The sequence below is a fragment of the Rhizobium pantanalense genome, from assembly GCF_030182525.1.
In the GTDB taxonomy this organism is placed as follows: domain Bacteria; phylum Pseudomonadota; class Alphaproteobacteria; order Rhizobiales; family Rhizobiaceae; genus Rhizobium.
Window position 1 is genome coordinate 1 of sequence record NZ_JAQJCH010000002.1, and the last position, 57,671, is coordinate 57,671.

General features: G+C 59.8%; 48 protein-coding genes and 1 pseudogene (1 of these 49 running past the window's edge). 36 read left to right on the forward strand and 13 right to left on the reverse strand.

Annotation, left to right across the window (positions count from 1 at the left end):
• Positions 1 to 338 precede the first annotated feature (338 nt).
• Together PH558_RS06145 and PH558_RS06150 are read right to left on the reverse strand one after the other, a co-directional pair.
• The gene (locus tag PH558_RS06145; RefSeq protein ID WP_285202754.1) at positions 339 to 2,225 is read right to left on the reverse strand and encodes an MFS transporter; all 1,887 of its coding nucleotides are present in this window, start codon (positions 2,223 to 2,225) and stop codon (positions 339 to 341) included.
• 370 nt (positions 2,226 to 2,595) lie between these two features.
• Entirely contained in the window at positions 2,596 to 3,795 is a 1,200-nt protein-coding gene (locus PH558_RS06150) for an MFS transporter (protein WP_113407788.1), read from the reverse strand.
• A gap of 371 nt (positions 3,796 to 4,166) precedes the next feature.
• Here PH558_RS06150 and PH558_RS06155 point away from each other — a divergent pair, with 371 nt between their 5' ends.
• The 6 genes from PH558_RS06155 to PH558_RS06180 all read left to right on the forward strand — a co-directional run bounded on the left by PH558_RS06155 (position 4,167) and on the right by PH558_RS06180 (position 10,113).
• Positions 4,167 to 5,726, forward strand: a complete 1,560-nt coding sequence (locus PH558_RS06155; RefSeq protein ID WP_285202755.1) for a B12-binding domain-containing radical SAM protein — start codon at positions 4,167 to 4,169, stop codon at positions 5,724 to 5,726.
• Between the two features lie 456 nt (positions 5,727 to 6,182).
• Positions 6,183 to 6,425: a DUF1127 domain-containing protein gene (locus PH558_RS06160; protein ID WP_113407406.1), complete on the forward strand. Its 243-nt coding sequence runs from the start codon at positions 6,183 to 6,185 to the stop codon at positions 6,423 to 6,425.
• 354 nt (positions 6,426 to 6,779) lie between these two features.
• Positions 6,780 to 7,451, forward strand: coding sequence for a response regulator transcription factor (locus PH558_RS06165; RefSeq protein WP_285202756.1), 672 nt, complete (start codon positions 6,780 to 6,782; stop codon positions 7,449 to 7,451).
• Positions 7,448 to 8,806 (forward strand): sensor histidine kinase, encoded by a 1,359-nt coding sequence (locus PH558_RS06170; protein ID WP_350223799.1) that lies wholly within the window; start codon positions 7,448 to 7,450, stop codon positions 8,804 to 8,806. Before PH558_RS06165 ends, PH558_RS06170 begins: the two co-directional genes overlap by 4 nt.
• 99 nt (positions 8,807 to 8,905) lie before the next feature.
• The gene (locus PH558_RS06175; RefSeq protein ID WP_285202757.1) at positions 8,906 to 9,496 is read left to right on the forward strand and encodes a class I SAM-dependent methyltransferase; all 591 of its coding nucleotides are present in this window, start codon (positions 8,906 to 8,908) and stop codon (positions 9,494 to 9,496) included.
• A complete protein-coding gene (locus tag PH558_RS06180; protein ID WP_285202758.1) occupies positions 9,493 to 10,113 on the forward strand; it encodes a DedA family protein in 621 nt (206 codons plus the stop codon). Before PH558_RS06175 ends, PH558_RS06180 begins: the two co-directional genes overlap by 4 nt.
• 26 nt (positions 10,114 to 10,139) lie before the next feature.
• On the opposite strand, the gene PH558_RS06185 is transcribed toward PH558_RS06180, so the two are convergent.
• A complete protein-coding gene (locus PH558_RS06185; RefSeq protein ID WP_285202759.1) occupies positions 10,140 to 11,171 on the reverse strand; it encodes a class I SAM-dependent methyltransferase in 1,032 nt (343 codons plus the stop codon).
• Positions 11,172 to 11,343: 172 nt separating this feature from the next.
• Here PH558_RS06185 and PH558_RS06190 point away from each other — a divergent pair, with 172 nt between their 5' ends.
• Positions 11,344 to 13,368 (forward strand): putative bifunctional diguanylate cyclase/phosphodiesterase, encoded by a 2,025-nt coding sequence (locus PH558_RS06190; RefSeq protein WP_483314131.1) that lies wholly within the window; start codon positions 11,344 to 11,346, stop codon positions 13,366 to 13,368.
• A 34-nt stretch (positions 13,369 to 13,402) separates the two neighbouring features.
• Positions 13,403 to 13,789 (forward strand): ester cyclase, encoded by a 387-nt coding sequence (locus tag PH558_RS06195; protein ID WP_285202762.1) that lies wholly within the window; start codon positions 13,403 to 13,405, stop codon positions 13,787 to 13,789.
• On the opposite strand, the gene PH558_RS06200 is transcribed toward PH558_RS06195, so the two are convergent.
• The 5 genes from PH558_RS06200 to PH558_RS06220 form a co-directional block, all read right to left on the reverse strand.
• Positions 13,786 to 14,988: an MFS transporter gene (locus tag PH558_RS06200; protein ID WP_285202764.1), complete on the reverse strand. Its 1,203-nt coding sequence runs from the start codon at positions 14,986 to 14,988 to the stop codon at positions 13,786 to 13,788. The genes PH558_RS06195 and PH558_RS06200 overlap by 4 nt on opposite strands.
• A gap of 120 nt (positions 14,989 to 15,108) precedes the next feature.
• The gene (locus PH558_RS06205; protein ID WP_285202765.1) at positions 15,109 to 17,439 is read right to left on the reverse strand and encodes a cation:proton antiporter domain-containing protein; all 2,331 of its coding nucleotides are present in this window, start codon (positions 17,437 to 17,439) and stop codon (positions 15,109 to 15,111) included.
• Positions 17,440 to 17,595: 156 nt separating this feature from the next.
• A complete protein-coding gene (pcaF, locus tag PH558_RS06210; protein ID WP_285202766.1) occupies positions 17,596 to 18,801 on the reverse strand; it encodes a 3-oxoadipyl-CoA thiolase in 1,206 nt (401 codons plus the stop codon).
• Between the two features lie 113 nt (positions 18,802 to 18,914).
• Positions 18,915 to 19,604: a CoA transferase subunit B gene (locus PH558_RS06215; protein ID WP_095437128.1), complete on the reverse strand. Its 690-nt coding sequence runs from the start codon at positions 19,602 to 19,604 to the stop codon at positions 18,915 to 18,917.
• A complete protein-coding gene (locus PH558_RS06220) occupies positions 19,601 to 20,308 on the reverse strand; it encodes a 3-oxoacid CoA-transferase subunit A (RefSeq protein WP_285202767.1) in 708 nt (235 codons plus the stop codon). Before PH558_RS06220 ends, PH558_RS06215 begins: the two co-directional genes overlap by 4 nt.
• Positions 20,309 to 20,457: 149 nt before the next feature.
• On the opposite strand from PH558_RS06220, the gene PH558_RS06225 reads away from it, so the two are divergent.
• A complete protein-coding gene (locus PH558_RS06225) occupies positions 20,458 to 21,213 on the forward strand; it encodes an IclR family transcriptional regulator (RefSeq protein ID WP_285202769.1) in 756 nt (251 codons plus the stop codon).
• Positions 21,214 to 21,419: 206 nt separating this feature from the next.
• Here PH558_RS06225 and PH558_RS06230 read toward each other — a convergent pair whose 3' ends face one another.
• Positions 21,420 to 22,307: a helix-turn-helix domain-containing protein gene (locus PH558_RS06230; protein ID WP_285202770.1), complete on the reverse strand. Its 888-nt coding sequence runs from the start codon at positions 22,305 to 22,307 to the stop codon at positions 21,420 to 21,422.
• Positions 22,308 to 22,420: 113 nt separating this feature from the next.
• Between PH558_RS06230 and pobA the strand changes: the two genes are divergently transcribed.
• Positions 22,421 to 23,593: a 4-hydroxybenzoate 3-monooxygenase gene (gene pobA / locus PH558_RS06235; protein ID WP_285202772.1), complete on the forward strand. Its 1,173-nt coding sequence runs from the start codon at positions 22,421 to 22,423 to the stop codon at positions 23,591 to 23,593.
• Between the two features lie 8 nt (positions 23,594 to 23,601).
• On the opposite strand, the gene pcaQ is transcribed toward pobA, so the two are convergent.
• Entirely contained in the window at positions 23,602 to 24,528 is a 927-nt protein-coding gene (gene pcaQ, locus PH558_RS06240) for a pca operon transcription factor PcaQ (protein WP_285202773.1), read from the reverse strand.
• Between the two features lie 94 nt (positions 24,529 to 24,622).
• On the opposite strand from pcaQ, the gene pcaD reads away from it, so the two are divergent.
• From pcaD to PH558_RS06310, 14 genes are all read left to right on the forward strand, one after another.
• On the forward strand, positions 24,623 to 25,429 hold the full coding sequence (pcaD, locus tag PH558_RS06245; RefSeq protein ID WP_095437122.1) for a 3-oxoadipate enol-lactonase: 807 nt from the start codon (positions 24,623 to 24,625) through the stop codon (positions 25,427 to 25,429).
• On the forward strand, positions 25,429 to 25,833 hold the full coding sequence (gene pcaC / locus PH558_RS06250; RefSeq protein ID WP_285202774.1) for a 4-carboxymuconolactone decarboxylase: 405 nt from the start codon (positions 25,429 to 25,431) through the stop codon (positions 25,831 to 25,833). Before pcaD ends, pcaC begins: the two co-directional genes overlap by 1 nt.
• A gap of 12 nt (positions 25,834 to 25,845) precedes the next feature.
• On the forward strand, positions 25,846 to 26,595 hold the full coding sequence (gene pcaH, locus PH558_RS06255) for a protocatechuate 3,4-dioxygenase subunit beta (RefSeq protein ID WP_285202775.1): 750 nt from the start codon (positions 25,846 to 25,848) through the stop codon (positions 26,593 to 26,595).
• Entirely contained in the window at positions 26,595 to 27,209 is a 615-nt protein-coding gene (gene pcaG, locus PH558_RS06260) for a protocatechuate 3,4-dioxygenase subunit alpha (protein ID WP_285202777.1), read from the forward strand. The genes pcaH and pcaG overlap by 1 nt, the downstream gene beginning before the upstream one ends.
• Before the next feature lie 3 nt (positions 27,210 to 27,212).
• A complete protein-coding gene (locus tag PH558_RS06265) occupies positions 27,213 to 28,286 on the forward strand; it encodes a 3-carboxy-cis,cis-muconate cycloisomerase (protein ID WP_285202778.1) in 1,074 nt (357 codons plus the stop codon).
• Positions 28,287 to 28,411: 125 nt separating this feature from the next.
• Positions 28,412 to 29,584, forward strand: a complete 1,173-nt coding sequence (locus tag PH558_RS06270; RefSeq protein ID WP_095437117.1) for an ABC transporter substrate-binding protein — start codon at positions 28,412 to 28,414, stop codon at positions 29,582 to 29,584.
• 92 nt (positions 29,585 to 29,676) lie between these two features.
• Complete coding sequence (locus PH558_RS06275) at positions 29,677 to 30,540, forward strand: branched-chain amino acid ABC transporter permease (RefSeq protein WP_113350640.1); 864 nt, start codon at positions 29,677 to 29,679, stop codon at positions 30,538 to 30,540.
• Between the two features lie 34 nt (positions 30,541 to 30,574).
• On the forward strand, positions 30,575 to 31,546 hold the full coding sequence (locus tag PH558_RS06280; protein WP_446740112.1) for a branched-chain amino acid ABC transporter permease: 972 nt from the start codon (positions 30,575 to 30,577) through the stop codon (positions 31,544 to 31,546).
• Entirely contained in the window at positions 31,543 to 32,307 is a 765-nt protein-coding gene (locus PH558_RS06285) for an ABC transporter ATP-binding protein (protein WP_285202782.1), read from the forward strand. The genes PH558_RS06280 and PH558_RS06285 overlap by 4 nt, the downstream gene beginning before the upstream one ends.
• Positions 32,288 to 33,004, forward strand: a complete 717-nt coding sequence (locus tag PH558_RS06290; RefSeq protein ID WP_095437113.1) for an ABC transporter ATP-binding protein — start codon at positions 32,288 to 32,290, stop codon at positions 33,002 to 33,004. Before PH558_RS06285 ends, PH558_RS06290 begins: the two co-directional genes overlap by 20 nt.
• A gap of 220 nt (positions 33,005 to 33,224) precedes the next feature.
• Positions 33,225 to 36,869: a hydantoinase B/oxoprolinase family protein gene (locus PH558_RS06295; RefSeq protein ID WP_285203780.1), complete on the forward strand. Its 3,645-nt coding sequence runs from the start codon at positions 33,225 to 33,227 to the stop codon at positions 36,867 to 36,869.
• A gap of 83 nt (positions 36,870 to 36,952) precedes the next feature.
• Positions 36,953 to 37,480, forward strand: coding sequence for a winged helix DNA-binding protein (locus tag PH558_RS06300; protein WP_285202786.1), 528 nt, complete (start codon positions 36,953 to 36,955; stop codon positions 37,478 to 37,480).
• A gap of 303 nt (positions 37,481 to 37,783) precedes the next feature.
• Positions 37,784 to 38,614, forward strand: coding sequence for an MBL fold metallo-hydrolase (locus tag PH558_RS06305; protein WP_095437112.1), 831 nt, complete (start codon positions 37,784 to 37,786; stop codon positions 38,612 to 38,614).
• Positions 38,615 to 38,693: 79 nt separating this feature from the next.
• Positions 38,694 to 39,131 carry a VOC family protein gene (locus PH558_RS06310; protein ID WP_285202787.1) on the forward strand — a complete coding sequence of 146 codons (438 nt, stop codon included), beginning with the start codon at positions 38,694 to 38,696 and terminating at the stop codon, positions 39,129 to 39,131.
• 14 nt (positions 39,132 to 39,145) lie between these two features.
• Here PH558_RS06310 and PH558_RS06315 read toward each other — a convergent pair whose 3' ends face one another.
• Both PH558_RS06315 and PH558_RS06320 read right to left on the reverse strand, forming a co-directional pair.
• Entirely contained in the window at positions 39,146 to 39,892 is a 747-nt protein-coding gene (locus PH558_RS06315) for a polysaccharide deacetylase family protein (protein ID WP_285202791.1), read from the reverse strand.
• On the reverse strand, positions 39,882 to 40,979 hold the full coding sequence (locus PH558_RS06320; RefSeq protein ID WP_285202793.1) for a glycosyltransferase family 4 protein: 1,098 nt from the start codon (positions 40,977 to 40,979) through the stop codon (positions 39,882 to 39,884). The genes PH558_RS06315 and PH558_RS06320 overlap by 11 nt, the downstream gene beginning before the upstream one ends.
• 304 nt (positions 40,980 to 41,283) lie before the next feature.
• On the opposite strand from PH558_RS06320, the gene PH558_RS06325 reads away from it, so the two are divergent.
• Positions 41,284 to 43,008: an adenylate/guanylate cyclase domain-containing protein gene (locus PH558_RS06325; RefSeq protein ID WP_285203782.1), complete on the forward strand. Its 1,725-nt coding sequence runs from the start codon at positions 41,284 to 41,286 to the stop codon at positions 43,006 to 43,008.
• A 69-nt stretch (positions 43,009 to 43,077) separates the two neighbouring features.
• On the forward strand, positions 43,078 to 43,956 hold the full coding sequence (locus PH558_RS06330; RefSeq protein WP_285202794.1) for an FkbM family methyltransferase: 879 nt from the start codon (positions 43,078 to 43,080) through the stop codon (positions 43,954 to 43,956).
• A gap of 2 nt (positions 43,957 to 43,958) precedes the next feature.
• Here the strand turns inward: PH558_RS06330 and PH558_RS06335 are convergent, their stop codons facing one another.
• Entirely contained in the window at positions 43,959 to 44,438 is a 480-nt protein-coding gene (locus PH558_RS06335; RefSeq protein WP_285202797.1) for a class I SAM-dependent methyltransferase, read from the reverse strand.
• A 143-nt stretch (positions 44,439 to 44,581) separates the two neighbouring features.
• Here PH558_RS06335 and PH558_RS06340 point away from each other — a divergent pair, with 143 nt between their 5' ends.
• From PH558_RS06340 to PH558_RS06385, 10 genes and pseudogenes are all read left to right on the forward strand, one after another.
• Positions 44,582 to 45,757: a DUF3095 domain-containing protein gene (locus tag PH558_RS06340; RefSeq protein ID WP_285202798.1), complete on the forward strand. Its 1,176-nt coding sequence runs from the start codon at positions 44,582 to 44,584 to the stop codon at positions 45,755 to 45,757.
• A gap of 362 nt (positions 45,758 to 46,119) precedes the next feature.
• A complete protein-coding gene (locus tag PH558_RS06345; RefSeq protein WP_095437105.1) occupies positions 46,120 to 47,457 on the forward strand; it encodes an adenylate/guanylate cyclase domain-containing protein in 1,338 nt (445 codons plus the stop codon).
• 160 nt (positions 47,458 to 47,617) lie between these two features.
• A complete protein-coding gene (locus PH558_RS06350; RefSeq protein WP_285202802.1) occupies positions 47,618 to 49,525 on the forward strand; it encodes an ABC transporter ATP-binding protein in 1,908 nt (635 codons plus the stop codon).
• A complete protein-coding gene (locus PH558_RS06355; protein ID WP_113407422.1) occupies positions 49,522 to 51,438 on the forward strand; it encodes an ABC transporter substrate-binding protein in 1,917 nt (638 codons plus the stop codon). Before PH558_RS06350 ends, PH558_RS06355 begins: the two co-directional genes overlap by 4 nt.
• The gene (locus tag PH558_RS06360) at positions 51,431 to 52,429 is read left to right on the forward strand and encodes an ABC transporter permease (protein WP_095437102.1); all 999 of its coding nucleotides are present in this window, start codon (positions 51,431 to 51,433) and stop codon (positions 52,427 to 52,429) included. The genes PH558_RS06355 and PH558_RS06360 overlap by 8 nt, the downstream gene beginning before the upstream one ends.
• Positions 52,426 to 53,601, forward strand: coding sequence for an ABC transporter permease (locus PH558_RS06365; protein ID WP_113407423.1), 1,176 nt, complete (start codon positions 52,426 to 52,428; stop codon positions 53,599 to 53,601). The genes PH558_RS06360 and PH558_RS06365 overlap by 4 nt, the downstream gene beginning before the upstream one ends.
• A 101-nt stretch (positions 53,602 to 53,702) precedes the next feature.
• On the forward strand, positions 53,703 to 54,917 hold the full coding sequence (locus tag PH558_RS06370; RefSeq protein ID WP_285202807.1) for a glycosyltransferase family protein: 1,215 nt from the start codon (positions 53,703 to 53,705) through the stop codon (positions 54,915 to 54,917).
• Positions 54,918 to 54,934: 17 nt separating this feature from the next.
• Positions 54,935 to 56,194: a glycosyltransferase family 4 protein gene (locus PH558_RS06375; protein WP_095437099.1), complete on the forward strand. Its 1,260-nt coding sequence runs from the start codon at positions 54,935 to 54,937 to the stop codon at positions 56,192 to 56,194.
• Positions 56,191 to 57,336 (forward strand): glycosyltransferase family protein, encoded by a 1,146-nt coding sequence (locus PH558_RS06380; protein ID WP_285202811.1) that lies wholly within the window; start codon positions 56,191 to 56,193, stop codon positions 57,334 to 57,336. Before PH558_RS06375 ends, PH558_RS06380 begins: the two co-directional genes overlap by 4 nt.
• A 237-nt stretch (positions 57,337 to 57,573) precedes the next feature.
• Positions 57,574 to 57,671 (forward strand): annotated as a pseudogene (locus tag PH558_RS06385) (ABC transporter transmembrane domain-containing protein) (it continues 2,616 nt past the right edge of the window).

Consider the following 57,671-nt stretch of genomic DNA (forward strand, 5'->3'; position numbering starts at 1 on the left):
TTCTTTAATCTACTAATTTTATAGACAATATAAAAACGTCAAATATCAGCAATGTCCGCGATGGCGAGGTATTCTTCTTGCGCCTGCGGAAACACGCGCCAGGGGTTTTCATGGATACAGTGCTCTATCTCGCTTCTCTCGCGCCGCGGCCAAGCCTTGCGGCAACCAAACGCGTCTGGTCGATTCTGCAGCATTTTCTGGCAGGCCTAATGGTCCTCTTTTCGCTTCTGGTGCTGCTGCACGCTGTTTGCGGAAGCTGAGATCCGCGCTTCCATCAGGAACTGAAGGGAAAACGAATGGGCCCGGCGTGCCGCATCTGAACGCCGGGCCTTATGCGGTTACTTGATGCTGTTCAGATCGACGCCCTTGGTTTCCCGAACGAAGATAAGGCCAATGATCAGAGTCATCGCAGCGATCGCGATCGGGTACCAGAGGCCATAGTAGATATCGCCCTTGGCGGCGCTCATGGCGAAGACCGTTGCCGGCAGCAGGCCGCCAAACCAGCCGTTGCCGATGTGATAGGGCAGCGACATGCCGGTATAGCGGATGCGGGTCGGGAACATCTCCACCAGGATTGCGGCGATCGGGCCGTAGACCATCGTCACGTAGATGACGAGGATGGTCAGGATGAGGATGGTCAGCGGCCAGTTGATGGCTGCGGGATCGGCAACCATCTTGAAGGCACCACCGTTGGGAATGGTGTAGACCGGCATATCGGTCGCGCCGCCCGCTTGATCCGCCGTCAGAAGCTTCGCCTTGACGAGATCCGCGACCGGAGTGACCGTCTTGTCGCCCGCCCGCACGGTTGCCGCATTGAGCCCGAGTTCCGGGTTTGCGGCGATGAAGGCATCCAGCTTGACATCCGGCACCTTGGCAGGATCGCGCGCCAGCGGGAAACCGGCCTTTTGCAGGGCAAGGTTCATGTCATGGGTGAATGCCGCGCTCTTGGCCGCTGCACCGGCACCTGCCGCTGCCGCATCGTAGGAGGTTATGGTCGCGTCGCCGATCTTGACGGTTGCCGGCTGTCCGGCTGGGCCTTCGGCGATCATGTAGGGCACGGACGACTTCGACAGGAAGGACGTGGCGATATCACATGAATTGTTGAACTGGTTGGTGAGGCCAACCGGATTGAACTGAAAAGTGCAATCGCCAGGAGCAGCCGTCACCGTCGCCCGAATGGTTTGCTCCGCTTGGGCAAGCGCCGGATTTGCGGCATTGGTCAATGCTTTGAAGAGCGGGAAATAGGTGAGGATCGCCAGCGCAAGGCCCGCCATGATGATCGGCTTGCGGCCGATCTTGTCGGACAACCAGCCGAAGAACACGAAGAAGCCGCTGCCGATCAGAAGCGCGATCGCGATCATGATGTTGACCGATTGGCCGTCGACCTTCAGCACGTTCTGCAGGAAGAACAGCGAGTAGAACTGGCCGGCATACCAGACGACCGCCTGGCCGGCGGTGAGGCCGAGCAGCGCGATCAAGGCGATCTTGGCATTCTTCCACTGGCCGAAGGCTTCGGAGAGCGGTGCCTTGGAGCCCTTGCCCTCTTCCTTCATCTTCTTGAAGGCCGGCGATTCACTGAGCGATAGCCGGATCCAGACGGAGATGGCGAGCAGAAGGCAGGAGAGAAGGAAGGGAATACGCCAGCCCCAGGCTGCGAAAGCCTCCTTGCCGAGCGCATTCTGCACGATCAGGATGACGATCAGCGACAGGAACAGGCCGAGTGTTGCCGTTGTCTGGATCCATGACGTGTAGTAGCCGCGTTTGTTGTCGGGCGCATGCTCGGCGACGTAGGTGGCGGCGCCGCCATATTCGCCGCCAAGCGCAAGGCCCTGCAGCAGGCGAAGGATGATCAGGATGACAGGCGCGGCGATGCCCCAGCTCGCCGATCCGGGAAGGACGCCGACCAGGAAGGTCGAAAGACCCATGATCAGGATCGTGACGAGGAAGGTGTACTTACGTCCGACAAGATCGCCGATGCGCCCGAAGACGAGGGCGCCGAACGGCCGGACGAGGAAGCCTGCGGCAAAGGCGAGCAGGGCGAAGATATTGCGGGTTGCTTCCGGATAGTCGCTGAAGAAGGCCGTGCCGATGAAGGCGGCCAGAGAACCGTAAAGATAGAAATCGTACCATTCGAACACGGTTCCGAGGGAGGAGGCGAAGATGACCTTCTTCTCCTCCCTGGTCATGCCTCGACTCGTCGTCTCGGCCACGGACGTGGATGCCATGAATCAATCCTCCCAATTGCACCAGGGACATGGTCAAAAGACCCGTGTCATGTCCCCCATAATGACATTACGCAGGACTTTCCTGCCGATGGGCGCGGAAAGTCGCGCCAGTGGATGCTCTCCTGATTTCCTCCCCCAGGAGATCACGCACCTGATGCATATGTGAGTGTTGGCCAAAAATTGAAAATTGCAATGGCTGCAACCGCTGTTGCTCATGGAAATCTGTGTGTAAGTATCAAGAAATATGAATATGTCATTGCCCGGCGTAACGGCCGGGGCTTGTCGCCGGCAAAAGCGCTGTCGGGCGCGACGAAATGTGAGGCACCCGACATGGTTCGCAGATGTGAGTCCAGGCCTTTTCGCGCTGATTTCAGGCCGGCTGCAGCTGCAAGCGCCGCATTGGCGGAAAGGCGAGCGCGATAGCGGCAGCCCCCAGCCCCACCATGGAGGAGCCGATGAAGAGCCAGGAATAATTGGCGAAGGTATCGAAGACCCAGCCGCCGATCAAAGGTCCGGCTGCCATGCCGATGCTCGAGAGCATCGATGCTGCGCCAAAGACGGTGCCGATGACGCGCGGTCCGAAATATTCGCGCGCGAGCACGGCATAAAGCGGCATGACGCCGCCATAGGCACTTCCGAAGATGACCGCCAGTGCATAGAACTCGCCGAGCTCGCTGACCAGCAGATAGGTAGCAAGCGCCGCGGCCTGTACCAAGAGGCCGGCAACCAGAACTGGCTTGACGCCGAGGCGATCGGCCAGCGTCCCGTAAAGAAGACGGCCGCCAAGACCCGCAAGGCCCTCGACACTGTAGATGCTGACCGCTGCCATCGGCCCCACGCCGCAGATGGTAGCGTAGCTGACCATGTGGAAGATCGGTCCGGAATGGGCTGCACAGCAGGCAAAGAAGGTCGCGCCGAGCACGAGGAACTGCGGCGAGCGGAAGATCCGGCCAAGGGGTAGGATCTGCTCTTCCCTCTGCCCGCCCAGGCCGGTGGCTTCGGCAAGAACAGGTGCCCGCCGCACTAGCAGTGCCGCCGGTATCAGCAGAATCCAGGCCATGATGCCGATGATGAGCATGGCGAAACGCCAATCGTAAGCGGAAATCAGATAGCGGGCGAAAGGTGATACCGTCATCGGTGCAACGCCCATACCGGCTGAGACCAGCGATACCGCAAGACCTCTGCCCTCGTCGAACCAGGCGGTCGTCGCAGCGATCATCGGTGCGAAGAAGGCGCTGGCGGCAAGGCCGACGAGAATGCCGTAGGTCAACTGGAATTGCAGAAGCGAGCCCGCCCGACTTGCCAGGACAAGCGCCAGCCCAAGCAGCAACGCGCCGATCACCACCACGATGCGGATGCCGAAACGATCGCTTGCGGCACCCCAAGCAAAGGCGCCGAGGCCCATGGTCAGGAAATTCAGCGTCATGGCGGCGGCGATACCCGCATGCGACCAGCCCGTATCGGCAGCGATCGGTACCTGAAAGATCGCCAGGGAAAACATCGCGCCGAGCGCTACACAGGTCATCAGCGCGCCAGCACCGACAATCACCCAACGATAGGACGAACTCATTTTGCAGCTCCCTTCATCCGGTTCCGCGCGAAAGATCGGATAATATCCTTTCGCGTCATATCTGGAATAAAGACGATTGCGCCGGGTCGATTTCGACAGTGCCGCCGGAAAAATTTTTACAGCGTTGCAAACGATGCTTATGAAAGCCCGCCGCCGAGATTGCAGGAGGCAATGGGGATGTCGATCCATGAATCTCGCGTCGCTGCCAGCATCCGGAATTTAATCTTGAGCTCATATAGGCCTGCTAAAACAGCCGCCTCGATGCTGGAAGACCCTGCTTCGCGGCCGTAAGGCCGGCGCATGCAGCTGCAAATGACATACAGGCTCAAAGCAATACCGAACCAGATTCATATCATGGAGCGGACCATTCAATGGCTCATATCGTCATCATCAATCCGCGTTTCGAAACATCCTATTGGGGCATGGAGCACGCTCTGCCGCTGTTCGACGTGAAGGCCAACCTTCCGGTGGCCTGCCTGCCTTTGCTGGCGGCGCTGACGCCGGCCGAGCATACCGTCACTCTGATGGACGAGAATATCGAGCCGATAGACTACGCCCTTTGCGAGAAGGCCGATATCGTTGCGCTGACGGGCATGATCGTCCAGCGCTTCCGAATGACCGAAATCCTGACCGAACTCAAACGGCGCAACTGTTTCACCGTCGTCGGCGGACCTTGGGCTACGGTCAAGGAGGATTATTTCGGCAATCTCGTCGATGTCTCCTTCATCGGCGAGGCGGAAGAGACCTGGCCGAAATTCCTGGCTGAATGGCAGGAGGGTCATTATGCGCGACGCTACGAACAGGCCGACAAGACGGATATGAGCAAGGTGCCCGTGCCGCGCTTCGATCTCCTGAAGATGGATGAATATGCTGTCGGCAGCATCCAGTTTTCGCGCGGCTGTCCCTTCACCTGCGATTTCTGCGATATCATCGTCGTTTTCGGCCGTAAGCCGCGCATTAAGACCAGCACGCAAATCATCGCCGAGATGGAGGCCTTGCTCGCCTCAGGAATGGATACGGCTTTCATCGTCGACGACAACCTGATCGGCAACAAGAAGGCGATCAAGGAAGTCCTGCGGGATGTCGTCTCGTGGCAGGAGCGCCATCATTACCCGATGACGTTCCTGACGGAGGCGTCCATCGATCTGGCTGACGATGCCGAACTGATGCAGCTGATGGTCGATGCCAATATCCGTGTCGTCTTCATCGGTATCGAAACCCCGAACGAGGAGGCGCTGCGCGAAACCAAGAAACTGCAGAACCTGCGCAAGGGCGGGACGATGCTGGAGAAGATCCACACGATCCAGCAGACCGGCATGGAAGTCTGGTGCGGCATGATCCTTGGCTTCGACAGCGACGATGCGACCATTTTCGATGCGCAGCGGATTTTCATTAGGGATGCGCGCATCGTCAACGCCATGATCGGCATGCTGGCGGCAATTCCGAAGACGCCGCTCTATACGCGCCTCGCCAAGGAAGGCCGCCTCGATCACGACGATCCGCCCGCCTACGGCACCAATGTCATCCCGCTCAATCTCTCGCGCGAAACCCTGCGGGACGGATATCTTTCCGTTCTGAGCGATCTGCACGAGCCGGCCGCCTATTTCGATCGGCTGGATGCGCTTTACATCGATGCGGGTATCGAACCGGAAAGTACCCGCTTACGCCACCTGCGCCGCCATCCGCTGCGCCTGCTGGCACTCAACGCGACATGGGCGTTCGAGGCGGTCGGGATTTTCCTCAGATTGATGCGCCGGGTTAAGGAGGCCGATTTGCGCGCCGCTTACCGTGCGCGGCTTTTCAATCTCCTGCGGCATCGGCGCTCTCCCGTCGTCCTGCAAATCTATGCCATCAAATGCGCCATGCATTATCACGCCCATATCATGGTGCAGCAGATGCGCACCGGCGGCGGCATCGTCAATTCGTTTTAGCGAGCTCTGTAAGTTCTGCTAGTCGTTGGGCCTGCCTTGCGGCGGCAGTCTCATGTTTCGTTCGCAGCCGATTCGACACCGTCGTCACTGTTGCTTCGATGCAACATATTGTGCCGGATATCTGCAATTCGAAATTGTGGGGTTGCCGATTTACGGATCTCGCGTATGATTACGCCCATCCGCAAATCGAACAAGGAGGCGTGACATGCATAATCTACATATGTTTACATACGTCTCTGGCGGAATGATGTCGACGGCCTTGGTGTGTGCTACGCCAGCGGCAGGACGACTCTATAATTAGAGCTAAAAAAGCTTTATCTGCCGCCACTTAGGCGTTTTTCCATTAAACCTAAATGACTTGCCTAGGGAATGATTTGGTGCGTCGTTGACGCACCGACTCCTGAAGCCGGTCAAGCTTCAAGAGGACCTGGTCGCGTGATTGCGCCAGGTATAACGATGACTCGTTCACAATTTTTAGTTGCCGAAAGTTTGACGGCAACAGTCGATGAACTGTACCAGAAATTCGGTGCCTGGAGAACTGTACGCGCCCTGCTGTTTGTCGCCTGGAAACGGCGGCAGATCTATGAGGACGTATCCGGATTATCGAATTATCAGCTTCGTGATATCGGCCTTCCCGAGCGTGAGGAAGGGCTGGATTATCGCAGCTTGCTGGCGTTGCATGTGAGCCGCCTTAAATGAGGTGGGCTTGATGCAGATGGATGCTTTACGGCTCGTCCTTCTTGACCTCTGCTGGTTCGAGAATGGCGGTGCGGCTGCGAAATCACGACGGACGGGAAACCATTTGCACGGTGGGTTCACCCCTCCGTTCGCCGTAGCTTACCTATCGGCCGTCACGCGGCGGATATCGCAGGGGGAGGCGATGCCTTCCCCGGTGACCACTGGTATCGAAAGCCGAGATTGGCCGGCATCTTCGCATATCGGCGGTGTGTCGGTCCCAATTCTCCAGTGAATAAAGAAGTGTTGCCTGAAGAGGGTCGCAATCTTCTCGCAATCCGCCTATGCAATGCAGTCGTTCCATTTGGGGATGGTTCGTTGCGGATATTGTTGCTGGAAGATGAGCCGGAAATGGCTGCGGCGCTGAGCGCTGCGTTGCAGGCTCGCGATGCCATCGTCGATCACGTATCGATCCTGGCCGATGCTGAAGAGGCTGCGATAAATCTCCCTTATGATGTCATTCTCCTCGACCGGCAGGTTCCGGATGGCGATGGCTTGTCGATCATTCCGAAGCTGCGCGCGGCCGGCGTCAATACGCCCGTTATCGTGTTGACGGCACGCGGCGATCTCGACGACCGTATCGGCGGTCTTGATACCGGCGCCGACGATTATCTCGTCAAGCCTTTTGCCATGGAGGAGCTTCTGGCGCGACTGCGGGCCATCCTGCGTCGTCCGGGTGAGGTGCGGACCGAGGTGATGAATTTCGGCAGGCTGTCTTATGACTTCGGTTGTCATGACATCCTGATCGAAGGTGAACGGCTCGAACTGCCACGCCGGGAAGTTCTGGTCTTCGAGGCGCTTGCGCGCCGGCTTGGTCGCACGGTGTCGCGCCACGCTCTGGAGGAGGCTGTCTACGGGTTCAGCGAAGATATCCAATCGAATACGCTGGATGCGCATATCTCCCGTCTTCGCCGCAAGCTCGCCTCCGTGGAGCCCGGGCTGGAGATCCATCCCGTTCGCGGCATCGGCTATCTGATGAGACTGAAATGATGAGCGCAAGCCAGCCCTCCCTGCGTTGGCGTCTCGTATCGCGCCTGTCATTCCTGCAGACGATTTTCCTGTCGCTGCTTGCGGTGCTCATCGTGGCTGCTCTTTGGGCCACCGGCAGTTTCATCTCTCTTCAGCCGGAAGATGAGACTATCAATGCCATCTCCCATTCCCTTGCGCGCGATCAGAATGGCACGCTTGTGCTGAAGGAGACGTCGACGCTTGCGGCACGGCGTGGAGATTTGCCAGGCCTCTGGTTCGTCGTGCGTGATCGCAGCGGCGCTACGATCAAGGACGGAAACGTGCCTCCGGCCTATGCGGCGATCGGTGCCGCGCTCGACGGCGTCGGACAGGCCCGTTTCGGCAGCAATCTCGGTGGCAGCATCGTGCCCGCCGCCCGGCTGCAATGGGTGTCGTCTCCGGCCGGCGAGATCCAGGTTCTGACGGGTATGGACGGCAACGTATCGACGGTCCGCATCCTTGGAGCCATGAGCATTATCTTCTTCAGCGCCCTTTTGCCGCTGCTGATCGTCACGGCGATCGCAACGATGATTGCCGCGCCGCTCGTGGTTCGCCGCGCTTTTTCTTCGCTCGATTCTGCGGTTGCCCGCGCCGGACAGATCGACATCAATTGCCAGGGTACGCGGCTGCCGGTCGACGATGTTCCACGCGAGATCCTGCCGCTTGTCGAAGCCGTCAATGATGCGCTGAGGCGGCTGGACGAAGGCTATGAGCGGCAGAAGCGTCTTTTCTCCCATCTTGCCCATGAGTGGCGTACCCCGGTCGCGATCCTGCAGACACGTCTCGATAGCCTGCCGGCAGGCCCTTTGAAGGAGCGGCTGTTTGAGGATACGGTGCGCCTTGCGACGCTTGCTGAGCAGTTCCTCGATCTTCAGCGCCTCAATCATCGCTTCGAGCCGGCTTCGGTCGATCTCGTAGACGTCGCCGAGCACGTCGTTTCGGAGCTGGCACCGCTTGCGATCGCCGCCAATTACGAGCCCTGCTTCGTGAGGGACGAGGAGGTGGTGGAGGTTCTCGGTGATCGCATGGCCATCGAGCGGGCCGTCACCAACCTCCTGCAGAATGCGATCCAGCATGGCGGCCGCCATGGCAGGATCACTGTCCACGTCAGTCGTGCCACCGGCATTACCGTAACCGACGAAGGAAGCGGCATCCCGGAGGAGGAGCGCGATCGCATCTTCGAACCGTTTCATCGCCTCCAGGGACGCGGCAAAGGGTTCGGTCTCGGGCTCAACCTCGTTCGGGAAATTGCCAGGCTTCACGGTGGAAAGGTTTGCGTTATCGATGGACCGACCGGTGGTGCAGCTTTCAGATTGAGCTTCCCGATGGCCGGATAAGTCGTTGCGGATTCCCGGGTGCAATGTTCCCGCAATCGGCTCGCCTTAGGAAAAGCCTGCCGCGCAGGCGAATCTTTCAAGCCCTACTGGCGGGAACACATGTCAAACACTTCTCTATTTCTGCGAACTCTCTTGACCAATCCGCGCATGGTCGGGGCCATAGCGCCCTCCGGTTCAATGCTGACCAATCTGATTACTAGCGAAGTCGATCCTTCGGCGGGTCCGGTTCTGGAGCTCGGCCCCGGAACGGGTGTGTTCACGCAGGCCTTGCTTGCGCGCGGCATATGCGAAAGGGATATTACGTTGATTGAGTCCGCTCATGGTTTTGCCAGCCTGCTTCGCCAGCGGTTTCCCGATGCTCGTGTCGTCTGCGCCGATGCCGCGCGGCTTGGTACTCACAACCTGCCGGACGGCGTGCAGTTCGGCTGTGCGATCAGTGGCCTTCCATTGCTGAATATGTCGCCGAAGACGGTAATAGCCATTCTGACCGGGGTCTCGTCGCGGCTGCGTGACGGCGGCGCCCTCTATCAATTCACCTATGGTGTCCACTGTCCGGTGCCGCATCGGCTGCTCGATCGGTTCGGCTTCAAGGCAACGCTGCACGGCTGGGTGCTGCGTAACTTCCCACCCGCCAGGGTCTATAAGATCGTGCGGCGCAAGCCGCTCCATTACCCGGCTGTTGTCGTATGAATGGTTCCTCTCATCTGTTGGATATGCTGCCCGATCTGGCGGCATGGGGGCTGCTTGGTCTTGCGCTGTGTTCGGCGGTCGAGAAACTCGTCCCAGTCATACCATCCGCCGGCATGCTCTTGATGCTGGGTATGTTGGGTGTCGTCCATCCTTCAGATCTGCTCACCGTGATTGCCATTACCGCGGCTGGTTCAACGTCAGGCTCGTTGCTCTGGTACGGAATGGGCCGATGGCTAGGGCCTGAACGTGGCGACATCTTCGTGCTGAAGGTGGCCAGGTATCTGGATATTAAAGAAGAGTGGTATCTGCGTCTGAAGCGCAATTATCATGGTAATCTGATACGGGTCACGTTCTTCGGCCAGCTTGTGCCTGTTGTCCGGGCCTATATGGCATTTCCGGCAGGCGTGCTCGCCATGCCGCTGCCAGGCTTCGCTATCGCAACATTCTGCGGCGCATTGATTTGGAATACGCCGTTTGTGGTATCGGGCTACTTGCTGCGGAGGCAGATATTTGCACCAGATACAGCAGCGCCTGCCGCTATTGCAGCAATCGCTTTGGTTAATTTTCTGGTGCTTGCTCTGTTCCGACTTCGCCGGCCAAGCCGCAGCGCGGCTTAGCCGGTCATCTCGTCGCTTGCCGTCGTCTATACGGTCAGAACGGCATATATGACGCCGCCATTCTCGCCGCGTGTAAGGGAAACATCGGCGATCGGGTGTTTGACCTTGTCGATGATCGACTGGACATCCTCGTCCGTTCGCCAGATCAGCGGCCAATTCATGAAGGTCTCCATATAACCTTCGACACCGATATCCTTGGCGAAGTTTGCGAGCAGGAACTTGCCGCCGGGCTTCAGCATCTGCAGGCAGCGTTCCGTCAGTCGCACGGCTACGCTTTCGGCCAGATAGTCGTAGAGGCCTGCTGCATAGATGAAGTCGAACGTACCAAGCTTCTGCGCACGCCCCAGAATGGTGCGGACGGAGCCGTTGATCGCTTCGATGCAGCTGCCATGGAAGGCCGAGCTCACCGTCCCGACGCTGACCGGATCCTGGTCAAGCGCGACCCAGCGCTTGAGGCTGCCGCTCTGCAGAGCCTTTGACAGCTCCGCTTCACGAAGATGGCCGGCCGCAATCGCCAGAACTTCGGCGCCATCCGTCGCCTCCGCCACCGCATCAACATGCGCTGCCAGGATCTTGCGCCTTTCGCGCACGGCAACGGCGGATGCTGCACGCCGGGTAAAATCGTAAACTTCAGCGCCCAGCGCCGAAGCTTCCGCCACCTGTGCGGCAACGGCTGGATGTTCGTAAATGAAATCCAGCAGGTAGGCATCCCCGCTGTAGCCGCGCGGCTTTTCGAAGGACCATCGCGTCAGAGGGTCCTGCAGCAGGTAGGACGACACGGGATGACCCTGCGCAACGGAGGCCAAATGGGCCCATGTCAAGGGTGTCGTCTTGTTTTTCAGCGCCTGCAGACGCTCGGTCAAGGCCTTCATCGTGCCTGGAACGGGTGCGTTTGCTTCGAAGGCCTGCTGCGTAAGGGAGAGAATGAGGGCGAGTTCGGCCTCGCCCTCCTTAATTTGGTCGGTTGTAAGGTTGTTACCGGACGATCTCGTATGTTCCGAGATGGACTGGGAGGTAACGAGGCTGAAGCCATCAAGAGCGGTTTGAAATTGTTTCAATTTTAAATCATTCCGTGAACACTACGCAAACCATATCTCATATAAAAATTGAGCGCTATGGTTTTGTTAATGTCGCTGCGGCAACGCTGTCGTTATCAAACGGATCAAATTAGCCGCCGTGGTGAAGCGAGCGATTTGTGCATTCGAGCGACGCAAAGGTAACGCGGTGGACATGAAGTCTCGGCTAACTCGGGTGATGATGAGCATGCGTCGATTGTCGGGAAACAGCGATCTTGGTCAGAGCGAGCCTCGCATGACTAACCGCCCCGATGAGCTGCGCGCGCTCTACAAAGCCTATAGCAACGATGCGCGGTGTGCCCTGGCTCGCAGCGGTCTGTGGCTTGCCGTGCCCGTTTATATCCTCTTCCTGATCACGGATCTGGTCTTCATTCCCGACGTCTCGCGCGTGACGATCCCCGCGCGGTTTCTGATCGGGGGCTTTTCGCTTCTGATCCTGGAAATGCAGTTTTCGCGGCAACGTCCTGCCGGCGAGCTTGAGGCGACATGTGCTGCGGCTGTCGTTCTTGGATATGTCGTGTGGCTGCTGCCGGCATTGCAGACGGTCAATGCCGAGGCATTCTCCTATTATGCCGCCTTCGGCGCCATCTTCATGATGGGCGTTAACCTTTTCTTCAGCCTCGAATTCGGTCTGGCACTGCTCTCGTCGGGGCTGATCTTCGCCTTTTTCCTGCTGTCGCTGACGGAGTTTCATTACAGCGCCGCCTATTGTCTGGCCTTCACCACCTTCTATCTCTGCTGCTTCGTGTTCACCTCCTATGTGAACTGGAAACTGAACAAGGAGCGTTTCAACGTCTTTCTCAATGCCAGGGAAGCGGAGCTACAGCAGCGCCAGGCGACTGAACGCGGCGAGGCGCTTCTACGGCTTTCCATCACGGATTCCCTGACCGGGATGGAAAACAGAAGAGCCGCGGATATAAGGCTGAAACAGTTTTGGGATCGCTGGCGCGAGAAGGGCGCTGCATTCGCCATCCTGCTGGTCGATGTCGACTTCTTTAAGAAGTACAATGATTATTACGGCCATCAGGAGGGTGATCACTGTCTTGTGACGGTTGCCAATGCGCTGTCGAATATCGTTGCTCCACTCGGGGCAACGGTCGGACGTTACGGCGGCGAGGAATTCATCGTTATCCTCGATCTGGAGAGCAGTTCTGATGCGCTGGCCCTGGCGGATGCCATTTGTCAGGGGATAGAGGCTCTTGATATCGTCCATGCACAACGTCTGGACGGCTTCCGGCATGTCACGGTGAGCGTTGGAGCGACCATTACGAGAGACGTCGCCGGCGCGAAGCTGGAGAATGTGATCAACGAGGCCGACCGTGCGCTGTATTCGGCAAAGGCGAGCGGCCGCAATTGCGCACGGATATTCGATCCGAACGAGCTGCCCGGCGGTGATGCGAGCGAGAATATCGCAGCCATTCTGAAGATCGCCATCCAGCAGAACCTCGTCTCGCTGGTTTATCAGCCGATCCAATATCTCCAGACCGGAGAAATCGGTGCCTATGAAGCTCTGATGCGTCTGCAGTTGCTCGATGGGTCGAATGCTTCTCCGGCCGTCTTTATCCCGATAGCGGAGCGCACCGGGGCCATCATGGAGCTCGGCTATTGGGCGATCAGAAGGGCCTGCTGTGATTTGCTTACCCGCGACATTGTCGACACGGTCAGCATCAACGTCTCCCCGATCCAGCTGCGAGCTCCGGGTTTCGCCGCGCAGGTGGCCGCTATTCTGGCGGAAACGGGCGTCTCGGGTCATCGGGTGGCGTTTGAGATCACCGAGGGAGTCGATATGGAGATACGCCCCGATGTCCTCGACAGCATTCAGGATCTGAAGAAGCTCGGCATCAAATTCTGGCTGGATGATTTCGGCACAGGTTTTGCCGGGTTGTCGTGGCTTCGCCTGATGGAGTTCGAAACAGTCAAGATCGACAAATCCTTCCTGCATGACGCGGCAAGCAACGACGGTGCGAAGATCCTTCTCGAGGATATCATCGGTCTGGTGCGCAATCGCGGCCATCGCATCCTGGTCGAGGGCGTGGAGGACGAGGAGCAACTCAATCTCGTCAAATCCTTTGGCATCGATGCCGTTCAGGGATACCATATCGGCCGTCCGGCACCTGCGCTCAAGCATCCGATCACGATGATGCATACAGGCCGCCGCCGTCTGCAGGCATCGGCCTGAAGCACAGGCCGTCTCCAGGTCGAGGGTGATGAGAATGGCAAACGTCGATCTGTCCGAGATCTACCGAGGCTATATTGCCTGTCTCAACGGACAAGATTGGCCAAATCTGCGTAAATTCGTCCACGAAGACGTGTGCTATAATGGCGCCCATGTCGGGCTATCAGGCTATCGGCAAATGCTCGAAGATGATTTTCGCGCCATTCCCGATCTTCATTTCGATATCACTTTACTGATCTGCGAACCGCCACGCGTCGCAAGCCGCCTGCAATTTGATTGCAGGCCGACGGGCTTGCTGTTTGGTATGGCGGTGAATGGCAGAAGGGTACAGTTTGCCGAGAATGTCTTCTATGAGTTTCTGGACAGGCGAATCCGGAACGTCTGGTCTGTCATCGACAAGGCGGCAATCGCGGCCCAGCTCTAGGACTTTTTCCCGAGGCGCAACGCTATGAAGCCTGCTACGAACGCCGCGAGGCCGCTTGCAATAATCGGGCCGGAATAGCTGCCGGTATGGTCGAAAATAAAGCCCGCTGCGGTTGGCCCGATCAGGGCTGCTACACCCACGGCCGAATAGAGATACCCGATAACTGCACCAATCTGGCGCGTGCCGAACAAGTCGGCGGCGACAGCCGGATAAAGGCCGACGCACCCGCCATAGCTCATGCCGAAGATCAATGCGAATAAAGTGAGCTGGATCATGCCTGATGCCGACGCCCATATGGCAAAGGAGGCGGCGACTGCAAGGGTGAGCGATGCCAGCAGTTGCCGGCGGCCGAAACGATCTCCCAAGCCTGCCAGAAAGAAGCGGCCGATGACGCTGCCGACACCGATAACGCTAACGAGGGTGGTTCCGTCCTGAATCGAAAGACCCATGTCGCGGGCGGCGGCGACGATATGAACGTAGGGGATGAAGGTGCACAAAGAGGACAGGAGCAGCACAATATAGAAAAGCCAGAACCGTTCGTCGCGCCATATAGCGGGGAGCTTGGGGTTGCCGGCGTGCGCCGGGGACGAGATCGTACCGTCCCGGCGCTTGCGGACAAGCAGTGCCGCCGGCACGCCAAAAACGGCGGCGATGCAGGCAAGCGCCAGGAAACACCCTCGCCAGCCGATGAAGGGAAGAGCCTGGCCGATGGCGAAGGGCAGGATCAAGGTGCCAAGGCCAATCCCCGCCGTCGCGATGCCCGACGCCTGGCTTCGTTTGTGGATGAACCAGGATTGCACCGCTCCGATCGCGGGAACATATGACAGGCCGATCCCAAACCCGACGCCGAAGCCATACCAGATGTAAAGTGCCGTCAGGGATCCGGCACGACTGCCGCCGATGTAGCCAATGATCATTGCTGCCAGTCCCAGAAGAACCAGGCTGCGCGGTGACCATCTGTCGGCGAGAGGCCCGGCAATCGCGCCAAGCGAGTAGAAGAGAAATGCGGAAATGGAGAAGACGAGGGCGATCTCTCCGCGCGACGCATCGAATTCCGCAGCAAGCCCCGGCAAAGTGGCGGAGAAGGAGTAGGCGGCTCCGAACGTCACGGTCGTCAGCACATGGGTGGCGGCGACGACCTTCCATCCCTCACGCGTATCGGCTTCTTCATGGTTACGCGAAAGGGTAAGGTCGGACATCGGTGCGCTCGGTCAAATCATGTTGCCGGCCAATATGGCCCAGGAGGCAGCATAGGAAAAATGAATAGCGTTGATGTCTTTTATCGATTCTCCTGATTCATCTCATGGCTGATGGTCGGTTTATTCGGGAATTGCCGGCGAGGAAGAGGCCAGATCGGTTTCGATGAAAATGCAGGATCTGTCGGCGGTCTGCAGCATCGTGTCGGCGACGCTTCCGTAGGAAAGGCTGCCGCTGGCTCTTTTGCTTACGCCGAGCACGATCAGATTATACCCGCCGCTGCGTGCATGCCGCAGGATCGAGAGCTCCGGCGAGGGGCCTTGCTGCACGACCCTTTCGATCTGCACGCCATAATAATCTGCAATTGCACCGACCTTGTTCAAAATATCCCGATGGTCGCTGCCGCGGTCGCTGATGCGTGGAATGGCGCTGGCGTTGCGCGGCTCGACGATTAACAACAGCGCGCAATGGGCGTTTGCCGCCTTTGCGATCGCGAGCCCGAATTCGGCAGCGCGGATGGAACGCTCCGTGCCGCTGACGGGCAGGAGGATCCGCAGATCCCCCGGATTCTTTGGAAGCGAGCCGCGTGCCGTTATGATCGCCGAAATTCCCTGGAACGCCGATGTCATGACCTGCAGCGACGGGCCAAAGCGGCCATCGTCTCCCATGGAGGGTTCGATGCCCGCAAGGAGAAGATCGTGGCCTGTATCGGAGACGTCTTCGAGTACAGTTTCGAGTTTGTCGCTCTTTTCTCGAACTGTCACATGGATATCGCCTTGGCCAGCCAAACTCTGTTCCGGTGGCGCAGACGCAAGCAGGTCGGTGGCGTATTGGCGCAGATCTTCCGCGATTGTCTTGGCTTGCGACGCTGGACGCAAGTCTCCCGATGCATCGGGCGCGTCCAGAGTTTCATCGGCTTCGCGCGCATCCATCACCGTGACGGGCATCTTGCGCGTCACCGCGAAGAAAGCGGCGATCCAGGTTGCCAGACGGCTGCTTTGTGAACCGTCGACAGCCAGTAGGATGCGTTCAAAATTTCCGAGGAAGCTCTCGCTTTCGAATTGTTCGCGCTCCAGACGATTGCGTTCCTCTTCGCGCAGCGGCAGGCGGGCAAGTGCCCAACGAAGCGTCGGCGGCATCGCCATCGTGGTGATGACGGCCATCGCGACGATGACGGAGAAGAGTTTTTCGTCCAGCACGCCGACCGACAGGCCTATGGTCGCGACGATCACTTCCGTCGATCCCCTTGCATTCATGCCGCAGCCGAGCGCCAGGGCCTCCGATGCCGAATAGCCGCCGAACCTGGCGGCGGCAAAAGCGCCGCCGAACTTGCCGATGCTAGCTATGACCACGACGGCAGCCGTCAGCAGCAGGATGGAGGGATCGGCAAGCACGGTGAGATCGGTCTGCAGGCCGGTCAGCCCGAAGAAGACGGGCATGAACAGAGCCGTCGTCAAGGCGCGAAGCTGCACATCGATCTGACGTGTGAGAATGGGCGATTCACCGACCAGAATGCCGGCAACGAAGGCGCCGAGCACGGTATGGACGCCGATGAGGTTGGTGATGATCGCCATCGTACCCATGATTGCGATGATGGCGCTGAGCACGGGCAGGTCGCTGCGGAAATTGTCGTTGGTCCAGCGGATAATTTCGAAGACTACCCGTCTGCCGACGGTGAAGCTGACGGCCATGAAGGCCAGCGTCCCGATCACGCTGGTTGCCAACGTCGTGAGATCGACCGTGCCTTTTTCGGCAAGACCGAATGTTATCGCGATGATGACCCACCCGATCGTATCGTCGATGATGGCGGTGGCGACGATCAGTTGGCCGATGTTCCGGCGCATGAAGTCCATCTCGCGAACCACGGAAGCGACGATCTTCACCGAGGAGATGGAAAGCGCAGTGCCCAGGAAGAGGGAGGTTACCAACCGCTTTTGAGGATCGGGAAGCAAGGCGTCGGGGATGAGCTCGCCCAAGGCAAATCCCGCAGCGAAGGGAATGACGATGCCGGTCAGCGAGACGCCGGCCGCGGATTTGCGCAGGCGTTTCGCAAGACCGAGATCGGTCTCCATGCCTGCGAGCAGCAAAAGAAAGAGAATGCCGAGCTGACCGATCGCATCGGTCATGCTCTTCTGTGCTTCATCTGAAGGAAAAAGGTTTGCCTGTGCATGCGGGAAGATCAGGCCGAAGAGGGAGGGGCCGAGAATGATGCCGGCGATAATCTGGCCCATGATGGACGGCTGGCCGATGCGCACCATCAATTCGCCGAGCAATCTGCCCGATACGACAAGCAGAATGATTTGGACCAGAAACAGCCCTTCCGAAGGGTGGCTCGCCTTCTGCCCTTCGGCGGCGAAGGCGGATTGCGCAATCGGCAGCAATAGGGTGATGGCAATGAGAGTGATAAGGGCGCTTGACGGAAATGCTTTTAAGACATTCTGACGTGACGGCATGGACTGATCCCACTGAGCAGCAGGAAAAACGCGCCAGAGCCTTTGCCGTTCCAGATTTTATCGTTGGTTGCAGCCTTCAATGACCTGGTGTCGGGTTTCGCCCGTGAGCATGGTCCGCCGCGCATGTAGCGCCGGACCCCCGTCTGTTCGCAACGATTAGACCCGTTCCAGCGCGATGGCGATGCCCTGGCCGACGCCGATGCACATGGTCGACAGCGAATAACGGCCGGCGGTTTCCTTCAGCTCCAGAGCTGCAGTGCCGGTGATGCGGGCACCGGACATGCCAAGCGGATGTCCAAGCGCGATGGCGCCGCCATTACGGTTGACGCGGGCATCGTCATCGGCAATGCCGAGTTCACGTAACACGGCAAGCCCCTGCGAAGCGAAGGCTTCGTTCAATTCGATGACGTCGAACTGTTCCTGGCGCATGTCGAGGCGAGCCATCAGCTTGCGCGAGGCGGGAACTGGACCGATCCCCATGATGCGCGGGGGAACACCGGCGGCTGCACCGCTGAGAATGCGGGCAATCGGCGTCAGGCCATATTTCCGGGCAGCCGCTTCTGAAGCAATGATGAGCGCGGCAGCGCCATCGTTGACGCCGGAGGCGTTGCCGGCCGTCACCGTGCCGCCTTCCTTCTTGAAAGGCGTGCCGAGCTTGGCAAGCGCTTCCATCGAGGTTGCGCGCGGATGCTCGTCCTTGCCGACGATAACCGGATCGCCCTTGCGCTGCGGGATTGTGACTGAGGTGATCTCCTTGGCAAGCCGGCCGTTCTCCTGCGCTGCCGCAGCCTTTGCCTGCGAGCGGACGGCAAAGGCGTCCTGATCTTCGCGAGTGACCTTGTAATCTTCGGCGACGTTCTCGCCGGTTTCCGGCATGGAGTCGACGCCATACTGCTTCTTCATGACAGGATTGACGAAGCGCCAGCCGATGGTGGTGTCGTAGATCTCGGCATTGCGCGAAAAGGCGCTTTCGGCCTTGGGAATGACGAAAGGCGCTCGCGACATGCTTTCGACGCCACCAGCGATCATGATGTCGGCCTCGCCGGCGCGGATGGCGCGGGCAGCTGTGATGACGGCATCCATGCCCGAGCCGCAAAGCCGGTTGATCGTCGTCCCGGGCACCGAAATCGGCAGGCCGGCCAGCAGGCCTGCCATGCGCGCGACGTTGCGATTGTCTTCGCCCGCCTGGTTGGCGCAGCCGTAGATAACATCGTCGATGGCTTCCCAGTCGACCGAGCCGTTACGCTCGATTAGTGCCTTCAGCGGCACGGCGCCGAGATCGTCGGCGCGGACGGAAGAAAGCGATCCGCCGAAGCGGCCGATTGGAGTGCGGATATAGTCACAGATGAAGGCTTCCGTCATGATCTTCTCCCTATGGCATGGCGCGCAAAAACGAGCAGCGGATTGCGACAACGACATGCGAAATATTATAAGCTTAAAGCATCGAGCGCGAATCTGAAAGATCGCAACGAGCTTTAGAGCGTCGGCACGATCAGGTCGGCAACCGGGCCGTCTGTATGGAGCGGCGCGCCGGTCATCGCCTGCAGCTCGTCCATCGTCATGGCGGCGAGCTTTTCACGGACGACGAAGCCTTCCTTGGCAATGTCGATGACCGCATGGCTCGTATAGATGCGGGTAATGCAGCCGACGCCGGTCAGCGGGAAGGTGCAGGCCTCCACCAGTTTTGGCTTGCCGTCCTTGGTCACATGTTCGGTGATGACGAAAACCTGCTTGGCGCCATGGACCAGATCCATGGCCCCGCCGACGGCGGGCACACCCTTCGAGCCGACGCGCCAGTTGGCGAGGTCGCCATTTTGCGCCACCTGATAGGCACCGAGGATCGCGACATCCAGATGGCCGCCGCGTACCATGGCGAAACTATCGGCATGATGAAAGAAGGAGGCGCCGGGCTTCAGCGTCACGGCCTTCTTGCCGGCGTTGATCAGATCCCAATCTTCCTCGCCTTCCGCCGGCGGCTCGCCGAAATTCAGGATGCCGTTTTCAGTGTGGAAGATCGCCTGACGGCCCGGAGGCTGGTAGCGGGCGACCATTTCCGGAAAACCGATGCCGAGGTTCACATAGGCGCCGTCTTCGATATCCTGTGCCGCGCGCCAGGCGATCTGGGCGTTGGAGAGCTTGATGTCTTCGCGTGTGTCGATGGTCATACGTAGGCCACTCCGGCTCGAATGAGATTTTCTTCCTGCTGCGGATCGGTGACCTGAACGACGCCGTTGACGAAGATGCCGGGGGTAACGATGTGCTCGGGATCGAGCTCGCCGGCGGCAACGATTTTCGAGACCTGCGCGATCGTCTTGGTGGCGGCCATGCACATCAGCGGATTAAAATTGCGGCCAGCCTTGTTGTAGATGAGATTGCCCTGCACATCGCCGACTTCAGCTTTGACAATGGCGAAATCGGCCTTGAGCCAGCGCTCCTGAACATAGTGGCGGCCGTCGAATTCTGCGATGACCTTGCCGTTGGCAAGCTCGGTGCCATAGGCGGTCGGGGTGTAGAAAGCCGGAATGCCGGCGCCGCCGGCGCGGATACGTTCGGCAAGAGTGCCCTGAGGCACCAGTTCCAGCTCGATTTCGCCCGCCAGATAACGGTCCGTGAAGGCGCGCGGATCGGATGAACGCGGGAAGGAGCAGATCATCTTTCTGACCATGCCCGCGTCGATCATCGCTGCGATGCCGATACGCCCGTTGCCGGCATTGTTATTGATGACGGTCAGGTTCTTCGGGCCTTTGTCGATCAGCGCATGGATGAGCTCGATCGGCGCGCCGGAGCCGCCAAAGCCGCCGATCATGACGGTCGCGCCATCGCCGATGTCCGAGACGGCAGCCGCCGCGCTCGCGATTGTCTTATCCATGCGGAAACTCCCACTTGCCATGCGGGCGGACCAAGGCGCCCCCGTCCTCTTTCTTTCGAATAAATCAGCACGGGCTGGACGGCAATCAATTTGTGCGTTATTTGACTTTTGTTCATATATCGCACAAAGGCATAAAGTTTGGAGGGGCTATGCGCGAAACGGATTTCGTCAGCGGCTTTGCCAGGGGATTGAAAGTCATCGAAGCCTTCGGCGAGACGCGGCAGCGCCTGACGATCGCCGAGGCATCGAAGTTGACCGGGCTCGATCGTGCCACGGTGCGCCGTTCGCTGCTGACGCTCTCCGAACTTGGCTATGCTGTTTATGACGGCAAATTCTTCACGCTGACGCCGAAGATACTCAGGCTCGGTCACGCCTATCTGGCTGCGACGCCGCTGCCGATCATTATCCAGCCGCATCTCGATCAGCTTGCCGAGCGCGCCGGGCAGAATGCGTCAGCCTCGGTGCTCGATGGCACGGAGGTCGTCTACATCGCCCGCGCCTCGCAGCGCCGCGTGATGTCGATCAATCTGACGCCAGGCAGCCGCCTCCCGGCCTTCTGCGCCTCGATGGGCCGTGTGCTGCTCGCGGCCCTGCCGGAAAGCGAGGCGCGCTCCGTGCTTAGGCGAACTGATCTCAAGGCGAACACGCCGAATACCAAGACCGATCCCGAAGAGTTGATGGCCGAGTTCCGCCGGGTGAGGGAGCAGGGCTATGCCGTTATCGATCAGGAGCTGGAAATCGGCCTTTGCTCGATTGCCGTGCCGGTCGAAAACGATCGCGGCCAGACCGTGGCGGCGATCAATATCGGTGCTCCGGCTGCCTATGTTGCGGCTTCCGACATGGCCGAACAGTTTCTGCCACTGCTGAAAGAGACGCAAAAGGCGCTGCGGCTGGTGCTGCCGTAGCTTTTGTATTTTCGGGGTCATCCTCGTCCTTCGAGGCTCCGCCTTCGGCTGTGCACCTCTGGATGAGGATGGAGCATGCTCGATGCTCGATATGCTTTGAAGCCTCTTTTTGGTGAGGCGAGAAGATTAGCCCTCATGCTGAGGAGGTCCTCAGGGCCGTCTCGAAGCACGAGGGCGGGTGGCTGCCCGCGATCCAGATTGCCAGCTCACATTCCCAGCCTCTCGCGCTCCTCGATGCGCCAGGCGCGCGGCGTCTGACCGGTCTGTTTCATGAAGAAGCGCGAGAAATAGGCGGGATCGGCAAAGCCGAGCCGATAGCTGATTTCCTGGACGGTGGCGAAGGTGAAGACCAGTTCGCGCTTGGCCTCATCCAGCAGCTTGCGTGTGATCAGCTCGTGCGCACCGTGCCCGGTTTTGCTGCGAACAATGCGGCTGAGATGGGCTGGCGAGATGCCGAGGCTCTCGGCGTAGAAGGCGGCCGGCTTGTGGGAGCGGAAGTGACGCTGGATTAGGCCCTGCAGCATCTCCATGCGGCGCTCGCTTTCGTCGCCCGGATTGGATTCCTCATCAGCCTTTTGGGCGATGCGGGCTGTCAGCAGCAAGGCCGAAGTCAGATAGGCATCCAGCAGATCGTTGCGGCCGTTGCGCTGGTTCGCAAATTCCTCCCCCAGGCGTCTCAACGTGCTGGCGACATGAGCGGCATCTTCGTCGCGGACGTCGAGCAAAGTCAGATGCGGCTCGGCAAGCCATGTTCCGAGCCGGCTGCGGTCACCGGGAGACGCCTTCAGATGCGAGATCAGCACCGTGATGACAAAGCCGTCTATATCTCGCGAAAAGCGGAAGCCGTGATTGAGGCGAGGCGGCACGGTAATGACGGCGGGCGGCGTTATGGCATGGGGAGTTCCGTCAAAGATGGCATCGCCGGATCCGGCATCTATGTACAAGATCTGGAAAAAGCTCTCATGCCGGTGTGGGCGGATCTCCCAGTGATGGAGGCTGCTGCGGGACGGAATTGTTTCGCAATGCAGCCAGAAATCCGGCTTCCGGCCGGTATTTTCGCCATAGAGCTCATAGATCGGCACGTTCTTCGTCATGGCACTCCTCGCTCACCATGTTCGATTTGTGCAATTTCATGACCGAAATGTCCATTGCGGACTTGCCTCGCGCCGAAGAGACTTGAGGCAAGAAATATGCATGGGAGGAGACAATGCGCACTCAAGTCGCCATTATCGGTTCGGGGCCGTCTGGGCTGCTGCTCGGCCAGCTGCTCACGGAAGCCGGCATCGACAATGTCATTCTCGATCGGGTCGGCAAGGATTATATTCTCGGCCGCGTGCGCGCCGGCGTTCTGGAGGAAGGCACCGTCCGCCTGCTGGATCAGGCGAAGTCCGCCACGCGCCTGCATGCCGAGGGCTTACCGCATGATGGCTTCTCGCTCGCCTTCGACGGCCGCGATCATCGCATCGACCTTCATGGTCTCACCGGCGGCAAACGGGTCGTCATCTATGGTCAGACGGAGATGACCCGTGACCTGATGGCTCGCCGCGAGGAAAGCGGCGCTCCAACCATCTACAGCGCCGCCAATGTCCAGCCGCACGGCTTCGATGGCGATACGCCCTACCTGACCTACGAGAAGGACGGAATTTCGCATCGCATCGATTGCGATTTCATTGCCGGCTGCGACGGCTTCCATGGCGTCAGCCGCAAATCGGTTCCGGAAAAGGCGATCCGCAATTTCGAGAAGGTCTATCCCTTCGGCTGGCTTGGCGTGCTGGCGGAGGTGGTGCCCGTCAATCATGAGCTGATCTATGCCAATCATCCGCGCGGATTTGCGCTATGCTCCATGCGGTCGATGACGCGCAGCCGCTACTACATTCAGTGTCCGCTCGACGAGAAGGTCGAGGGCTGGAGCGACGACCGCTTCTGGGATGAACTGCGCCGCCGGCTGCCGGCCCATCATGCCGAGGCGCTGGTGACGGCGCCGTCCTTCGAGAAATCGATCGCGCCGCTTCGCTCCTTCGTGGCTGAACCGATGCGTTTCGGCCGCCTCTTCCTTGTCGGCGATGCCGCCCATATCGTGCCGCCGACCGGCGCCAAGGGGCTCAATCTGGCGGCGAGCGACGTGCATTACCTGTTTTCGGGTCTCTCCGAGCATTATCATGATCGCTCGAATGCTGGACTGGAGGCCTATTCCGCCCGCGCGCTTGCCCGGGTCTGGAAGGCGGTGCGCTTTTCCTGGTGGATGACGACGATGATGCATCGCTTTCCCGATACAAATGATTTCGACCAGAAGATCCAGGAAGCCGAGCTCGATTATCTCACCCATTCGCGCGCTGCATCGACTGCGCTTGCCGAGAATTATGTCGGTCTACCGTTCTGAGCGAGCTTTTAGAGCTTCTTGGCGACCTCGCTAGCCGCCTCGCGGATCGTCTGCATCAGGATCGACAAGGGAAGGGTGGGGATGGCGTCGGTGCGCATGGTCAAGCCCACCGGTCCCTTCGTTTCGCCGGTATCGATCGGCAGAAGTGCCAATAGTCCGTCCTCGACATCGCCGGCAACGACGCCGGCCGAGATGATCCAGATGGCATCGCTCGATCGCACGAAGGCGCGGCCGAAGGAGTCGGACACGGTTTCGATCTGATTGGGCAGTCCGCCGGCGCCGTTGGCAATCAGAAAGCTCTCGACAAAGGGTCGGATGATCGAGCCGCGCGTCGGCATCAGGACCGTATAGCGATTGAGATCGGAAAACAGCGATTGCCTTTCGGACAGCAGCGGATGGCCGGCCCGGACGGCGAAGATGACCTGTTCGGAATAGAGGTGCTCGAAAGAAAAGCCCGTCATCTTGTCGGGGCTCGCCAATCGGCCGACGACGAGATCGAGATCGCCGATGCGCAATTGCTCCAGAAGGACGGCGTTTTCGCCTGTCACGATCTTGATGCGGCTCCAGGTCTCCTCCTTGAGAAACAATTCCATCGCCCGTGGCATGATCCGCGTCGAAACCGTCGGCAGCGCGCCGACGCGGATCGGCGGTGCTTCGCCGGAGCGCTCCTGCGAGACGGAATCGAGGCCTTGACGCAGTGCTGTCAGCGCTGCGCCGGCATGGCGGAGAAAGACTTCGCCGTAGCGGGTAATGCGGATGCCCCGCCCGTCGCGCTCGAAGACGGCGACGCCGAGCGCCTCTTCCAGCTCGCGGATCGTCTTCGTCACCGCCGGCTGGCTGACATTCAGCAGCCCCGCCGCCTTGATCACGCTTTTCTGGCGCGCAACCTCGACAAAGGTCTGCAGATGGCGGAACTTGATGCGTGCGTCGAGCATGCTCACTCATAACCATGGAGTTATCGTAGAGCAAAGAAATATCATTTTACCTAACCAGATTATACATCCAATCTCGCGGTCGAGGAGATTTCCAGTGCAGTTTGCCCGCATCAACGACGTCACGATCCATTATCAGATCATCGGCGGCCCCGCCGACAAGCCGGTTCTTGTCTTTGCCAATTCGCTTGGCACCGATTTCCGGATCTGGCGGGATGTGATCGTGCGGCTCGCCGGCGATTTCGCCATCGTGCTTTACGACAAGCGCGGCCATGGTCTCTCCGATCTCGGTCAGATGCCTTATTCCATCGAAGATCACGCCACCGACCTTGCCGGCCTGCTCGATTTCCTCTCGGTCAAGAATGCCATTATCTGCGGCCTGTCGGTCGGCGGGCTGATCGCGCAGTCGCTCTATCAGCGGCGGCCGGATCTGGTGCGGGCGTTAATCCTCTGTGACACCGCGCACAAGATCGGCACGGCCGAGAGCTGGAATGCCCGCATCGCCAAGGTCGAGGCTGATGGTATCGAATCCATTGTCGATTCCATCATGGAGCGCTGGTTCACGTCCGCCTTCCGCCGGCCGGAAAACCTCGCCTATGCCGGCTATTGCAACATGCTGATCCGCCAGCCGGTTGCGGGCTACGCGGCTACCTGCGAGGCGCTTCGCGATGCCGATCTGACCGAGGCGGCCGCCAAGATCTCCGTGCCCACCATCTGCATCGTCGGTGATCAGGACGGTTCGACGCCGCCCGAGCTGGTGCTGTCGACGGCAAAGCTCATTCCGAATGCACGCTATGAAGTGATCAAGGACGCCGGCCATATCCCCTGCGTCGAGCAACCCGAGGCGTTGACCGAAGTCATCCGTGCCTTCATCGACGTCGTCCTGCGTGGAGAACAAGCCTGATGATTGATCCCACCGCGCCATCTGAGCGTTATCTTCAGGGCATGGCGACACGCCGCGCTGTGCTCGGCGACGGCCATGTCGATCGCGCCCAGCAGGCCGTGACCGATTTCGACCAGCCTTTCCAGGAGCTGATCACCGAGGCAGCCTGGGGGCATGTCTGGTCGCGCCCGACGCTCAGCCGGCGCGAGCGCTCCATCGTGACGATCGCGCTGCTGGCAGCCCTTGGTCAGGATGACGAGGTGGCCATGCATGTGCGCGCCACGCGCAACACCGGCGCGACGCGCGACGATATCTGCGAGGCGCTTCTGCATGTGGCGATCTATGCCGGTGTGCCGGCCGCAAACCACGCGATCAAGATCGCCAAGCAGGTTTTCGAACAGATGGACGCCGAGCAGGCGGCATGAAGCGAGGCAGACATGTCCGATAGAAGCAACAGCAAGCCCGAGACGGGCGCCTTTTTCGCCCGGGACCGCGCCTGGCATCCGCCAGCCTTTGCGCCCGGCTACAAGACCTCCGTGCTGCGCTCGCCCCAGCGCGCATTGCTCTCGCTCGACGGCACGATCTCGGAAATCACCGGGCCGGTCTTCGGCCATTCCATATTGAACGAGCTCGACAACGACCTGATCCATAATTTCGCCAAACCCGGCGAAAGCGCCATCGGTGAACGGATCATAGTGCATGGTCGTGTACTCGACGAGCGTGGCCGGCCGGTGCCGGGCGTGCTGCTCGAATTCTGGCAGGCCAATGCCGGCGGGCGCTATCGTCATAAGAAGGAAACCTATCTCGCCGCCATCGATCCGAATTTTGGCGGCTGCGGCCGCGCCATCACCGATGATGAAGGACACTATGCCTTCCGCACCATCCGTCCCGGCGCTTATCCCTGGCCGAACGGCGTCAACGATTGGCGCCCCGCGCATATTCACTTCTCCGTCTTTGGTCATGGCTTTGCGCAACGGCTGATCACGCAGATGTATTTCGAGGGCGATCCGATGATCTGGAAATGTCCGATCGTCGGCACGATCCCCGACAGACAAGCGATCGAGCAGCTGATTGCGCCGCTCGACTGGGGCAATACGATCCCGATGGATGCCCGCGCCTATAAATTCGATATCGTGCTGCGCGGTCGCCGTTCGACCCTGTTCGAAAACCGGCTGGAGGGCAATTGATGGTACAGGATCTCGGTTACCTCAAGGAAACGCCGTCGCAGACGGCAGGGCCTTACGTCCATATCGGCCTGACGCCGAATTACAGCGAGATCGGCGGCGTCTACGAAACCGACCTCGGCTCGATCATGGTCAACGACAAGACGCTCGGCGAGCGTATCACAGTGACGGGCAGGGTGCTCGACGGTGCTGGAGCGCCGGTCAAGGATGCCGTCCTCGAAATCTGGCAGGCCGACAGCGCCGGGCTTTATAACAGCCCGTCGGAGCTGCGCGGCACGGCTGATCCGAATTTTACCGGCTGGGGCCGCTGCCCGACCAATTCCACCGATGGCGTTTTCCGCTTCGAAACCATCAAGCCGGGCCGCGTTCCCTTCAAGGACGGCCGCAAGATGGCGCCGCATATCACCGTCTGGATCGTTGCGCGCGGTATCAATATTGGTCTGCACACGCGGATGTATTTTCCGGAAGAAACTGCCGCCAACGCGGAGGATCCCTTGCTTACTCGTATCGAACACAAGGAGCGCTTGGCAACGCTGATCGCTCACAAGGAAGGCTCCGTCTACACCTTCGACATCCATTTGCAGGGCGACAAAGAAACGGTTTTCCTCGATATATAGGCCATGAGCGTTTCTCCCTTCGATCATCCATTCCTGTCTGGCCTTCTCGGTGACGAGGAGATCGCGGCCTATTTCTCGGCCAAATCAGATATCCGCGCTATGCTCTCTTTCGAAGCGGCACTTGCCGAGGTCGAGGCGCGATATGGGCTGATCCCGCAGGATGCAGCTACGCATATCGCTAAGGTCTGCGCCAGTTTCGAGCCCGATCTGCCAAGCCTGAAGAAGGCAACGGCATCGGATGGTGTCGTCGTGCCGGATCTCGTTCGGCAACTGCGCAAGGCGGTCGGCGAGGATGCCGGCAAACATGTCCATTTCGGCGCCACCAGCCAGGATGTCATCGACACCAGCCTTATGCTGCGCCTGACGGCCGCCGCTTTCATTCTGAGCAACCGTCTCTTCGCCGTATCCTCCGCGCTCACCAAACTGGATGAGCGTTTCGGATCGAACCGGCTGATGGGTCGTACCCGGATGCAGGCGGCGATCCCAATCACAGTGTCCGATCGGCTGCGGGCTTGGCAGCATCCGCTCGATCAATATCGCGATCGGCTGACGCAGGAGAGTTTCCCGCTACAGTTCGGTGGGGCCGCCGGCACGCTGGAAAAATTCGGGCCGCAAGCGGTCGAAATCAGGAGCTCGCTGGCACAGGCGCTCGGCCTGACGGACGAGCCGCAGTGGCAGAGCCAAAGGGGGCGCATTGCCGAACTTGCCGGGCTCTTGTCCATGATCTCGGGCAGCCTCGGCAAGATCGGCCAGGATGTCGCACTTCTGACGCAGGCGGGCGACGAGATCGAGCTTGCCGGCGGCGGCGGTTCATCGGCGATGCCGCACAAACAAAACCCGGTCGCTGCCGAAACGCTGGTCACGTTTGCCCGCTTCAATGCGGTGCAGCTTTCGGGCATTCACCAGTCGCTGGTACACGAGCAGGAGCGCTCTGGCGCCGCCTGGACATTGGAATGGCTGCTATTGCCCCCTATGGTGGTGGCAACGGCAGCTTCGTTGCGCCACGCGTTGCAACTGGTCGGTTCGATCAAGCGCTTGGGAACGACAGCCGAGCAGGATATTCGTCGCCATTCATAACTGAATTGGTATGGAAGCAAGGTTTTATTTCATTTTACATCACCATTTCCCATGAGAAATTGGTGATGATCAGAATTTGAATGATCAAGGGCAGCTCAAAAAAACGGCTGCCGGGAGGAGAGAAAATGAAACGGTTTGTCTTGGCCGCTATCGCGGCCGTTGCTCTTGGCGGTGCTGCCTATGCCGATACTATTAAGATCGGCGTCATCGGTCCGTTTTCCGGCCCGTTCGCGCTGCAGGGCAAGAATTTCAAGGCCGGTATCGACGCCTATATGGCCGTCAACGGCAAGAAGGTCGGCAATGATGAGGTGGAGGTGATCTACCGCGACTTGCCGGCAGCTGATCCCGCCCAATCGAAGTCGCTCGCCCAGGAGCTCGTCGTCAAGGAGAAGGTTCAGTATCTCGCCGGCTTCTACTTTACCCCGGATGCGATGGCCGTAACACCGATCCTCAAGCAGGCCAATGTGCCCATGGTGATTTTCAATGCCGCGACGTCGGCGATCGTCACAAAGAGCCCGCTCGTCGTGCGCACGTCCTTTACCACCTGGCAGACCTCGACTCCGATCGCCAAGGTCGCCTTTGATGCCGGCGTGAAGAAGGTCATCTCCGTCGTCAGCGACTACGGTCCGGGCGTCGATGCCGAAAACGCCTTCAAGGCTGGCTTCGAAAAGCAGGGTGGCGAAGTGGTGCAGGCGATCCGTATGCCGCTCTCGACCAATGACTTCAGCCCGATCATGCAGCGCGTCAAGGATTCCGGTGCGCAGGGCGTCTTCGCCTTCCTGCCCTCCGGCCCGACCACGCTCGGCTTCGTCAAGGCCTATAATGAGAATGGCCTGAAGTCCGCCGGCATCAAGCTCTTTGCGCCGGGCGACCTGACGCAGGAGTCCGATCTGCCGGCGCTTGGCGATGCCGCGCTCGGCATGCAGACGACCTTTCATTACGCGATTTCGCATGACTCGCCCGAAAACAAAGCTTTCGTCGCCGCTGCCGACAAGGCGATCGGCAATCCGGCCGAACTGACCTTCCCGGCCGTGGGCGCCTTCGACGGCATGCATGTCATTTACAAGATGATCGAGGCGACCGGCGGCAAGCAGGATGCGCAGAAGGCCGTCGATGCCGTGAAGGGCCTGTCCTGGGTCAGCCCGCGCGGCCCCGTCACCATCGATCCGGAAAGCCGGCATATCACGCAGAACATCTATCTGCGCGAGGTCGCCAAGGGCGATGACGGCAAGTACTACAACAAGGAAATCCAGACCTTCGAGAAGCAGGGCGATCCCGGCCTTGCCGCCGTGAAGTAAGGCGCTTCCGAACCTGACGTGGCTGAGCGGAAGTGCCCGTTCAGCCACCTGATGAAAGCGGTCGCGCAACAACAACCGGACCAGCGATATCAATGCAAACCGTGCTCAGCATAGCAGTCGATGCCCTCGCTTACGGCATGGTGCTGTTCGTCATTTCCATCGGTCTCTCCGTCACCATGGGTTTGATGCGCGTCGTCAATCTGGCCCACGGCGCCTTTGCCATGATCGGCGGCTATATTGCCTCCTATGCCGCGAGGGATCTGGGGCTCGGCTATGGAGCGGCCGTATTGCTGGCGGTCGTCGGCACGGTCATCATCTCCATCCCGATCGAACGGCTGCTCTATCGGCGCATTTATGGTGCGCCTGAGTTGACGCAGGTGCTGATGACGATCGGCATCACCTTCTGCATCATCGGCATCGCCAATTATGTTTTCGGTCCGACTTTGAAGACCATCCCCTTGCCGGGCAGCCTGCAGGGCTCCGTCGATCTTGGCTTCCGCACCATCGGTACCCATCGTATCTTCGCGATCACCTGCGGCCTCATCGTCGCCCTGGCCTTGTGGTACACGATCGAGAAAACCTCCTTCGGTGTGAAGCTGCGCGCTTCCGTCGATAATGCCGCGATGGCGGCCGCTCTCGGCGTCAGGACGGAAATCGTCTATGCGGTCAGCTTCGCCATTGCCGTTGGGCTTGCTGCCTTCGGCGGTGTGGTGGGTGCGGAACTCCTGCCGGTCGAGCCTTATTATGCCCTGCGCTACATGGTGACGTTTCTCGTCGTCGTCTCGGTCGGCGGTGCCGGCTCCATCTCCGGCGCGCTGCTCGCCTGCCTCATCCTCGGCTGCATCGATACAACAGGCCGTTACCTCATGCCGGAATATGGGGAATTCTTCTTCTATCTGGCCGTCATTGCCATCGTCTGCGTCTTCCCGCGCGGCTTTGCCGGGAGAATGAAGTAACTTGGCGCTGACGTTTGAAAGAGAGGCCGCACCAATCGTGACCAGACATCGCACATTTGGGCAAGACCTGATCGCAGTCGCGGTCATCGTCGTCACAGCCGCCGCCGGCTACCTGTTGTTTCCGGATAATCTCGCTCTTCTCACGCGGCTGATCGCGATCGCGCTTCTCGTGCTGTCGCTCGATCTCATCACTGGCTATTGCGGCGTAGCGACGCTCGGCCACGCAGCTTTGTTCGGCGCCGGTGCCTACGCGGCCGGCATCGCATCCGCCCATTACGGCATCAACGATCCCTTGCTGATGACGCTTGCCGGAATCGTCGCCGGAGCCGTCGCGGGGCTTATCTGTGGCGTCGTCATCCTGAGAGCGCATGGATTGCCGCAGCTCGTGCTGTCGATCGCGCTGGTCTATCTGTTCCATGAGTTCGCCAACAAGGCATCGAGCTGGACAGGTGGCAGCGACGGTTTGTCGGGCATTTCAGCCGATCCGCTGTTCGGTGTTTTCGAGTTCGATCTTTACGGGCATACGGCCTACTTCTATGGCGTGGCGCTGCTGCTGATCGTGCTTGTGCTGCTGCGTTTCCTCGTGCGTTCGCCCTTCGGCATGCTGTGCCGCGGTATCCGCCAGGATCCGTTGCGCATCCGCGCCATGGGTGCATCGCCGAAAGTGGCGCTCATCAAGATGTATATGATTTCCGGCGCCGTTGCCGGTATCGGCGGCGCGCTGAACGCGATCTCGACGCAGGTCGTCGGCCTTGACAGCCTGTCTTTCACGCAATCAGCCGAGGCGCTGGTCATGCTCGTGCTCGGCGGCACCGGCTCGCTGTTCGGCGCCCTTGTCGGCACGCTGATCTTCATGCTCTTCGAGGATTATGTCTCCGCCGCCAACCCCTTCCATTGGCTGACGATCGTCGGCGCGCTTCTCATCCTCGTTGTTCTCTTCGCGCCCAAGGGCATCTACGGCACGGTCGCCGCTTATATGGCTCGCCGGCGGGAGGCGCAGGCATGAGCGCTATTTTCGAAGTCAGGAATCTGAAGAAGGCGTTCGGGGGTCTGACGGTGACTAACAATGTCAGCTTGTCGATGGCGCCGGGAGATCGCGTTGCTCTCATTGGCCCGAACGGCGCGGGTAAGACCAGCTTCGTCAATCTCGTTACTGGCAATCTGCAGGCGGATTCCGGCGAGGTCCGCATCGGCGGTCAGAACGTCAATAAGGTCGATGCTATCGGCCGGGTGAGGCGCGGGCTGGTGCGTTCGTTCCAGGTGACCAGGCTGTTTCAGGATATGACGCCGGCCGAGCATGTCGGCATGGCGGTGCTGCAGCGGATCGGCCGTTCCAGCCGCATGTTCGGCAATTTTCTCACTATGCACGATGTCATGACCGAAACGGAGGAACTGCTCGGCACACTCGGGCTTGCGTCCCTCGCGCATCGCAAAGTCAGCGAAATCGCCTATGGCCAGCAGCGCCTCTTGGAAATCGCCATCGCCATGGCCTTGAAGCCGAAGGTGCTTCTGCTCGACGAGCCTGCAGCCGGCGTGCCGCAGAGCGATACGGGCCGCATCGAGCAGGCGTTGGCCGATCTGCCCGCCGATCTCGCCGTGCTGATGATCGAGCATGACATGGACCTCGTTTTCCGTTTTGCCAAGCGCGTCGTGGTGCTCGCGGCCGGCACGATCATATTTGACGGATCGCCGAAAGACGTGACGCAGGATGCGCGCGTCCGCGAAGCCTATCTAGGGAGCTACGCCAATGCCGGCCACGCCGCTTGAAGTCGAAAATCTGTCGGCCGGCTATGGTCCGACACGGGTGCTGGAAGGCGTTTCCTTTTCCGTGCCGGCCGGCGGACGGCTCGCCGTGCTCGGCCGCAACGGCATGGGCAAGAGCACGCTGCTGGCCACCCTTGCTGGGCAGACCCGACGCTATGATGGCCGGATCCGGCTGGGCTCGTCCGACATCGCCGGCCTGCCGAGCGCCAGACGCGCCCATCACGGCCTCGGCTACGTGCCGCAGACGCGCGACGTCTTTCCGACGTTGACGGTGGAGGAAAATCTCTCGGTTGGGCTGAAGGGACGGTCGAAGAGCGCTTTGCAGGAGGCCTATGACATGTTTCCGCGCCTGAAGGAACGCCGCAGAAATTTGGGCAACCAGCTTTCCGGCGGCGAGCAGCAGATGCTGTCGACGGCCCGCACGATTCTCGGCCGTCCTTCCGTCCTGCTTCTCGACGAGCCGCTGGAGGGGCTTGCCCCCGTCATCTGCGAGGAGCTGATGGCCGCCTTCGCCAAGCTTGCCAAATCGGGCGATATGACGATCCTGCTGGTGGAACAACGCATTCAGAGCGCGCTGGATTTTGCCAGCGATGTCATCATTCTGGAGCGCGGCCGACTGGCCTGGAAGGGAACGCCCGAGGCGCTGGCTGCGGATCATGGTGCGGTCGAGCGTCTGCTCGGCGTCGGCGGTCTGCACTAGCGCCGGTTTTGGCAGCCGCTTCGCGCTCGCATTTCATGACGATTCATCGTTTCAGGAACGGTTGCGCCGCCGACCTAACGGGTCTGGATGATCGCGACTGGACTGTCGCTTCCCTCCTGCCAGTCCTACATGTCGGTGCCGAATGCGCCCGCATTCCGCAATTTATGTTGACGACAAAACGTTGACGATTTATCGATATATTATCATCGTTGTTGGCGTAATGCTGCTGGAGGCGGGCTTGTCAGAGAAGATTTCGGGTCGTTGGGATTTCTGGATCGATCGCGGCGGTACCTTTACCGACGTGGTCGGGCGCGATCCGTCTGGCACTCTTCACGCCCGCAAGGTCCTCTCGGAAAATCCCGAAGCTTACCGCGATGCAGCCGTTCATGGCATCCGCCTGCATCTTGGTCTCGGCAAAGGTGAGTCGGTTCCCGAAGGTGCGATCGGCGAGGTCCGCATGGGCACGACGGTCGCCACCAATGCGCTGCTCGAGCGCAAGGGCGAGCGCCTTGCTCTGGTGACGACGAAAGGTTTCCGCGATGCGCTGCGCATTGGCTATCAGGAGCGCAAGAAGATCTTCGCGACCGAGATCGTCAAGCCGGAAGCGCTTTACGAAGATGTTATCGAGATCGAGGAGCGGGTGCTTGCCGACGGCACCGTCGAACTGGCTCTGGATGAAAAAGCTGCGGAAGCTGCGCTGCGCGATCTCCTGGCTAGGGGTTACCGATCTGTCGCCATCGTCTTCATGCATGCCTATAAATTTCCGGCGCATGAGGCTGCGGTCGCGAGGATCGCCAGATCCGTTGGCTTCGAGCAGGTTTCGGTCAGTCATGAGGTCTCACCGCTGATCAAGCTCGTCGGCCGCGGCGATACGGCTGTCATCGACGCCTATCTGTCGCCGGTGCTCGGCCGCTACATCCGCCAGGTCTGCGATGAGCTCGATGTCGAGCGCACCGGCGCGCGCGTCATGTTCATGATGTCGTCAGGCGGATTGACGGCCGCCGACATGTTCCAGGGCAAGGACGCGATCCTTTCGGGTCCGGCTGGCGGCGTGGTCGGCCTTGCGAAAACCGGCGAGCAGGCGGGTTTTGCCAATGTCATTGGCTTCGACATGGGCGGCACCTCGACGGATGTGGCGCATTTCGATGGCGAATATGAGCGCGCCTTCGAGACGGAGGTGGCGGGCGTCCGCGTCCGTGCGCCGATGATGCTGATCCACACTGTCGCGGCCGGCGGCGGTTCGATCCTGCATTTCGATGGTGATCGCTTCCGCGTCGGCCCAGATTCTGCCGGCGCCTTTCCGGGTCCGGCCTGCTATCGCAATGGCGGTCCGCTGGCGGTCACCGATGCCAATGTCATGGCCGGCAAGCTGCTGCCGGAATTCTTCCCCTCCATTTTCGGACCCAACCAGGATCAGCCGCTCGATGTCGAGACGGTGCGGACCAAGTTCGCATCCCTCGCAGCCGAAATTGGCGATGGGCGAAGCCCGGAGGACGTTGCCGACGGCTTTATCCGCATCGCGGTTGCCAATATGGTCGAGGCGATCAAGAAAATCTCCGTGCAGCGCGGCTATGACGTGACGCGCTATGCGCTCAACTGCTTCGGCGGCGCCGGTGGCCAGCATGCCTGTCTGGTGGCCGATGCGCTCGGCATGAAGAGCATCCTTCTGCATCCGATGTCCGGCCTTCTCTCCGCCTATGGCATGGGCCTTGCCGATATCCGCGCAACGCGCCAGAAGGCACTCGGCGTTTCCCTCGATGATGCCGCACCTGCCGCCATCGCAGCGCTTGGCAGCGAACTGCGTGGCGAATGCGTGCCCGAATTGGAAGCCCAAGGTGTCGCAACGGCCGAGATCAAGACGGTCCAGCGCGCCCATATCCGCTATGCTGGCACCGATACGCTGCTGGCGGTCGAAACGACTTTCCCCGAGATCGACAAGCCCTCGCGGCTGCGCAGCCAATTCGAGACGCTGCACAAGCGCCGCTTCGGCTTCGTTGCCGAAGACAAGCCTCTGGTCGTGGAGGCCGTCGAAATTGAAACGATCGGCGGCGCTGCCGCCGATATCACAGTCGAGCTGGAGACGAGAGCCGAAGGTGAAGCCGAGGCTGTGAGGCGCACCTCCTTCTACTCCAACGGAGCAGGTCACGATGCGGCCGTCGTCCTGCGTCAGGCGATCAAGCCCGGCCAGACCGTGACCGGTCCGGCCATCATCATCGAGCCGAACCAGACGATCGTCATCGAGGACGGCTGGCAGGCGCAGCTGACCGCGAGGGATCATATCGTCCTCACGCGCATCAAGGCGCTGCCCGAGCGCAATGCCATCGGCACCAAGGCCGATCCCGTCATGCTGGAGATCTTCAACAATCTCTTCATGTCGATCGCTGAGCAGATGGGCATGACTCTGCAGAACACGGCCTATTCGGTCAACATCAAGGAACGGCTGGATTTCTCCTGCGCCGTCTTCGATGCGGAAGGCAATCTGGTTGCCAATGCGCCGCACATGCCGGTTCATCTGGGCTCGATGGATGCGTCGGTCGCAACCGCGATCCGCGAAAACGCCGTCATCCATCCGGGCGACGTCTTCCTCATCAATGCGCCCTATAATGGCGGCACGCATCTGCCTGACCTCACGGTCTGTACCCCGGTCTTTGATGATGCCGGTCAGAAGATCCGCTTCTGGGTCGCCAGCCGCGGCCATCACGCCGATATCGGCGGCATTTCGCCGGGATCGATGTCGCCACTTGCCACCCATATCGAGGAGGAAGGCGTCTATATCGACAATTTCAAGCTGCTCGATCGCGGCCGCTTCTGTGAAGCGGAGCTTACCAAGCTTTTGACGGGCGCCCGCTATCCCGTGCGCACGCTGGCGCAGAATATCAACGATCTCAAGGCCCAGGTCGCCGCCAATGAAAAGGGCGTCGCCGAGCTGAAAAAGATGATCACGCTCTTCGGCGAAGATGTCGTCGACGCCTATATGGGTCATGTTCAGGATAATGCAGCGGAAAGCGTGCGCCGGGTCCTCGATCGTCTGTCGGACGGCGAATTCAGCTACGAAATGGATCAGGGCTGCAAGATCGTCGTCAAGATCTCGATCAACAAGGACAAGCGCGAGGCGACGGTCGATTTCACCGGCACGTCCGCGCAGCGCCCGGACAATTTCAATGCGCCGCAGCCCGTCACACGCGCCGCCGTCCTCTATGTCTTCCGTGTGCTCGTCGAGGCCGATATTCCGATGAATGCCGGCTGCCTCCGCCCGATCCGCATCATTATCCCCGAAGGCACGATGCTGACGCCGGAATATCCGGCCGCCGTCGTTGCCGGCAATGTCGAGGTCAGCCAGGCCGTGACCAACTGCCTGTTCGGCGCGGTCGAGGCGCTTGCCGCAGCTCAGGGTACGATGAACAACCTGACCTTCGGCAACGATGTCTATCAGTACTACGAGACGATCTGCTCCGGTGCGCCGGCAGGACCGGGCTTCAATGGCGCTGACGCTGTCCACACGCATATGACCAACTCGCGTCTCACCGATCCCGAAATCCTCGAGACGCGCTTCCCGGTGGTGCTGGAGGATTTCCACATTCGTCCGAACTCCGGCGGCCGCGGCAAATGGAACTCCGGCAACGGCACGCAACGCACGATCCGCACACGTGAGAAGTTGGAGTTCGCGGTCCTGTCGGGCCATCGGCGCGTGGCACCCTTCGGCATCAAGGGCGGCGAAGCAGGACAGACCGGTCGCAATTATGTCCGTCGCAACGATGGCAGGATTGAAGAACTGATCGGCTCGGCCCATACCGTGCTTGAGGCCGGTGAAGCCTTCACAGTAGTCACTCCCACAGGCGGCGGCTACGGAAAGCGGGACAAATAGGAACCGAGCACAGGAGCCGAGCGGCTATTGACGTTCGGCCCATGAATCTGCCGAGCTTTGGTCCGGTTCGAAGGAGTTTTCAGGTGACGTCCGAGGAAAAGAGTAAGCGACGCGAATTGATCGTATCGTCGGCACATCTGGCAGGCGGCAGCTCGCCGGCTCTGTCGGAGCTGGAATACGGGTCGATCCTCTTTTCCCATGCCTTCAATCGGTGGCTGGTGCGCTGCATGGCAGCGGCCGGCGTGCCTGGCCTTTCGCCGGTCGAGATCTTGATCATCCATTCCGTGCGGCATCGCGACCGGCCGAAAACGCTCGCCGATCTCTGTCTCGTCCTCGATATCGAAGATACGCATGTCGCCAATTATGCCATCAAGAAGCTCGAGGCGGCTGGCCTCGTCAAGAGCGGCAAGGCCGGCAAGGAAAAGACCATCCGGGTCACCGATAAGGGACTGGACGCGCTGAAGCGCTATACCGAAATTCGCGAGCGGCTACTGGTTGAGGCAACGAAAGTATCGGGTCTCTCGCAAGACGATCTCTCCGATATCGCTTCGCATCTCAGGGCATTGTCTGGTTATTACGAACAGGCGGCACGTTCGGCCGCCACGCTCTAGGATAGAAGCGCGCAAGTCTCGGACAAATCTTCTCAGTCTCTCGCAAAGGTTCGCATTTCGTTGCGGTCTAATATAGATTAGCCCATCAGAACCACGCGCAAATTCCCGCCTCTTATCTATTCTGCCATTTCATACCTATATTAGGTCTGTGCGATCCGTTGGCGGCAATCCGCCCAACGATCTGTGTCGGCTGGCCGATGAGATCCAGTTTTTACCACTGCACGACTTTTAGAAATTGCTGGCTTCGCACGATAGCAAAAGTGTGCTTTTTTTGACCGAAAGGGGAATGGTGTAAAAACTTCCATGAACAACGATAGTTTTGAGCTGAAATTTTGGGGCGTGCGGGGGAGCATCCCTGTATCGGGACCGGAATTTGAGCGGTACGGCGGTAACACGTCGTGCATTGAGTTACGGCATGACGGCAGGCATATCTTATTCGACGCCGGAACGGGTTTGCGTGAAGCGGCCGCGTCTCTTGCCAAGGAGGAGGTCCGCAACATCGATCTCTTCTTTACCCACTCCCACTACGATCACATCATCGGTTTGCCTTTCTTCAACGCGATATACGATCCGCGCGTCAGCGTCGATCTGTGGTCGGGCCATCTGGCGGGCAAGACGACGACGCGGCAGCTGATCGGCCAGTTCATGCGGCCGCCATGGTTCCCCGTCGAACCCGATATCTGTCGCGCGGCGATGAATTTCCGTGATTTCGCCGCCGGCGATACGTTGAAGCCACATCCGGGCATCGTCATCCATACCACGAGGCTGAATCATCCCGGCGGCTGTATCGGCTATCGTATCGAATGGGCGGGCCGGGTGATCGCCATGGTCTATGATACCGAGCATGTGGCAGGCAAACTCGATGAGGCGGCGCTTGAGCTAATGGCGGATGCAGATCTTGCCATCTACGATGCGACCTATCTCGAAACGGAGATGCAGAAATATCTGGGTTTTGGCCATTCCACATGGCAGGAGGGCATCAAGCTCGCCAAGAAGGCTGGCGCCAAGCGGCTTGCCATGTTCCATCATGCGCCCGGCCGCACGGATCGCGAACTGGATGACATGCAGCGCGATGCGCAGAAGAGCTTCCCCGAGGCGTTCTTCGCCTTTGACGGGCAATCGCTGCAGCTCTGAGAGGCCGTTGGCGGCGAACATCCATTGTTAGATCAGGCGACAGCTTGTAGGCTGGACCGATGCCCTGGAGGTTGCAAGCATGGCCGTCAAACGGATGGATAATGTCGGAATCGTCGTCGAAGACCTGGCAGGGACGATTGATTTCTTTCGCGAACTTGGCCTTGAGCTCGAAGGGCAGGCCACGATCGAAGGAGAGTGGGCCGGGCGTATCACCGGCCTGGGCGATCAGCGCGTCGAAATTGCCATGATGCGCACGCCTGATGGTCACAGTCGGCTCGAGCTCTCCCGTTTCCTTGCGCCGCCTGTCGTCGCGGATCATCGCAATGCCCCGGTCAACGCTTTGGGTTATCTCCGCGTCATGTTTGCCGTGGACGACATCGACAACACCCTTGAAAGGCTTCGCATGCGCGGCGCGCAGCTCGTTGGCGAAGTCGTCCAGTATGGCAACGCATATCGGCTCTGCTATATCCGCGGGCCTGAAGGCCTGCTCATCGGGCTCGCCCAGGAACTCGGCTGAGCGTAATACGACACCTAGTGTATGAAATGGTTGATCGGCCGCCATTCGATGGCGGCATGATCAGCCGTCTCCCTGAACAGGGTCTCGACGAAATCCCAGGCGAGATCGTCGTGGGCGAGATGGTGTGTCATCACTCCGATCGGTTCGTCGTGGCCGTCGAAACGGATCCGGAGTTCTTCCACGAGACGCCCGATTACTTCGGCATGCGGCAAACCACCACGTACGCCGTGCCATCTCATGATGTCGATATGGGTGTTGATCAAGCCGATGGGGGCCTGTTTTGCCAATCCAAAAACGGAGACGGCACGATAGCCGAAGGGGGCGAGATGCGGCAGCAGCGCATCATCGATCCGGTTCCACGGCGGGACCAACAGCGGCACGAACTGTTGTGGGTAAAGGGTCTTCAGCTTATCGAAGCCGCGGTGCAGCTCGTCGAGCACGATCGACTGCGGCCGATGCAGACCGAGCTCCTGCTTTTTGGTTTCCTCAGGAGCATAGTTTTGATGCGTCCAGCCATGCACCGTGGCGGTGATGTGGCTTTCCCGCTTTAGGCGCTCGGCGAGTGCCTCGCCCGTCGGTCCCGGAATGATCGCCAGAGCCATCGGCACGTCGAAACGATTGGCAAGCGACAGAAGCCGGTCGAGGGCAGGGGTCGGCTCGATGGCGTCGTCGTCGCGGAACCAGAATTTTACCTTCCGTCCTGCCTCGCTCCATCGCCGCAGCTCGTCACGCAGGGGCTGCCAATCGGCTCTATCGCTCATAATAGGTGTCTCCCAGATGGTTTCGAAGAATGGTTTCCAACCGCTGCGACGCGGCGGTCAAGGAACGCTCCCGATGCACGAAGTGATAGGCTGCGTCTGCCATGCTCTGCCGCAGGTTCTGATCGTTCAAAAGTCGAGCGATAGCACCGGCATAGGCCGTGATATCGCCTTCCGTTGTCAAAAGTCCCGTCCTGTCCGCCATCACCACCTCAGGCACGCCGGCCGTTGCCTGCGCGACGACGGGCAGGCCCGCCGCCTGCGCCTCCAGATAGGCGAGGCCATAGGCTTCGTTGCAGCCGGGCCAGACATAAAGGCCGGCGGTTGCCAGTTCTTGCGCGATCTCTGTGGTGGAACGCTCTCCGCGCCAGATGATGCGGCTTTCGCCGAATGTGGAAAACAACGACCTTGCCTCGGCCCACATCGGCCCATCGCCGATGATGGTGAGGGTCCAATCCTGATCGCGGATAAGATCGAGCGCGCTCGCCAGCATGGCGTAGCTGTCAAACTTGTCGCCCTTCCGCAACATCGCCACGGCAATCAGCCGTCGCGGATCGGGGGAGGAGCGTGCAAAGGGCGCAGTATCGATGAAGGGAAGGAAGCGCTCGTAGCGGCCATCGGGGATCGCATCGAGCAAACCGATCCGGTCGCGCTCGGTAAAGCACAGATTGACGGCCGCCAGCCTTACCGCATCGGCGATAAGGCGCTGGTTCTCGCTCCAGCCAGTCTCGTCATGACGGCGGGAATAGGAAGCCTCGGCCGTGACATAGGGGATATTAAGCCTCCTGGCGACGAACGGGCCGATGAGATCGGGCGTCTTGTAATAGGGATGATAGGTGAACCACAGATCAGGCGCTGCCTCGCTTTGCCAGCGCTCGATCAGGCGGCCTGCTTCGGCTTGCGCCTGTCGGGCGATTTCCATACGTGGGCCGGCTTCCGGGGTGGGCGTGAAGCTGCGCAATTCGGAAGCGACTTCGACTTGATGTCCCGCCATCTTCAATGCTGCGATGATCTGGCGGGCCATCAGCCGGTCACCGGACGGGACCGAATGGGCAGGTGACTTCAAGGGAGCGTAAAAGGCAATCTTCATGATGTCGTCACACGGTTGACGATTAAGTGATGGCAGGAACCCGAATCGTGAAAAGATTGCCCGAATTCCGACCGGTTGCGTGACAATAAGGTCCCTGCTTCAAAAAGCCGCATCCTCGACAGTATGCGGCGTTGCGGCTACTGCATAATTCCTTAAATCGGAATCGATTTGAGGATAAAATTATGCAGCAGGTTAAAAGTGCTACAGCGATCTTTGCGTGTCATATATGACGCGCGGCGCTGTAGATGAATAGGCGATAGCCGTTTTCGGATCTGTTGTGAACGGGCAATATACATTGGGTTTGATGACCATCGAGGCAAGAAAGCCAATCATAACCGATCGCCTCGTGCGAAAGCTCCGTCTCGGCTCCGGTCTGATCGTTTTTGCTTTCGTCATCATGCATCTGGCCAACCATTCCCTCGGCCTGATCTCGCTCGGCATGGCCGAACATGCGCAGCGTTGGTTCATGGCGGTTTGGCGCAATCCGGTCGGAACCGTGCTGCTCTATGGGGCGCTGATCCTGCATATCCTGCTCGTGCTGCGAATGCTCTACAAGCGCAGGACGCTTGTCATGCCCGCCGGCGAAGCTTTTCAGATCGTCACCGGTCTGCTGGTCCCCCTACTGCTGATCGACCATATCGTTGCGACACGCATTGTCCACGAGGTCTACGGCTATCACGACACCTATAAGGCGGTCGTGCGCAGCCTGTGGGTGACGTCACCATTCAACGGTGTGCGCCAGTCGCTCGTGCTTATGATCGTCTGGGTTCATGGGTGTATAGGCGTTCATTTCTGGCTGCGCTACCGCCCCTGGTACACGGCGATCGCGCCGGTCGTGCTATCGCTTGCCATCGTTTTGCCGGTTCTCGCGTTGCTCGGCTTTGCCGCAATGGGCAAGACCGTGGTGCATGAGGTCGCCCAGGAGGATGAGCGCGGCTATCCCGGCGGCTATTACAGCGACATGCGAAGCTTCGGCGAGTCGGGCTCGGCGCCTGGCAGTAAAATGGCGGAAGACTTGTGGCCGTACCGCGCCGGATTCTATGGCGCCTTCAGCCTGTCGATCGCCGCTCTTTTCGCCTTCCGCGCGCATCGCAGGCTAAGAGAGCGGCAATATCAGGCCGCCATTCGTTACCCGGGCGGGGAAGTCGTGCACGCGCCGCGTGGCTTCAGCGTGCTCGAGGCAAGCCGTCTCGGCGGCATCCCCCATTATTCGGTCTGCGGCGGCAAGGGGCAATGTTCCACCTGCCGCGTGCAAATCATCGAGGGGGCGGAAAACCTGCCGCCGCCTGAGCCGTTGGAGCAGAAGACCCTGAACCGTATCGGCGCCACGCCGGATGTCAGACTTGCCTGTCAGCTGCGTCCAACCGGAAACGTCAGTGTTGTGCCGCTGCTGACGCCGATGGCCGAGGCGACAATTCCGGTCTATAGCCAAGCGGCAAGTCCCGGCCGCGAGCGGGAGATCGTCGTCTTCTTCTGCGATCTGCGTCATTTCACGTCGTTGACGGAATCGAGGCTGCCCTTCGACATCGTTTTCCTGCTCAATCGCTATTTCGCCATCGTCGGCCGTATCGTTGAGGAAAATGGTGGCCGGATGGATAAGTTCATCGGTGATGGGGCCATGGCTCTCTTCGGCCTTCGCACGACCCCGAAAGAGGCCAATCGCCAGGCATTGAAGGCGGCGGCCGCGATCATCCGCGAGATCGACAAGCTCAGTGCGGAGCTCGCTGATGAACTGGCCGCCCCGCTCGAAATCGCCATCGGCATCCATACCGGCCTCGCTGTGGTAGGCTCGATGGGGTACGGCACCGTCAAGAACGTGACGGCGATTGGCGATACGGTCAATGTCGCCAGCCGCCTTGAAAGCGTCGCCAAGGAATTCAACACCGCGCTGGTCTTTTCGGAGCCGGTGGCGCAGCTTTCGGAAGCAGATATTGTCGGCACCGAAAGCCGCGAGATCGCCGTCAGAGGCCGGGGTGAGCCCTTGCGGGTCTATATCGTCTCGAAGGAGGCGAGCGCCCACTTTGCCTGATTTTCCGAGACCTGAGGCGCCGATCTCCGCCGTTTGCAATCGAACGGCGCTGGTGTAGGGATGGCGCTCATGTTCGACCGCAGGATTCTCACAAGAAAATACTGGAAGCGAGCCTTTCGCCGCAAACGCGATGCAATCGCCACGCGCCTCTTCGACACCAGGCTGGGCCGGGATATCCTGGTCAGTGCGATTGGGCCCCGCGTCAAGATGATGACGGTCGATTGCGGCGATCACGTCCTCAGTTTCTCGCCGGCCGACTACATCGGCCGCAAGGTTTTTCGCAAAGGGCATTTCGAGCGCGATCATGTCGACCGCCTGCTGAGCGTGTTGCGCGAGCGTGGCCTGCTGCGCAAAGGATCGGCACTCCTGGAGCTCGGCGGCAATATCGGCACGCAGACCTGCTATTTTGCCTTGAGCGGCGCCTATGACCGCATCGTCAGCGTCGAGCCGGACCCGCGCAATTTTCGCCTGCTGGAGGCCAACATCGCCGACAATGGCCTGCAGAAGATGGTGGCGGCGGTCAATTGCGCCGCCGGCGATCGCGAGGGGCAACTCGATTTCTATCTCAACCACAAGAATCATGGCAAGAGCAGCGCATTGCGGCAGAGCGCGGCCGACGAGAAGATCTCGGTGCCTGTCCTGCCGGTCGGCGATATTCTCCTGCAGGCAGGCGTCGATTCCGCCGATATCGGCCTGATCTGGATGGACATTGAGGGCTATGAGCCGGTTGCCTGCCGTTCGATGAGCGCGCTGATGGCCCGTAAAGTGCCACTTTATATGGAATTCACCCCGGCATTCTACGGCAAGGAGCAGACCAAAGACTTCATCGCCGATCTCGCCGGATACTATAGCGAATGTCTCGCCTTCTTCGAAGGCGGCGAGCGGATCATGAAGGTGGTCGAACTGCCGGTTGAAGGCGAACAGTTCGACCTACTGTTTCTGCGCTGAGCCTATTTGCGTCGATAGATGAAATAGCGGCCGTCCTTGACGGTCGACGGCAGGGGCAGCGCCTCGAGATCTGGATGATCGAGAGGAAGGCCGCTGACCGCAAGCCCGCCCGATGCCAGCACGCCAGCCATGATCTCGGGCAGCCAGGTCAATGTTATCGCATCCTTGTCTTCGTAGCCGGTGCCGATATCGGCATGGGCGAGCGAGGCATTGGAGCCGATGAAGGTTTTCGCCGTGTCCCTAATTTCGCCGAGTATAAGATCGTCGGCCGACGGCATCGAAGGGCCGTAGGCATTGACCGACCGGTCAAAGGCAATGATGCGGCGATCGGGAAAAAGTTCGCGCAGGTGATCGAAGGTGCGGCCATTGCCAAGACCGAGCTCCAGCACCGGGCCACCAAGCATTTTCACCTCGTTGGCAACGGTATTGAGGATATCGCGCTGCGCGCTGAGGCGGCGAATGAAACTATCGAGGCGGCTCATCGTATTTGAAGTATCCTTGGCGTCTTGTGCCTCTCCCGCAGTGGGCGTAGCACGGCAAGCATTGCGGCGTCGACCACCCGCTAGATTTTCGGCGCATTTGCTGTAGGGATAGATTGTCGCGGCGCTCAGTGAAGGGGGACATCATGGCCGAGCCATCCAATGATGATTTCTTCCATAAGCTTGCGGGTTTCACGCGTTTCGAAGGCGTGACGGACAGCGCCAATTACCGGCCCCTACCGGATGACTGGCTGATTGCGATCGCCGATATCGTCAGCTCCACGAAGGCGATTGCCGCCGGACATTACAAATCGGTCAATATGGCAGGCGCCAGCGTGATTTCCGCCGTACTCAACGCTTTGGACCGAGGCGACTATCCCTTCGCCTTCGGCGGGGATGGAGCATTGGTCGCCGTCCCACCTTCCGGCGCGGAACGGGCCAGACAGGCGCTTGCGGCGGTACGGGGCTGGGTGATGGAGGAGCTGCAGCTCGATCTGCGCACGGCTTTGGTGCCGATGGGCGCCATTCGCGGCGAGGGGTTCGACGTTCGGGTCGCCCGCTTCAGCCCGAGCGATTATGTTTCCTATGCCATGTTTTCCGGCGGTGGCACGAGTTGGGCGGAGCGGCAGATGAAGGCGGGCCGCTTCATCGTCGAGCCGATGCCGGCCAAGGTGGAACCCGATCTGACGGGTCTTTCCTGCCGTTGGAATCCAATCAAGGCGCAGAACGGCGAAATCGTCTCGATTATCGCCATTCCGGGCGACGCTGGAAGCGGTCCGAAATTCCAGCAACTGGTTGCCGATATCATTGCCATATCCGCGGAGCAGAGCCGCGACAGCCATCCCATCCCGGTCGAAGGTCCGACGCCGGCATTGAGCTTCGGTGGCGCCGATATCGAGGCGCGGGCTTTGGTCGCGCCGGCCAACCGCAGGTGGCGCAAGCTTGTTATCGATGCCCAGATCGTGCTTGTATGGGTTCTCGATAAGTTCGGGGTGAGGACCGCAACTTTCGATGCCAAGATCTACCGGCGTGATCTCGCGGCGAATTCCGATTTTCGCAAGTTCGACGATGGTCTGAAAATGACGATCGATGTCGACGCCGCGCATCTTGAGCGTATCGAGGCGCGCTTGCGTCAGGCCGAGGCGGAGGGTGTCTGCCGTTTTGGTCTGCATCGCCAGGATAGCGCGTTGATGACCTGTTTCGTGCCGACCCCGCTGATGCGCGACCACATGCATTTCATCGACGGGGCGAGCGGGGGTTATGCGATGGCAGCCATGGCGCTGCGGGAAAAGAGGCCGCCCGAGCTTGCCGCGGGCGTGTGATCTTCGATTGCCACGCGCAGCTGGCCATGGAGTTTCAGTCGCGATTTTTATCGACCCATTTCGGGTTAGCCCATTGTTTCAGCTGAATATGCGCCTTATCTGAAAGAGAACAAAACGGGAGTCGCCGGTTGCGACGGCTGTCGTTTTGCTGCATTTCTGGTGCGGGGGCGTGAGAGATGCAGTCGATTTTTCTGGTGCCTGCGCGATCCAGGGGTAGCATGGGAACGCGCTGGTGCCGTTGAATGATTGTTTCATCCAGCCTTGAACGATAGGCCGGAAATTCCGGAAGTGGGCGTCGGCGAAGAAGCCGATGCTTCATGGTCGGCGAGACATCGGGCATTGCAAGATAGGCCGCGGGGACAATGACTATCCATTCGAGTGTTTCTGATCTTCTTCTTGATAAAGTAGCGGAATGGCTGACGCAGGCGGCGCTCACGGGCGAAAACCTGGAGACCATCGTTCGCGGCTTCTGCGAACGCATGGCTGCGACGGGGATGCCGCTCAAGCGCGTGCATTTGACCTTTTCCATGCTTCATCCGCTCTATGATGCGCTCGGCTTTACCTGGCGGCGCGCCGGCGGTTTGATGATCGAGGGCTACCGGCATGGGAACGAGAAGCCGGAACGCTTCGTGCAGAGCCCCTACTATTACCTCCTGTCCAACAATCTTCAGCACCTGCGTCGCCGGATCGATGTCGACGGCGCGGTCGAATTTCCGATTTTTGAGGATCTGCGCAAGGAGAAGGTCACCGACTATATGGCCTTCGTGCAGACTTTCGGCGCGGGCTCTGTGCAGGGGATGATGGGTTCCTGGTCGACCGACAGCATCGGCGGTTTCAGCGAAGAGATGATCGGCGCGCTGATGCGCATGCAGAATCATCTGGCCATGGCCGCCAAGATGGCGGTCCTCGGCAAGCTCGCCAACAATATGTTGACCACCTATCTCGGCGGCGATGCGGGAAAGCGCGTGTTGAACGGCCAGATTCGCCGCGGCGACGGCGAGACGATCCGCGCGGCCCTCGTCATGGGCGACATGCGGCAATCCACAGTTTATGCCGAAAAGGAAGGGCGCCAGGCCTATATTGATACGCTCAATGAGTTCTTCGACGCGATCGCAGCGCCGTTCAATCGCAATGGCGGCGAAATCCTGAGCTTCCTGGGCGACGGATTTCTCGCCGTCTATCCATGCGGGCGGCACAAGGACCCGTCAAAGGTGGCTTGCGAAGCCGCACTTTCGGCCGTTTTCGAGGCGCAACGCCGTGTCAAGGCGCTCAACAGCGATCGCCAGTCGCGCAATTTGAGCGAAGTGCGCTACGGGATCGGCCTGCATGTCGGTAACGTCATGTTCGGCAATGTCGGCTTGAGGGACCGCTTGACGTTTTCCGCCTTCGGCGCGGCGGTCAACGAGGTCGAGCGTCTACAGTCGCTGACCAAGAAATATGCAACCGAAGTCGTCGCGAGCCAGGCTTTCTCAAGCTACACCGATTGCGAATGGGGGACGTTGGGAGAGGAAAAGCTGCGCGGTGTGCGCCAGCGCTTCACCGTCGTCTCCCCGAAAGCCGCGACGCCAGCCAATGGCGCACTCGAGATCTTTCAGGAGACGGCACCAGACAGCCTCTCGGAGGCCGAACAGGTCATTCTCTTGCATAGGGACGCCAAGAAGTTCGAGAGCCGTGTTCAAGTCGAAAACCTGACTCCGTGACTGCGCATGCCTCGCGCTTCAGCATAAGCCGATATATCACTGGAAAGGCGACAGTTTTTTTACAGTCTCCGCATTGCTTTGACCAGCTAGACACCCGTTATGGCCTACGTTAGTGTGCCGTCTAAGGCCACAAAGGTCATGTGAGCGGGAAGTAATATGTATGGCGTCAGGGACTGATCTACTGCGTATCGAGAACCTCGACGTCTCGTTTTCCCTTTACGGAGATAGTCTGCGCGTCGTCAAGAATGCCGGCTTGAGAGTGCTTCCGGGCAAGGTTACGGCGCTCGTCGGCGAATCCGGCTCCGGCAAATCGATCATCAGCCAATCGATCATGGGCATCCTCCCAACGGCGGCGAAGGCGACCGGCCGGATTCTGTTTACCGATCCGCTCAACGGTCAGACGACCGATATCCTCCAGCTGCCGCGCGACGGCGCCGCGATCCGCGGGCTGCGTGGCGCGCGCATGGCAAAGATCTTCCAGGAACCGATGACCTCGCTGTCGCCGCTACATACGGTCGGCAACCAGATCAGTGAAGCGCTTCGCATTCACAGCGCCGGCACCAGCAGAGCCGAGCAGCGCGAAAAGACGGAAGAGATGCTGAATCTCGTCGGCTTTCAGGACCCGGTTCGCACTTTCGACATGTATCCCTTCGAGCTTTCCGGAGGCATGCGCCAGCGCGCGATGATCGCCATGGCGCTGATCTGCAATCCGGCGCTGCTGATTGCCGACGAGCCGACGACGGCATTGGATGTCACCATCCAGGCGCAGATTCTCGGCCTGCTGCGCAATCTCCAGCAGACGTTCAACATGGCTATGCTGCTGATCACCCATGATCTTGGCGTCGTTGCGAATATGGCCGATGAGGTCGTGGTCATCTATCACGGCGAGATCATGGAAGCAGGTCCGGTCGATACGATCTTTCGTCAGCCTCAGCATCGTTATCTGAAGGCGCTGATGTCGGCGGTGCCGCATTTCGACATGAAGCCGGGAGAGCGATTAAAATCCTTGCGGGATGTCCCGGTCAATCTCGGTACCTTCTCCAGCAAGAAGAAGCTTATCGGCAGCGGTGTGCCGGCTGCGGGCACGGCGCCCGATGTCCTGCTCAGCGTACGCAATCTGACCAAGACCTACACCTCGAAGGCCGGCGGGCTGTTCGGGCGGAGGGATGGCATGAAGTTCCGTGCGGTCGATGATGTCAGTTTCGATATTCGCCGCGGCGAATGTCTCGGCCTGGTCGGGGAAAGCGGTTGCGGCAAGACGACCGTCAGCAAGATCCTGATGCGGGGTGTCACCGCCGATAGCGGTTCCGTCACCTTCGATGATGGCAGCGGCAAGATCGATGTGCTGGCCGTCAAGGGCGATGAATTGATGAATCTACGCACGAAGATCCAAATGGTTTTCCAAGACCCGGTCTCTTCGCTTTCCCCGCGCATGACCATCCGCAACATCCTGAGCGAGCCCCTGGAAATCCATGAGCGGGGCGATAGCGAGGAGCGCAAGGAGAAGGTCAAGGCGCTGATGCAGGCGATCGGGCTCGACAAGCACTATTTGAGCCGCTATCCGCACAGCTTCTCCGGCGGCCAGCGCCAGCGCATCGGAATTGCGCGCGCTCTGGCGCTAGGCCCGAAGCTTCTGATCCTCGACGAGCCCGTCTCGGCTCTCGACGTGTCCGTCCAGGCGCAGATCCTCAACCTCCTCAAGGACCTGCAGAAAGAACTCGGCCTGACCTATCTGTTCATTTCGCACAATCTCGCGGTGGTCGACTATATGGCCGATCGGATTGCCGTCATGGCGCGTGGACGCATCGTCGAAATCGCGCCGCGCGAGATCATCCTGCGCGATCCCGTTCATCCCTACACGCGCTCGCTGCTTGCGGCGGTGCCATTCCCCGATCTGGACCGGCCGCTGGATTTCTCCGCCCTGGGCAGCGAAGGCGCCGCAGCCAAGCAGAAATGGGGGCCGCAATTCTCCGAGGGAGCGGACGGAGATCTTGCCTATGCCGATTTGGGCGGAGGACATTTCGTGCGCGCCCGCCGGGGTCTCGGTGCCCAGGAGCTGCGCAAATGATCAATCGGCGCACCTTTCTCGGCCTTTTGGCCTCTACCGTTCTGCCTCAGCCCGTTCTCGCAGCCGACGTGGACAACGAGCCGGAATATTTCGCCGATTGGCTGAGGGCGGGTCAGATGCCGCACCTTGCCAAGCGCTTGCCGAAATTCCCCCGCATTGTCAATGTCGCGGCCATGGGCCGTACGCCGGGTCAATATGGCGGCTCCGTACGCACCATTGTCGGCAGCCAGAACGATATCCGCTTCATGACGATATATGGCTATGCCCGTCTCGTCGGCTATGACCGTACCCTGTCGTTGCAACCTGATATTCTGGAGTCCTTCACCTCCGTCAACGACATGGTTTTCACTTTCAAGCTGCGCGAAGGACATAAATGGTCGGATGGGCATCCTTTCACGGCCTATGATTTCCGCTATTGGTGGGAAGACGTCATCCTCAACAAGGAACTGACACCGGGCGGCGGCGCCTTGGAGTTGCGCCCGCACGGCAGCCTGCCGCGCTTCGAACTGCTCGACGAACTGACGGTGCGTTATTCCTGGGATGATCCTAATCCCGATTTCCTGCCGATCCTTGCGGCGCCACAGCCGCTCGTCATTGCCGGCCCTGCGCATTATCTGAAGCAGTTCCACAAGAAGTATCAGGACAGCATTCGCCTTTCTTCGCTGATGAAGGAAAACCGCGCCAAGAAATGGCAGGACCTTCATATCAAGATGGCCCGTTCCTACCGGCCTGAAAATCCCAACCTGCCGGTACTCGATCCCTGGCGCAACACGACCGCCCCACCGGCCGAGCAGTTCGTCTTCGAGCGCAACCCCTATTTCCATCGCGTCGACGAAAACGGCCGGCAGTTGCCCTACATAGACCGGATGATCCTGAACATCAGCTCTTCCGCGATCATCGCTGCCAAGACCGGCGCGGGAGAAAGCGATCTGCAGGCAAACGGCATAGATTTCAACGATTATACCTTCCTTAAGGAAGCGGAGAGGCTGCACCCGATCAAGGTCAATCTCTGGAAAGCGGCGCGTGGGTCGCGGGTCGCACTGTTTCCCAATCTGAACAGCGCCGATGCCGTATGGCGAGACGTTTTGCGCGATGTCCGGGTGCGGCGAGCCATGTCGCTGGCGATCAATCGCCATGAGATCAACATGGCCGTCTTCTATGGCCTCGGCACCGAAAGCGCCAATACGGTCCTGCCAGACAGCCCTCTCTTCAAGCCCGAATATGCGGCGGCCTGGATTGCGTACGATCCCGATCAGGCCAATGTATTGCTGGATGCCGCCGGTCTTGCCAAACGCGATGAAGACGGCGTTCGCCTGTTGCCGGACGGGCGGCGCATGGAGATCACGGTCGAAACACCGGGCGAGAGCCCGCTGGATGCGGACGTCCTGGAACTCGTCACCGATCACTGGCGCAAGGTCGGCATTGCGCTGTTTACTCGTGTATCGCAACGCGACATTTTTCGCAGCCGCGCCATGGGCGGGCGTATCCTGATGTCCTTGTGGTACGGCCTGGACAATGGCGTGGCGACAGCGGACATGAACCCGGCGGAACTGGCGCCGACAACCGACGACCAGATGCAGTGGCCGCTCTGGGGCATGTACTATCTTTCGCGTGAGACACAGGGTGTTGCACCCGATGTTCCGGAGGCGGCCAAACTCGTCAAGCTGCTTCACGAATGGGAGGCGGCCGCCTCTTCCTTCGAGCGCGCCGAGATCTGGCACGAAATGCTGTCGATCTATACGGACCAGGTTTTCTCCATCGGCCTCATCAACGCCACGCTGCAGCCGATCGTGCATTCGGCGCGCATGCAGAACGTGCCGGAGAAGGCGCTTTACGGTTTCGACCCAACCTGTTTTCTCGGTGTCTACATGCCGGATACCTTCTGGATGAAGGAGGATCGCCGGAATGCTTAGATATATCCTTTGGCGCATCGCGGTGATGATCCCGACCCTGATCGTCATTTCGATGCTGGTGTTCACGATTATCCAGCTTCCGCCTGGCGATTTCTTCGAAAGCCAGATCGCCGAGCTGCGCGCCCAGGGCGAGACGGCGAACCTTCAGGAGATCGAGAATCTTCGTCACGAATACGGCCTCGATCAGCCTATGCCGCTTCAATATGTCCATTGGGTTGCCGGAATGCTGCACGGCGATTTCGGCTATTCCTTCGAATATCAGCTGCCGGTTTCGGATGTCGTCGGCGACCGCTTGTGGCTGACCATTCTCGTATCGATGACGACGATTCTGGTGACCTGGCTAATCGCCTTCCCGATCGGCATCTATTCCGCCACCCATCAATATAGTTGGGGCGATTACGGCCTGACCTTCCTCGGCCTGCTCGGCATTGCCATCCCGAATTTCATGCTGGCGCTGATCCTGATGTATTTCGCCAATGTGTGGTTCGGCGTGTCGATCGGCCATCTGATGGATCAGCAGTATCTCTCGCAGCCGATGAGCTGGGAAAAGGCGCGCTCGATCCTGTCGCATCTGTGGATTCCGGTCATCATCGTCGGTACGGCAGGAACGGCGGGCATGATCCGCCGCCTTCGCGCCAATCTGCTCGACGAGATGCAGAAGCAATATGTCATCACCGCACGGGCCAAGGGGTTGCACCCCCTGAAGGCGCTGGTGAAATATCCGCTGCGCATGGCGCTGAACTTTTTCGTCGCCGATATCGGCTCCATCCTGCCGTCGATCATTTCGGGCGCTGAGATCACCGCCATCGTGCTGTCGCTGGAGACGACCGGCCCGATGTTGATCCGGGCCCTGCAAAGCCAGGACATGTATCTTGCCGGTTCATTTCTGATGTTTCTCGCCTTCCTCAATGTTATCGGCGTGCTGATCTCGGATATCGCACTCGGCTTTCTCGATCCCCGCATCCGCTTGCAAGGCAGGAGTACAAAGTGAGCGTATCCCTGCCAAAACCCGGTGCTCCCCTGGAGCATTACGTCTCGAACGCGGATTTCGATCCGGATCAGTTCGAAGCCATGTCCGCCGGCCAGCAGCGCTATTACATGGCTTCGCAGAAGAAGCTGATGTGGTGGAAGTTCAGAAAGCACAAGCTTGCGCTCGCCTCCGGCATCTTCCTGCTGCTCGCCTATGGCATGATCCTGATTGCGGAATTCCTGGCGCCCTACGGTCTGCACAGCCGAAATGTCGATTACATTCATTCGCCGCCGCAGATGGTTCATTTCTTCGACAAGGGCGAGTTCGTCGGACCGTTCGTCTACGGCCGGAAAATGACGCTCGATATCGATACGCTGCGCCGGGTCTATACCGACAATCGTTCGGACGTGCAGCCGATCCGTTTCTTCTGCCGCGGCGATTCCTATCGCTTCTGGGGCTTGGTGGATTCGAACCTTCATCTGGTCTGCCCTTCCGTCGGCGGGCAAATGTATCTGCTTGGAACCGATCGCCTGGGCCGGGACGTGCTGTCGCGCATTATTTACGGCGCACGCATATCCCTGACGATCGGGCTGATCGGCATAGCGATCAGCTTCGTGCTCGGCGTCGTCATCGGTGGTCTGGCGGGCTATCATGGCGGTCTTTTCGATCTCCTCGTTCAGCGCGTGATTGAGGTGCTGCAATCGCTGCCGAGCCTGCCATTGTGGATGGCGCTGGCGGCGATCATGCCCGTGAGCTGGAGTCCGATCATCGTCTATTTCGGCATTACCATCATTCTCGGCATTCTCGACTGGACCGGCCTTGCACGCGCCGTGCGCTCGAAGCTTCTGTCCCTGCGGGAGGAGGACTACGTGCTCGCCGCGCAATTGATGGGCGCAAGCACGCGCCGCATCATCGGCCGCCATCTCGTTCCCGGCTTCATGTCGCATCTCATCGCCACGGCGACGATCTCTGTTCCCAGCATGATTCTCGGCGAAACCGCCCTCAGCTTCCTCGGATTGGGGCTTCGCCCGCCAATCACGAGCTGGGGCATTTTGCTGACCGAGGCAAGAAGCGTCAGCGTCATCGCCTTCTATCCATGGCTCCTTTTCCCTATGATCCCGGTGATTTTGGTCATTCTGGCGTTCAACTTTTTAGGAGACGGCTTGCGCGATGCCGCCGATCCCTACAAATAGCAGGATGAACGGCGAAGACAGGATTGCAATTCGAGAAGCGGCCCGCGGATGTCGTTTGCCGATATACCGCGTATAACTTTCACCCCCAGAGGTTTTTGCCTATGAAGCGGCGCTTAGAAGATGCTCGAATCCTCATGTATAGCCATGACACATTCGGTCTCGGCCATCTGAGGCGGTGCAGAACGATTGCCCATGCGCTGGTCGAGGACTATCGCGGTTTGAACGTGCTGATCATTTCCGGTGCGACGATCGCGGGGGCATTCGATTATCGTGCTCGTGTCGATTTCGTCAAAGTGCCGAGCGTCATCAAGCTGCGCGACGGCGAATATACGTCTATGGCGAGCCATGTCGCGCTGCAGGAAACGCTGAAGATGCGGCAATCGATCATTCGCCACACGGCCGAAACCTTCCAGCCCGACGTTTTCATTGTCGACAAGGAGCCGATGGGGCTGAAAGGCGAAGTCGAGGAGACGCTGACCTATCTCAAGGCGCGCGGCACGACGCTCGTACTCGGCATGCGTGACGTCATGGATGCGCCGCATCTCCTGGAAGCCGAATGGAAGAAGAACAACGTCCTGCAGAAGATCGATCAGTTCTACGATCGCGTCTGGGTCTATGGCCCGCCGGACTTTCACGATCCGCTCGTCGGTCTCGACGTTCCCCCCGGCGTGCGCCGGAAGATGGAGTTCGTCGGCTTCCTGCAGCGCAGCGTTTCCACCCTGGGCACGAAGTCCGAACATGTGCCTGACGAGGATTATATCCTGGTGACGACTGGCGGCGGCGGCGACGGCGCCGATCTCGTCAGCGATGTCATTGCCGCTTTCGAGGAGGATAGCTCTCTCACACGGAAGACGTTGATCGTGCTCGGCCCCTATATGCCCGCCAAGGAACGCGGTCAGCTTTTGGAACGCGCCAGCAAGATCGACTGTCTGCAGGTCATCGAGTTCGACAACAAGATGGAAGAGCTGATCGCCGGCGCCAAGGCCGTTGTCGCCATGGGCGGCTATAATACCTATTGCGAGATCCTGTCCTTCGACAAGCCGGCGCTGATCATTCCGCGCACGCGGCCGCGTGAGGAGCAGCTCATCCGCGCGCAGCGGGCAAGCGAACTGGGCCTCGTCGACATGCTGCTGCCGGAAGAATCGGCCGATCCGAAGCAGCTTGCCGCTGCGCTGAAGCGCCTGCCGAACAGAGCGCCACCTTCGGCGAGCAACAGCAATATGCGCCTGGAAGGGCTCGTGCATATTTCGCGCACCGTCGGCGAATGGTTCGATGACCGCGAGCGCTATACGCCGCTATCGATCGTTGCCGAGTAGATCACCGGAACCTGTCGATGCCGAAGAAAATACTGGTGGTCCTGAAAGGCTATCCCCGCCTGTCGGAAACCTTCATCGCGCAGGAGCTGCTCGGCCTGGAGAAGGCCGGCTTCGACCTGACGCTGATTTCCATGCGCAAGCCTACGGACAAGAAGCGCCATCCCGTCCATGACGAGATCAAGGCGCGTGTCGTCTATCTGCCCGAATATCTGCACAACGAACCGTTGAGGGTGCTTCGCGCCTTCTTTGCTGGTATCGGCAAGCCCGGGTTCAAGCCGCTGCTGAAGCAGTTCTGGACCGATCTCAAGCGGGATATCACTCCGAACCGCGTGCGGCGCTTCGGTCAGGCCTTGGTGCTGGCGCATGAATGGCCCGATGGCGGCGAATGGCTGCATGCACATTTCATCCATACGCCGGCCTCGGTAACATCCTATGCCAGCATCATGACCGGTGTTCCGTGGACGTGTTCGGCCCATGCCAAGGATATCTGGACGTCACCGGACTGGGAGCTTTCGGAAAAGCTCGGCCGCGCCCGCTGGACCGTGACCTGCACGCGCACCGGTTTCGAGCACATGCGCGATCTGGTCGGAGCGGACGACAAGGTCCATCTGAGCTATCACGGTCTGGATCTGGATCGCTTCGGCTCCTTCACCGGCGAACATTCCAGCCGCGATGGCAAGGACGCTTCCGATCCCGCTTTTATCCTCAGCGTTGGACGTGCGGTGGAGAAGAAGGGATACGATGTGCTGTTGAAGGCGCTGGCATTGCTTCCCGGCGATCTCAACTGGTGCTTTACCCACATTGGCGGCGGCGATGGCCTGACGAAACTCAAGACATTGGCCGATACGCTTGGCATCGCCGACCGCATCGCCTGGAAGGGTGCGCTGGCACAGGAAGACGTGCTTGCCCATTATCGCCAGGCCGATATCTTCGCGCTCGCCTGCCGGGTGGCCGCCGATGGTGATCGCGACGGACTGCCGAATGTGCTCGTCGAGGCCTCGAGTCAGCGCCTTGTCTGCATCTCCACCGATGTCTCCGGCGTTCCCGAACTCCTCGAAGATGGTGCGAACGGCCTTGTCGTTCCTACGGAGAATCCGCAGGCACTCGCCGTGGCGCTGGAATCCGCCATTCGCAACCCGGCGCTGCGCCACAGGCTGGGCGAAGCGGCCGAAAGGCGGGTGCGCGAGCATTTTGACTATCACGCCAGCATCCGGCAACTGACGGGGCTGTTCGAGGAGCAATGGCAGAGAGAAGATCAATGGCGGAAATCCGCATGACAACCTCGCATGGCTCCCAGTTGCGGGTCTTTTTTTACGTTCAGCATCTGCTTGGCATCGGCCATCTGGCGCGGGCGAGCCGCATCGCCAGTGCGCTGGCGAAAGACGGCTGCCAAGTGACGGTGGTTACCGGCGGCCTGCCGGTAAACGGCTTCCCGGGGGCGGACGTCACCTCCGTTACATTGCCGGCCGTGGTTGCGAGCAGCGCCGGCTTCTCCGGTCTTGCCGATGAGTCTGGCAATGCCGCCGGCGAGGAATTCCTGTCTCGGCGCCGCGATTTGCTGCTGGAGGCGTTCCGGCAGGCGGCGCCCGATGTCGTCATCATCGAGGCCTTTCCCTTCGGTCGCAGGCAGATGCGTTTCGAGCTTATGCCGCTGCTCAATGCCATTTCTGAAGCCGATCCGAAGCCGAGGCTCTATACCTCGGTGCGGGACATTCTGCAGCAGCAGAAGAAACCGGGGCGCGACGAAGAGACGGTCGGCCTGCTTCGCGATCATTTCGATGGTGTGCTCGTCCATGGCGATCCGCATTTCGTCCGGCTGGAAGAGACCTTTCCCCTGACCGAGGCGATCGCCGACAAGATTGTCTACACGGGTCTTGTCGCACCCGCTTTGCCGCCGGAACCGGTCGAAATCTTCGACATCGTCGTTTCAGCCGGCGGTGGCGCTGTCGGACGCGACCTCATCCGCGCCTCGCTGGAAGCGGCAAGCCGCGTGGCAAGCGATCTCCGTTGGCTGTTGATCGCCGGGCCGAACCTGCCGGAGCGGGATTATGCAGAGCTCGCCAGCGACGCGCCCGGTAATGTCGAGCTGGTTCGCTTCCGCAAGGATTTTCCCTCTCTTCTGCGCGGCGCCGAGCTTTCGATTTCGCAGGCCGGCTATAATACGGTCGGCGATCTTCTCGTGGCCGGCTGCCGCGCCATTCTGGTTCCTTTCACCGCCGGCGGCGAGACGGAGCAATCCGTCCGAGCCGAGCGGCTGGAGAGATTGGGATTGGCATTGGCCTTGCCGGAAGCGGGATTGACGACGGACATACTGGTCGAGGCCGTGAGCATGGCGCTGTCCCGGCCCAAGCCAGGCAACCCGGATATCGATCTTGGCGGCGCCGCCAGAACTTCCGCCATTCTGCGTGGGGTCGGATAGCGACGTGCGCGGCTGATATCGGAGACATCCTGTCGTTTTATCCTCCTGGATTCCCGCAATCTTGTGATATAAATCGAAAATTCGATGAATCGGGAGGAGCGTGGACGAAAGACCGGGCCGAGTCCCCTTTCACATATGGGGCCACGTATCCGTAACGAAACCTTCCCGCATCTCTGCAACATCGGTGCCGGCATCGCGCTGGCGCTGGGCGTTGAATTTGAAAGCCTGCAGTAAGCAATGGAAAAAAGCCTAGCGCGCTACATTTGGTCGAATACCCGGCTGGAGCAGGTCTGGATACTGCTCGTCGTCGCGGCCTCGATGATCCCGTACTTCCT

What these genes read in the sequence shown, in the direction of transcription:
- PH558_RS06195 (WP_285202762.1), top strand. Translation starts at nt 13,403, where the DNA reads ATGGCAAACGTCGATCTGTCCGAGATCTACCGAGGCTATATTGCCTGT.
- PH558_RS06270 (WP_095437117.1), top strand. Translation starts at nt 28,412, where the DNA reads ATGAAACGGTTTGTCTTGGCCGCTATCGCGGCCGTTGCTCTTGGCGGT.
- pobA (WP_285202772.1), top strand. Translation starts at nt 22,421, where the DNA reads ATGCGCACTCAAGTCGCCATTATCGGTTCGGGGCCGTCTGGGCTGCTG.
- PH558_RS06175 (WP_285202757.1), top strand. Translation starts at nt 8,906, where the DNA reads ATGTCAAACACTTCTCTATTTCTGCGAACTCTCTTGACCAATCCGCGC.
- PH558_RS06145 (WP_285202754.1), bottom strand. Translation starts at nt 2,225, where the DNA reads ATGGCATCCACGTCCGTGGCCGAGACGACGAGTCGAGGCATGACCAGG.
- pcaG (WP_285202777.1), top strand. Translation starts at nt 26,595, where the DNA reads ATGGTACAGGATCTCGGTTACCTCAAGGAAACGCCGTCGCAGACGGCA.
- PH558_RS06265 (WP_285202778.1), top strand. Translation starts at nt 27,213, where the DNA reads ATGAGCGTTTCTCCCTTCGATCATCCATTCCTGTCTGGCCTTCTCGGT.
- pcaF (WP_285202766.1), bottom strand. Translation starts at nt 18,801, where the DNA reads ATGACGGAAGCCTTCATCTGTGACTATATCCGCACTCCAATCGGCCGC.
- PH558_RS06310 (WP_285202787.1), top strand. Translation starts at nt 38,694, where the DNA reads ATGGCCGTCAAACGGATGGATAATGTCGGAATCGTCGTCGAAGACCTG.
- PH558_RS06285 (WP_285202782.1), top strand. Translation starts at nt 31,543, where the DNA reads ATGAGCGCTATTTTCGAAGTCAGGAATCTGAAGAAGGCGTTCGGGGGT.
- PH558_RS06305 (WP_095437112.1), top strand. Translation starts at nt 37,784, where the DNA reads ATGAACAACGATAGTTTTGAGCTGAAATTTTGGGGCGTGCGGGGGAGC.
- PH558_RS06150 (WP_113407788.1), bottom strand. Translation starts at nt 3,795, where the DNA reads ATGAGTTCGTCCTATCGTTGGGTGATTGTCGGTGCTGGCGCGCTGATG.
- PH558_RS06380 (WP_285202811.1), top strand. Translation starts at nt 56,191, where the DNA reads ATGACAACCTCGCATGGCTCCCAGTTGCGGGTCTTTTTTTACGTTCAG.
- PH558_RS06315 (WP_285202791.1), bottom strand. Translation starts at nt 39,892, where the DNA reads ATGAGCGATAGAGCCGATTGGCAGCCCCTGCGTGACGAGCTGCGGCGA.
- PH558_RS06205 (WP_285202765.1), bottom strand. Translation starts at nt 17,439, where the DNA reads ATGCCGTCACGTCAGAATGTCTTAAAAGCATTTCCGTCAAGCGCCCTT.
- PH558_RS06230 (WP_285202770.1), bottom strand. Translation starts at nt 22,307, where the DNA reads ATGACGAAGAACGTGCCGATCTATGAGCTCTATGGCGAAAATACCGGC.
- PH558_RS06360 (WP_095437102.1), top strand. Translation starts at nt 51,431, where the DNA reads ATGCTTAGATATATCCTTTGGCGCATCGCGGTGATGATCCCGACCCTG.
- PH558_RS06170 (WP_350223799.1), top strand. Translation starts at nt 7,448, where the DNA reads ATGATGAGCGCAAGCCAGCCCTCCCTGCGTTGGCGTCTCGTATCGCGC.
- PH558_RS06155 (WP_285202755.1), top strand. Translation starts at nt 4,167, where the DNA reads ATGGCTCATATCGTCATCATCAATCCGCGTTTCGAAACATCCTATTGG.
- PH558_RS06160 (WP_113407406.1), top strand. Translation starts at nt 6,183, where the DNA reads ATGACTCGTTCACAATTTTTAGTTGCCGAAAGTTTGACGGCAACAGTC.
- PH558_RS06355 (WP_113407422.1), top strand. Translation starts at nt 49,522, where the DNA reads ATGATCAATCGGCGCACCTTTCTCGGCCTTTTGGCCTCTACCGTTCTG.
- PH558_RS06345 (WP_095437105.1), top strand. Translation starts at nt 46,120, where the DNA reads ATGACTATCCATTCGAGTGTTTCTGATCTTCTTCTTGATAAAGTAGCG.
- PH558_RS06320 (WP_285202793.1), bottom strand. Translation starts at nt 40,979, where the DNA reads ATGAAGATTGCCTTTTACGCTCCCTTGAAGTCACCTGCCCATTCGGTC.
- PH558_RS06190 (WP_483314131.1), top strand. Translation starts at nt 11,344, where the DNA reads ATGAAGTCTCGGCTAACTCGGGTGATGATGAGCATGCGTCGATTGTCG.
- PH558_RS06180 (WP_285202758.1), top strand. Translation starts at nt 9,493, where the DNA reads ATGAATGGTTCCTCTCATCTGTTGGATATGCTGCCCGATCTGGCGGCA.
- PH558_RS06225 (WP_285202769.1), top strand. Translation starts at nt 20,458, where the DNA reads ATGCGCGAAACGGATTTCGTCAGCGGCTTTGCCAGGGGATTGAAAGTC.
- pcaC (WP_285202774.1), top strand. Translation starts at nt 25,429, where the DNA reads ATGATTGATCCCACCGCGCCATCTGAGCGTTATCTTCAGGGCATGGCG.
- PH558_RS06350 (WP_285202802.1), top strand. Translation starts at nt 47,618, where the DNA reads ATGGCGTCAGGGACTGATCTACTGCGTATCGAGAACCTCGACGTCTCG.
- PH558_RS06340 (WP_285202798.1), top strand. Translation starts at nt 44,582, where the DNA reads ATGGCCGAGCCATCCAATGATGATTTCTTCCATAAGCTTGCGGGTTTC.
- PH558_RS06295 (WP_285203780.1), top strand. Translation starts at nt 33,225, where the DNA reads ATGCTGCTGGAGGCGGGCTTGTCAGAGAAGATTTCGGGTCGTTGGGAT.
- PH558_RS06325 (WP_285203782.1), top strand. Translation starts at nt 41,284, where the DNA reads ATGACCATCGAGGCAAGAAAGCCAATCATAACCGATCGCCTCGTGCGA.
- PH558_RS06200 (WP_285202764.1), bottom strand. Translation starts at nt 14,988, where the DNA reads ATGTCCGACCTTACCCTTTCGCGTAACCATGAAGAAGCCGATACGCGT.
- PH558_RS06335 (WP_285202797.1), bottom strand. Translation starts at nt 44,438, where the DNA reads ATGAGCCGCCTCGATAGTTTCATTCGCCGCCTCAGCGCGCAGCGCGAT.
- PH558_RS06290 (WP_095437113.1), top strand. Translation starts at nt 32,288, where the DNA reads ATGCCGGCCACGCCGCTTGAAGTCGAAAATCTGTCGGCCGGCTATGGT.
- PH558_RS06275 (WP_113350640.1), top strand. Translation starts at nt 29,677, where the DNA reads ATGCAAACCGTGCTCAGCATAGCAGTCGATGCCCTCGCTTACGGCATG.
- PH558_RS06370 (WP_285202807.1), top strand. Translation starts at nt 53,703, where the DNA reads ATGAAGCGGCGCTTAGAAGATGCTCGAATCCTCATGTATAGCCATGAC.
- PH558_RS06375 (WP_095437099.1), top strand. Translation starts at nt 54,935, where the DNA reads ATGCCGAAGAAAATACTGGTGGTCCTGAAAGGCTATCCCCGCCTGTCG.
- PH558_RS06220 (WP_285202767.1), bottom strand. Translation starts at nt 20,308, where the DNA reads ATGGATAAGACAATCGCGAGCGCGGCGGCTGCCGTCTCGGACATCGGC.
- PH558_RS06330 (WP_285202794.1), top strand. Translation starts at nt 43,078, where the DNA reads ATGTTCGACCGCAGGATTCTCACAAGAAAATACTGGAAGCGAGCCTTT.
- pcaH (WP_285202775.1), top strand. Translation starts at nt 25,846, where the DNA reads ATGTCCGATAGAAGCAACAGCAAGCCCGAGACGGGCGCCTTTTTCGCC.
- pcaQ (WP_285202773.1), bottom strand. Translation starts at nt 24,528, where the DNA reads ATGCTCGACGCACGCATCAAGTTCCGCCATCTGCAGACCTTTGTCGAG.
- PH558_RS06215 (WP_095437128.1), bottom strand. Translation starts at nt 19,604, where the DNA reads ATGACCATCGACACACGCGAAGACATCAAGCTCTCCAACGCCCAGATC.